The following is a 56,213-nucleotide window of genomic DNA, read 5'->3' on the forward strand; positions in this document are numbered from 1 at the left end:
GAATTTATCACATGGTTGGGACAAGCTGATAAGGTAAAGTACATAGTGTCTGTTTGTACAGGCTCGCTTTTACTAGGAGCTGCAGGCTTTTTAAAGTACAAGAAAGCAACAACACATCCCAATGCTTATGAATTACTAGAGCCATATTGTGAAGAAGTGATTAAATCAAGAATAGTTAAGGATGGGAATCTCATAACTGCCGGGGGAGTATCGACATCAATTGATCTTGCTTTATATATTGTTAGCCTATTAGTTAATAAGGATGCTGTAGAAATCATCAAGAAACAAATTGACTATCCATATGAATCACAAGGAATTGTTGAGGTGTAAGTGAATCGAAGAGAACGGGTACTTCATCTAACACCGTATTCACGCATCGCAGCCTGGTGGCTGCTCGGTCCGCCCGAGGAATTTCGAAGAAGTGGATCCAAGCGGACAACCCTGCGAACCTAACCGCGTCGCGGCCGGCTCCTCCGGAGCCTTAAGATTCTCGGGGTCGTGAATACACAGACGTTAGACGAAATACTTGTAAGTGATCAGAACATTAAAATCAGCGCATGATTTTAATTATCTCTAAATGCGCCTTTCTTAAGCCATTAGTATTCTTGTACTTTTCGTTAAGATCTTTCTCTGAGTGGGCTGGTTTTAACAAATTAGTTCTGCGTGCAACATAGCCATTACTAATGTAATAGTTAAAGGTCACTACTGGAGCATTTGCATTTAGGACGGATTCAATAATTTTATACAATTTCTCTGGGTGCCTTGTTATCATCTTGAAAGAGTCCGAAAAGAAAAAGTGCTGTTTCCTGTTTCTAATACTTTCAAGTATTTTGTTTAAGGTATGATTAATAGTGGGGTCAATTCCACTTTGAACTTCTACAAAGATATCCGATGCATTACTTTTGTTGGTAGTATAGTCATTACTTTTCAAAATTTCTTTGGCCCCAAATGTTGTAAAATTAGTACATTTACTAAGTTTTCTCATTACATACCAGGCTAGAGGATACTCAAATTGAATCTTTTCGAAAGGATCCACTAGAGGCTTAGTGATTTGTTGGGATGCTGACAGCAGGTCGTTATTTGAGAAGAAAGTAATAGCATCCGAAGTAATTTTCTTAATTTGGTCATCTGAGATAATAGGATTTGATAAACCAAGACTTTTGGCTGCAGATCTTGTGCTTGAAAGGTCCTCTAGCAAGCTATTTCTAATACAAACTACCACAAGTGCCCTTATATTTATATCACTCACAGGGCTATAGTATGTGGCTTCTTCAATTCCATGTAGGAGTATTGTTGAACGGAATTCTTCATCACTCCAACGATAAATTATTGACGATAACCTTGAGTTGATATCAGCGCAGACTTTCGAGACAACTTCTGTATTTGCACCAAATTCTAAAAGTAAAGGGGTTAAATTATGAGTTAAATAATCGTCCACAAGATTTCTCAAGATATTACCTCCAAGGACATTAAGGATTTAATAATAACTATATCAGTAAACTCAAAGAGGACAAGTACTTCGTCTAACACCGTATTCACGCTGCAGGGCTAATGCCCCTTGGTCTGCCCGCGGCATTTCGAAGAAGGGGATCAGGCAGACAACCACTGCGAGCCTAAGTCTGGCGACCCGTTCCCGTTGTTCACTTAAGGCTCTCGGGTTCGTGAATACAAGAACGTTAAGTGAAATCTCCCTTTAAAGACAATACGAACAAAATAATATCCATTAGGTTATAATGAAAACATAATCTTGAAACAAGGAGGGAATTCAATGAAGCGAGAAGATATTGAAAACAAGTTAAGGATTGAAAAGAGATTTTTGATGGATCGTTTTTATGTTTCGAAGATAGGATTATTTGGTTCTTTTGCTCGAGATGAACAGACGGAAACAAGTGATATCGATTTATTAGTTGAATTTTCTCGTCCAGTAGGATTTGAATTTTTGGATTTGAAGGATTATTTAGAGTCTGTATTTGGCAGAGAAGTCGATCTTGTAACCCCTAATGCCATTAAATCTTATATGAAAGATGAAATTCTTAGCGAGGTACAATATCAGTGAAGCGATCGGTTAATGTACTAATGGACATTCTAGAGTCAATTAATCGGATAGAAACTTATCTCGGTGCCGTTAAATATGATGAGTTTTTAGCTAATCAAATGCTTCTGGATGCAGTAATAAGAAACTTAGAAATTATCGGAGAAGCCGCTAGAAATCTTAGCGATGAAGTTAAGAGGAAGTATCCAGAAGTCCCTTGGAAGAATATGATCGGACTAAGGAATATCTTGATTCACGAATATTTTGGAATTGATGAAAGTATCGTTTGGGAAGTAGCTACAAGAAACCTAAAAGAAGTTAAACCCATTATCGTGAGGGCAATTCAAGAAGAGGGAGACTTCACTTAACACCGTATTCACGCTGCGAGACTTAATTGTCTCTTGGTTGTCAGACGAATAACCGAAGAAGCAAGCTCAGACAACAAACGACCCAGCCTAAGATAAGAGCTATCTAAGGCTGGGTCGTTTCGTGAATACAAAAACGTTATCTGCAATTCCTCGAAAGCAAATTATTAATAGAGAGACGTGGAATGAATGACAACATATTATTTAGTTCGCCATGGCGAACCATTATGGGAAATTAACGAAATATATAAACTTAGAGGACATGGACGGGATTTAGTCCCACTTACAGAAGGCGGTATCAAACAAGTACATAGTGCATCACGAGATCCAAGACTAAAAAAGGGAAATATTATAATAAGTTCTCCATATACAAGAGCAATGCAGACAGCCGCGATCCTGTCCAAAGAACTAAAGCTAGAGCTAAGAGTCGAATTTGATCTAAGGGAATGGCAGCGAGATCTCACCTTTCAATATGATTCATTAGAGCAATTAAGAGAATTAAGTATAGATTATGATAATCATAAAGGAATTTATCCAGCAGGAGAAACGAGGAAATGGGAATCTAAACAAATGATGAAAGATAGAATGGACAAAGTGATTGATAAATACAAAACATATGACTATGTGATTGTAGTAGGACATGGAATGGCATTTAGGACACAGTACGAAATCGAGGAGATTCCACATGCTTCAATCATCGAGATAACAAAGAATTAGTACTTGAAAGTATTTCATTGGAGTCGAGGAACAGCAGATAACACCGTATTCACGCTGCGGGCCTAACGGTCCTTGGTCTGCAAGAGGGTTTTCGAGGAAGTGGAATCAGCAGACAACCCTGCACTGGCAAAGTCCGTCGGACCCGGGGCTAAAGCCTCTTAAGCCAGTGAGGGTTCGTGAATACGAGAACGTTAGCTGACATTGCTGCGAAAACACAAAAGAGCGAGATGATAAAATGTGGCTCTCACAATTAAATCAAGTATTTAGCAATAGGGAACTAGCTATTGGATTTTGGATATTGATTTTTATTTTGTATGCACTCTCTTTACATAATGTAAGAGCACAAATTCCAGGTATGCTAAAAATTATGTTTAGTAGAAAGTTAGTATATTGGTATATCACTATGTGTATTTATTACTTGTTAATGATCTATATTTTAATAAAGATTGGATTCTGGGAATATAGACAGTTGAAAGACACACTTGTATGGTTTTTCGTTACCGGTGTAATTTCTGCGTCATCTGCAATCGGAAAGGCAAAAGATATTAGCTACTTTTATAATATGATTAAAGAAAATGTCAAAATAGTCGCTATCGTAGAGTTCATTACTAACCTTTATAGTTTCAGAGTAATATGGGAGATTGTAATTGTGTTTCTTATTATCGTTTCTTCTATATTTGTAGGATTTATAGAACATTCGGCAGATTACCAAAATAGAAATGCAATCATAAAGAACTTCTTCAACGCTATATTATTTATAATAGGGTTCATTGTAATAATTCACTCAATAAGATCAATTATATTAGGCTTAGATCAAATTAACGTAAGTGAATTAATTAAGGACTTTCTTTTACCGCTACTCCTTTCATTGATGTTTGTAATCTACATATATTTTTTTGTACTCTATGCTGCGTATGAGATATTCTTTATAAGACTTAGCTTTAAGAAAACCATAGATGATAATTTAAGAGGTAAATTAAAACTAAGGATTCTTTTCTTCTGTAACATCAATATTAAGAAAGTTAGTAACTTTGTTCAGAATAGTCAAGTATTAACTAGCTATGTAACAAGAAAATCGGATATAAAAAAATTATTTGATAATTATAGAAGAAATACCTCGCGGGAAATTTCAAGAGAAGGCAGCAACATCAGCTAACAATGCATTCACGCATCGGGTCGGCTTCGCCGTCCCACGGTCGCCCGAGGCATTTCGAAGAGGCTATCACAGGCGACACACCCGCACCACCTAACCGCATCGCGGCCGGTTCCTCTGGAGCCTTAAGGTGGTGGGGCGTCGTTAATGCAAGAACGTTAGACGAAATTATTGCAATACAGTAAAAACCTCACATCAAATGACTTTAAATTTGTTGATTTAAATCGAAATAATAATTTGATTGGAGGATTACTATGCCGTATTTTGAAAGAGCCAAAAAACTATCAATCTGGCTTATTTTAGTAGGGGTTGTATTCTTTTTCTTAGGTATTATTTTCTTTAGTACAAGCAACTTTAATGAGCTTATAGATTACGATATTAAAGATAAATTGCTTGGAAAACTTATAACAATATTTTCATTTCTAGTTTCTATATTTCTTATTTTATTGGGAATTATATTGAAGATTATTGCTAAGGATGCAAGAGAAGATTTACTTGTTATTGAGAATAGAATTAGAAATGAAATGAAAAATGAGTAATAAGAACATTAATGCAGGCATATCAAGATGGCAATAACTTCGTCTAACACCATGTTCACGCTTCGGGGCATTCGCCCCTCGGTCCGGCAGGAGTAAGATGTGGATTCAGGGATGTAATTGGCAGCTGCTGGGAAGCAGAATCAGCCGGACACATCCGCACCGACTAACCGCATCGCGGCCGCCACTTCGTGGCTTAAGTCGGTGGGACGTCGTGAACACGGAAACGTTAGATGAAATGTCACAATATGTTTTTGAGGGTGTGATCATTGGTGTCAGACTTGACAAACATTGAAAAAATAAAACTCGAGAGAATTTTTAATATGGGGGGTGGATATGTACTGAATTTTTCTAATAATAGTTTTCAGCAATCCGTATTTGATTCTGTGAATATTGATGTTTATGACCCCAAATATTCTATCTTTGGAGACTCAAAAGCAAATAGACTTAGAGCAATATGGAGATTGGAGAACAATTATATTGTTTCTGTCCTTACCATTGATTTGTTGAACTATTGGAAGGAAATGAAAGCAAGGTTTGAGGAAGAAATAAGCGATAAAGAACAAGAGCTGTTTGATGAATGTATCAAGATCGCAGAAAAACTTAAACGTGAAAATATCTCTGAACACTTAGCTGATTTGACTGAACCCCAGATTGATGATATGAACTTTAAACTCCTTGCCAAGAATATAAGAGAGGCAATTGAAAAAAATGAACCAGAAGTAGCGTTAGATAGACTTCATACTTATATGGTCAAATATATAAGAAGTCTGTGTGATCGGCATGGGATATCGTATGACAAGAGTAAACCGCTTCATAGTTTTTATGGAGAGTATATAAAATTCCTCAAAAAGAATGGATATATAGAATCATCAATGACAGAAAGAATACTAAAAAGTTCGATATCGATACTGGAAGCTTTTAATGAAGTAAGAAATGATAGGAGTTTTGCTCATGACAACAGTATTTTGAATTATCAAGAAAGTTTATTAATCTTTAAGAATATTTCAAGCATTGTTTCATTTATAGAATCAATTGAGTCTAGCAAAGTCAAAAATAAAGTTATCTCAGAAGAAGAATGGAATGAAATATTATCGTAGTACTTTCAATGAAGAGTGACACTTCATATAACACCGTATTCACGCTGCGAGACTTAATTGTCTCTTGGTTGTCAGACGAATAACCGAAGAAGCAAGCTCAGACAACAAACGACCCAGCCTAAGATAAGAGCTATCTAAGGCTGGGTCGTTTCGTGAATACAAAAACGTTATAGGAAATCAGCGAAAAAAAGGAAAAAATCAAAAGAGATTTCTTCTTAGTTAGTAAACTACGGGCAAGGGCAGAATAGTTCAATCATTTTTTTGAATACCTAGGCATATGGGAAATTACGAAGTCCACTAAAGCAAATGATTGTTTGATAGAAACAATGTCCGAAGTAATTAAAAGACCGAAACAATGTCAGGTCAGTTTGGGTTGTATACCAGCTTAAGCTATCCCTTAGACGTTCGCACCCCCGTTTGAAAAGTTTAAAGGAATAAACGTCAGACGCACACAATGAAAGGGAGTGAAGTTATGGAATTTCTGCTCACATCTGGAGGCATCAGTAACAAAAGCATACACGACGCGCTGGTTGGCATGCTGGGCAAGCCGATCTCCGACTCCAATGCCCTGTGCATCCCCACCGCGATGTACGGACACCCCTGGGTCGGCCCCGGCGTCAAAGCCTGGGAATTCATCAGCGGAAATTCCGAGGATCACATGGTCGGCCTGGGCTGGAAGTCCGTCGGCGTGCTGGAGCTTACAGCGCTGCCAAGCATCGGCGAAGACCGCTGGGTGCCGCTGGTCCAGAAGACGGACGTCCTGCTAGTGGCGGGCGGGGACGCCCTATACCTGTGCCACTGGATGCGGCAATCCGGGCTGGCAGACCTCTTGCCGTCGCTGCACACAGTCTATGTGGGACTGAGCGCCGGGAGTATGGTGATGGCACCTAACATCTTGGAATTTTTCGTTGGCTGGACTCCGCCCACCGGTGGCGATGAAGCGCTGGGACTGGTTGATTTTGCAATATTTCCGCATCTGGACCACGAGATGCTTCCGGAAAACACCATGTCAGCTGCAGAGAGATGGGCCGCCGGGATGCAGGGGCCGGCGTATGCGATTGATGATCAGACCGCCATCAAAGTGACCGACGGAGCAGTCGAAGTTGTTACCGAAGGGCATTGGAAACTTTATTCGCCCTGATATTACACCGCTGTTAACATATAAGATAACTTACTTGGTTGGTGGAACCTTGGTGAGTCTTGACGAAGGCGATTTTAGAAGAGTTTGTGAGTAATTGGTTACCCGGACTAGAAAAAGATGAGTATAAACCATTGCTTTTTTGGAACCGAGAGGATTCTTCTATTTTAGAGGTTATGTTTCTGCTGAACGAATTGGAGAACTAACTTGAGATTTATCTCTCACTTCTTAATTGCAACAATAATTGAAGTATTTAAATCAAAGGGAATTACAAAAATCCAATACTCTGAACCAATATTCGATACAAGTGGCGAAATACTAGTAGATGATATTACAAATAAAAACTTCTATGAAATGGCACCTTCAGAGATTATTGTAACGTACGAGACTAATGATACAGCATTTTTAAGTGTTCATGATTCATTGATTACACTTATGTTAAGCAATGATATAAACACGAAAGAAATAATTACTAGTGAAGGTTGGGAAGCGATTGAATGTAATGAAGCTACAATGATAAATTGGTATCTTGAGTAATAAACTTCGGTATATAGATGATTCAAAGAAGTCGCTGACATCCTATAACATAGTATCTACGCTGCGGGATACGCCCTTGGTTCGCAAGAAGAAATAGCAGAGAAGTTAAATCAGCTCACAACCCTGCGAGACTAAGTCCGTGGGACCCAGTCGCTATCGCTCCTTTAAGCCTCTCGGGTTCGTAGATACAGTAACGTTAGCTGAAATTGCTGTAAAGAACGAAATTAAAAGGGAGGGAAACTCATTGAATCCCGATGAGTGGTTCACAATTGAAGAAATCCACCCAATGACTTTTGCCATAAGTGAATATGGCCATTGGGAGAAGGTGCATTCATATTTAGTTATTGGTGATGAATACGCTGCGCTAATAGATTCAGGAATTGGAATAGGAAATATCAAAAGTGTTGTTGATCAATTAACTTCTTTGCCTATTAAAGTCTTAACAACACACGTTCATTGGGATCATATTGGGGGTCATGGGCAGTTTAATGAAATATACGTACATGAGTTAGAGAATGATTGGTTAGAGAATGGAATACCTGGACTTCCTATTGAGGTAATACGTCGTGATGTAGGTAGAGATATTACAAAACCGTTACCAGTTGATTTTAGAATAGAAGCTTATGAGCCATACAGGGGTAAGCCCACTGCCGTATTAAAGGATAATCAAACGATAAATTTAGGAAACAGAACATTAACTTTCTTACATACACCTGGGCATTCACCAGGGCATCTATGTATTTATGAAGAAGAGCGCGGCTATTTGTATACTGGAGACTTAATCTACAAGGGAACTTTGTTTGCATTTTATCCAACGACAGATCCATTGTTGTTTATCAAATCTGTAGAGAAGATAAGTCGAATCGATCATATAACAAGAATACTGCCGGGACATAATGAATTAGACTTGAGCAAGGATTTTATAATTGAGTTGAATAAAGCCTGCCAGGAGCTGTTTAATAAAGGATTAGCCAGGCATGGAACAGGGATACATGATTACAAAGATGTAAAGATCTATTTTTAGTAATTCGTAGAAGACAGCAAATTCAGCTAACACCATATTCGCGCATCGGGGGACGAGCCTCCTCGGTCCGGACCGGAGTCGGAAGTGGATTCGGGGATGTCATTGGCAGAAGCAGGGAAGTGAATTCAGCCGGACACATCCTTCCCCCTAAGATAGGAGCTATCTAAGGGGGAAGGACGTCGTGAATACACGAACGTAATCTGTAATAATCGCAAAATTCATAAGAGCCAAGAGGAAAAATGAAAAAGAAAAATAATACACCAAGACATAAAAGACTTAATCAAGAAGGCAGACTACAAGCTGCGAAGCATTGGTTAGTTAAGTACAATGGAAAGAATCTTGTTAGAGGATATAGCAATCATTTTGCTGTTGATCTATTGTGTGCAGTAAGAGAACTAGAAAAACTGGGAATCCAAATTGATAAAGAATATAAGAAGCAATTGGAAATAGATTTACAAAATAAAATTAGAAGGACAGATATGAAAAAGAAGAAGATAATAGAAAACCAAGAGATTGAACGATTATTATTTTCTGAAATGGATGAGGATTATGAAATAGAAGAATATATAGAACTGCCGTTTGGAAGAGGGGACGAAGATGGCGATTACTACAGATAACACCATATTCACGCATCGGGCATTCGCCCTCGGTCCGGCACGAAGTTAGGAGTGGATTCGGAGAGCATTTCAGTAGCAAGGAAGCGGAAGCAGCCGGACACAAAACATTTTTTGGAAGAAGAGTAATGGAAGAAAAAAACAAAATATTTCATTGGCTAATTGAAATAGCAATACTTTTAGGAGTATGGGGCTTTGAAAATCCATTTATTACCTATAATAACATATTGTTTCAATCGCTGCTAATAGTCTGAGGATGCGTACTGGCTGCCGCGATCAGAATGATGCAGCCACGTTCCCTTTGGGCTTCTGAAGGCGATACGCCTGATCCAGGGCCTTCAAACAAAGCTCCTTCGTCATTCGTTCGTCCATATGGAAGCCGACAATTTTACGCGTGCAGGGGTCCTCCAGACCTGATTCGGCTTCTCCGCTACTCTTGAATTCGGCGATCCAGCGGTACAACGTACTCATGCAGCCCCATTTCTCGGGCTACCTGCGCCACCGTTTTCCCTTCTTCTTGGATGAGTCTTATGGTTTGAAGTTTGAATTCCTTGGTCGAAGAAGGCGAATCAATTATTGATTTGGGTCACTCTGCATTATTGTGGGATTGGTCTTTCTATTTCTAGATTTCAATACACAAAATCATCGACGTAATTTGTAGGTTCAATAAAGAATATTAGTTCATGCATGCAAGAACAATAGATTCAATTACTGCAGAATGTATGGGAGATAAATATGGATGTGAAGATTAGATTACTTAAGGATCACGAAGATATTCCCCTTGATCTATTACTCTTAGCTGATCCATCGCAAGAGATGATCGAGGAGTATTTGCAAAGAGGTCAGTGTTATGTTGGTTTGCATGATAGAGATAAAGTTATTGCTGTCATTGTATTACTACAAACACGACCAGGAACATTGGAGATTGTTAATATCGCGGTGCGTGAAGACTTTCAGGGAAGAGGAATCGGGAAGAAACTGATCCATTTTGCAATTGACAAAGCAAGAGAACAAAACGTCAAAACGATTGAAATAGGGACAGGAAACTCAAGCATAGGTCAGCTATTCCTTTATCAAAAATGTGGATTCCGAATTACTGGAATCGATCGGGATTTTTTTATAAGACATTATCCTGAAAAGATTTATGAGAACGGAATTCAGTGCAGGGATATGATCCGGTTAAGTCTTGATTTGATTGAATAACTTGAAGACTCCGTAACATCCTTCAGGTTTCATCTTATGGAGGTGACCAATTGAAGAAGAGAGTGATCATAACATTATGTTGTATATTCCTTATTGTAATTCTTTATCTCACTTATGACTTTCATCGTCCCCGTCATGTAGAAGTAAGTCTGAGAAGCACTATTTACTCGGTAGAAACGGAGTTCGAAAAGCAAACGCAAATATCAATCATCGGCGAGCACTATAAAGTGCTTTTTGGGAAAGATAGGTTCATCGGAAAAATGATTGTAGATAACGATTTGGTCTATGATATCAAGCTCAAGAGAGAAGGCAACAAATATTTTGAAACACTTACAAAGAATAATGAGTTTCATGTACTAAATTCAATCGGCTCCATAATGACATCCGCTGATTTTAATAAGGTATGGTTACAATTGAATGATATAAATGAGAGATATCATCTTACTGAGGGATATGTATCAGGACCAGCGGGAAATAAAAATGAAGCAAACCAGGTTGCTAGAAACATCCTTGAGGGAATGTAATAAAAAGGAGCTTATCAATGATCCATCATGTCGAAATCAATGTTTCCGACCTCCAAACAAGTAGAGCGTTCTGGGATTGGATTTTTCAAGAGCTTGGATATTCGGTCTATCAAGAGTGGGACCAGGGAGTGAGTTGGATCAGCGGAACTACATATATTGTCTTTGTACAAACAGGAGAAAAATACTTAGATATTCCCTATCACCGAAAAAGAGTGGGATTAAATCATCTTGCTTTCCAAGCTAATTCCAAGGAGCAGGTAAATAAGATTACGAATCAGCTTGAAGATCGTGGGGTTACTATTCTGTATAAAGATAGACATCCTTATGCAGGTGGACCGGATCATTATGCGGTATTTTTTGAGGATCCTGATCGAATGAAGGTAGAAATTGTTGCTCCTTTGCATTAGTAAGATTATTTTTATTTAATGAACACGGCTATTCAGGCAAGCAAGTGCAAGAGGCACATATGAAACTGGCGAAACACGGAATAAAATGGTCAAGTTTAGAACCCCCCAAACATTCAGGCGAGTTGAATGTATCCCTAATTCTGAATGCGGATGAGGGCAATCCACGTGATGAAATGATCAAGAAATGGGATGCCAAACTCGACTTCTACCATTAAATCGGGTAAACTCACTCAGAAAAAATTAGTGTACGTCCGTGGGGATTACCAGCTTGAATTTATTTTTGATAGCAGTACGGACCTGAATCACATCCATTTAACTTACAAAGGTGCAAAGTAAAAAAGCAGCTTAAACAACAAACGCCCCAGCCAAAGAGCGATCTAAGGCCGGGGCGTTTCGCTATATTCGTGCATTTAAGGAGGAAACCAATCCGGGTAAGAGGAACGCGGTGAATTCTAGCTTCTTTAGATCTGCTTCCAACGATGAGCCTGTAATCAATTATTGTCTAATAATAAGAATGTCTCTAGGTGGTCTTCCGGTGCGTTGGATTTCAGCGATCTCCGAGTTCGTCAGATTACGGCCAACTAAAATGAGCGAAGATGTCACGTTATTGAAGTTGAAATTGCCCAAGTTGGACACATTTTGACTGCCCCGGAATACCCGGAAGGAACCTTGAAAGTTCGTTCCCGAGAACAACACCAGGGTGACGCGAGAGCTTTGCACAATATTTCTGAGACGGAAGCTGGTAAGTGCATTGTTGAATCTGAACGCTCCAAGATCGCGGACAGCGACCCCGCCGCGTCTGAAGAGAATCCGGCGGCCAGTAAAATTAGTACCTGACCATAATGCAAGACGTACATCGCGGTTTGCCAAATCTATCACTCCTTTTCATAGGGGTGATATAATATATTTCCGTTTCTATGAATCGGTGTGGACAAGAGAGTAGGGCACTTGTTTGATTTTAAGAGGAATCGAATTGCGGCTTTCCGAACTTGCTGATATACTTTTTCCTATTCGATCGCCCAAAATTCATTTTATCGTTTCTAATAACAGGCTTTGCACCTTATTGAATTGATTCATTACAAATAAGGGGCTGAAAGCTATGTGTACACCATTTATTAGAAACCACCAGTATAACGTGATCAAGAAACAAGCGGAATTTCTTCAGAAAACCCTGCGAACCGTCGCGGATCGAAGCGTTCTGGAGACAGTAAGGTTTAGTGCCGTTACGAATATCGTTGAGGCCTTTCTGACGCTGACGGAGGAGCAGAAGCAGATGCTCGGTCAAATCGCGACCTTCGAGACAGCTTATGAGTTCCAAAGATATCTTGGCGCGTTGGAACAATATCTGGAGCCTTTTCCGCCGATTACGGTGAAGCAGATTGAGAAGCTATTCCCTAAAAATAAAAAGCTGAAAGTACCGGATCTCGCCGCCATCGACTTTCGTTACGTGACGTACTTAAGTTGGGTGGACATCGCGACGAACAAGCTATACATCGTCTACCCGTACGAAGGCCGGTTCATCGGCATCGAGGGCCGCATCACGCCGACCAATAAGAAAGGGTATTGCTTGTTCTGCAATCGGCATCAGGAGCTTGCCTTTTTCTCGGTGAAAACCAAGTCCGCCCATGCTTCGCCGGACAACTTCTCCATGTACGGGAATTATGTCTGCCTGGAGAACCGGGATTGCAACCATAGCATTACGGATACGGGGGCTTTGGAGCGGTTCTTGCTGTCGGTTGGAAAATAAGTGAATAAGCGAAGAAGATCGTCGTTGATCGGCGGTCTTCTTTTGCATTTGCATAGGATTGTGGGTGTCAAAGGATTGGAGTAAAATGGAAGCGGAACCCAGGCCGTGCGGAGCACTGCTGGAAATATGATTTGAGGGAGGCACTCTCAATGAAAAAAGCACTGAAAATTATGCTGATGCTGTCCTTGATTTGGGTTTGCTTGGTTCAGCCTGTGTCGGCGGCTACAACAAAGACGATCAAACTCAAGGTGACCCTCGTTAGCGTTGAGTTGGTGGAGAACAATCATGTTGGCAATGAGTGGTATACCAAGGCATCGGTGAATGGCAAAGAAATCGAGGAAGGCTCAACCGTCACTCTGAAGCTAAAATCATCGGAGAGTCTGAAGTTAAAAGCGTATGCGGAAGAGCAGGACAAAATTCCGGAGAGCGGCTCAGCTAACGCAACGGTGAAAGGGTCCTCCGTGACCAAGGACATTACCAAGTCACTTAAAGTAAAGGTTACCGAAAATCGAGGCCGGTATTCCGGGAATACGGCGGAATGGAAATTTACGTTTAAGGTGCAAAAATCGAAATAGACAAGGGAAAAGGGCCTTCCGATCGTCGGAAAGGCCCTTCTTCATGCGCTTGGGGAGCGTTCAAGCCCGCTCCGCCACCGGCCATCGTGCAGCAGTGCGCGGGTTCTTCTTGTACTCGTTGGGCGTGACTCCGACCTCTTGCTTGAACAGCTTGGAGAAGTAGGAGTAGTTGGCGTAGCCGACTTGGTTCGCTACGGCGTACACGGACAGTTTGGTAGTTTCGAGCAGCTGCTTGGCAACGGAGATCCGGACCTGGATGACGTAGCTGCCCAGCGAGATGCCCGTTTCTTTCTTGAATAAGCGGGCGAGATAATCCGGGTTGAGGTAGACGACCTCCGCGAGGTCGTTCCGGGTCAGCTCATCCCCGTAATGGGCGTGGATGTACTGTTTGATCTCCTCGGCAACGGATTTCGGTTCCGCCGCAAAATCCCGATAGGCCATGGCCGTATTCACCAAATAAGTGACGTATTCCTGCATGTCCTCGATGGAATGGAGAGACTGCGCCAACAGCTGCTCATTGGCCCGCGCCGCATATAATTTGTGCGCTTCGATGCCTTTTAACTTCAAGAAGGCGTAGACAAGCTGCACAATATCCAGGCGGAATAAGGCAAGGCAAGAGGTGTCCAGCGTCTTGCGGTCCAGGCAGTCGCGAAGGTATCGCGCCGTCTCGGCGAGGAACGAAGCCGAATCGTTCTGATGAAGCAGTTCCTCCAAACGGGTCAAATTCGGGGGATGATATACCGTTTGCTTTTTTAGATCATCGCGCTCTGCCCAATAGGTTCGGTTGCGGGTTTTGGTCAAACTCTCGTTCATCGCCAGCAGTTGGTGCAGTACGTGGCCGATACTCTCCAGCCGATCGGAGAGACCCACTAAGCAGCAAGCATCGCAATGCAAATAGGCGTTGGCTCTGCGAATCCCTTCGGAGCATAACTCCGCGAGTACGTCGGGTTCCGGCGGGGCGTTCCACTTGAGGATGGCCATCCATTGATGCTCCTTCACCTCCAGGATCGTCTCGACGGCAAACTGCGGATGTTTGAGCAGTTCGCCCAATACATTCCCGAGGGCAAAATCGAACAACCCCTTCTCCTCCCGGCCTAAGCTGCCGTTGTATGGAAACACGTGAATCAGCACTGGCTGAAGGATGTCGGACGGAAGGTAGGAGAGCTGCTGATCTTCCACCGCCTGAGCCACCGCTGCAGGCTTAACGGGTGCGGCCACGCTCGCGTTCACCAGCTTACGCCAGAAATACTCCAAGAGGTTGGCCTGATTTCGCTGCCATAGCACCCCTTCTTGCATCGCCTTCTCCCGCTGATGCTGCTCCTCGGCCCGCGCGACCGCTTTACGAAGGATCAGCATCAGCTTATCGAACTCGATTGGCTTAAGAAAATATTCGAAGCTCTGAAGCTCAATCGCTTTCTGCGCATAGTTGAAATCCGCATAGTTTGTCAGGAAGATAGCCTGGACGGCATAGTTCTCTTCCCGGATCCAAGCGAGCAGCTCAAGTCCGCTCCCCTGCGGCATCTCGATGTCAGAGATCAGAATTTGTACCGAGTGCTGTTGCAGGATGTCACGAGCCTGGGCGACGTTGTTTGCGGTATAGACCTTATCGATCCCCAGAGCCTTCCACTCGATTTTCTTCTCTAAAGCAGCGACGACGTAAACATCGTCATCCACGACTAATGCATTCATACTGCCACGCTCCTGTTCGTCCCGGCATCTGCCGGAAGGGATAAGATCACGCATGCACCGCCGTCCTCCCGGTTGGAGAACGATACGGCTGCATCCCCGTTGTAGAGAGACGCCAAACGCTGCAGTGTGTTCATGATTCCGATATGGTTTCCAGCGGATTGATCCAGAGGTCTGCCGTTCTGCAGACACTCCAGGATCTCCGGCGGGAATCCGGGTCCGGTATCGGTGATCCGGATCGTCATGCGCTCCTCGCCATCCTCCCGCTCCAATCGCACCGCCAATTCGATGTGTACTTGTGAAATACGGGACACCGCATATTTCACCGCATTTTCCACAAAGGTCTGCAAGACGAGCGGCGGGATTCGAGTCTCTGCGGCCAAAAGCTCCTCTACGTCAATGCGATAAACCAGTGCATCTGGATACCGGTGTTTCTGAATATCAAGATAAATCCGCACGTGCTCGATCTCATCTCTCAACTTAACGAAATCGCCATCGTTTTGGAAGATGTAGCGGAAATACCGCGAGGTGGATAAGGCCATCTGCTCGATTTCCTGATATAGCTGCATTTGCGCCATGCTATAGATATTCGTCAGGCAATTCAGGAAAAAATGCGGATTAATCTGCAGCTTCATATAATCCAATTGGATCCGCTGCTTCTCCAGTTCCCGTTCGTACAAGTCGATTTTAAACTTCTTGATCTGGTCGACCAGGTTCATGAATTGTTTATTTGCTCTTTCCAGCTCGATGATCTTACTGCTTTCGAACGCCAACGGCTCCCCTTCCTCCGTCCAAAACGCCAGGTTATAGGAGAAGCTCTTGATTGGAAGAAGGACCTTGTTCCGGAAGTAGATCAGGATGAACCCCAGGCTGCAGGTGATCATAACGGCGAGCAGGAGGATCAGCAGCTGGGCGATCATGATTTTCTCAAATGTCCCGAACTGGATCACCAGCTTTACGTGAAAAGAAGCGTTCGTGAACTCCCCGTTAACCGTCGTTCCACCCTTAAACAAGTTCTGAAAGAACGAGGGTCGCCGATCCTCGTCCAGCAGCGCACCGTTGTTGGAGATCGGGCTGGTTAAGACCTGGCTGCGATTATCCACCAGGGAGACGAACCCGTTCTCGCCGAGATTCAGCTCCCGTAAAGGACGAATCAGTTGATCCGCGGACACCAGGCTGATCATGTAGCTATCGTGAAAAGGAACGATGTTCGTAATATAGTACCTGCCGTTAATTTCAACCGGTGTCCACTTGGAGTAAATTTTCTCGTAAACATCCCGTCCCGCCTCCACGTTGGCGATGACCTGTTCCTTGAGCTCCAGGTAATCTGAATACGGAATACTGATCGGCGCACAGTTGAGGAAAAAATCCTGTTTCTTCAAATACACGAAGAAATTGTATTCCTGGCCGTAGTTTTTTTGCAGCTCATTAAAGCGCTTGTGCAGATTTTCATTCCCCTCAAAAAACTCCACGCTGTTCATCGGGTGATCGTTCATCGCCTGCAAGTTCTCATCGTTCGCCAGCGTCCAGCCCGTATAGTGGTTGATATAAGCGAAATCGTGGTTGATCCGGTTGATGTATAAATCCGCGGTATCCTGCAGAAAACGCGTGGATTGCTGCTTGACGATCGATACCGCAGATAAGCTGATGACAAAATCCAGGATCAGGATGATGAAGGAGATTAGAAACATGAAGTTAACGTAGTGACGAATCGGATATGGTTTGTTTTTCGCGGTGTTAGCCATGGCCCCCTCGCCTCTTCCTGCCGATACTAGCTTGTTTTTTCAGTGTGAACACCTTTATGAATGCGCTGTCAAAGGTATTAACCCTATTATAAATCCTTCCTTTAGAAAAAGAAGACCGAATCCCATCCACACCAACGGAAAGTCCGGAAAGCGTCAAATCAAGTCCGGATTCCGTTATTCCCTTCGGCCGCTGGTTAAGGGGACAGGCTTCGGACCCATGGGAGCCGGCGAGCAAAAGTCCGTTTACTGCCGAGTTTGAGTCCGATAAACGCACCAGGCTGGGCACTATACTGAAGACATGAAGCCGCCGGACATACGAAAGGCGTGACTAGGAGTTTAGACGATCAAGAAGGAGGGGATGTCATGAAATCCGGCGCAGTGGGCCTAAGGCGGACGCTTGGACAAATCAAAAGAAACCGGGGACTGTACTTGCTGCTGTTGCCTGCGGTGGTGCTGACGCTGTTATTCGCGTACAAACCGATGTACGGCGTGGTCATTGCGTTCAAGGATTATAGCCCGGCGCTTGGCATTGACGGTAGTCCTTGGGTGGGGTTCAAGCATTTTGAGAAATTTTTTCATTCGTATCAATTTTCGACGACGATTAAGAACACCATCATTATCAGCTTATACAGTATCGCCACGTTTCCGATTCCGATTGGGCTGGCCTTGATGGTCAATCAGATGCGGCCGAACCGGTTCCGACGTTTTTTTCAAACCGTCTCGTATATGCCGCATTTCATTTCTACCGTCGTCATGGTCGGGTTGATGCTGATTCTGCTCTCTCCGAGCACCGGACTGGTCGGCAATTTGTACAAACTGTTCGGCGGAGATGCACCTGATTTGATCGGTTCTGCCGGTTGGTTCAGCAGCATCTACGTCTGGTCGGACGTGTGGCAGCATGTTGGATGGGACAGCATCATCTACATTGCTGCGTTGTCTACAGTTGATCCCAGCTTGTACGAGGCGGCTACCGTTGATGGAGCCAGCCGCTGGCACAAAATCCGCTACATCGATATTCCGATGCTGATGCCGACGGCGATCACGCTGCTCATTTTGCGGGTTGGCGGTCTGCTGGGCGTTGGATTCGAGAAGGTCTATCTAATGCAAAACGACCTGAACATTACCGCAAGTGAAATCTTGTCCACGTACATCTACAAGATCGGCCTGCTGAGCAGCCAGTACAGCTTCTCCTCGGCGGTCAACCTGTTTAACACGGTCATTAACTTCCTGCTGCTGATTCTGGTGAACCAGATCTCCAAGAAATACAGCGAGAACAGCCTGTGGTAGGGAAGGGGGGAGAAGGAGATGAAAATGGAGACAGCCCATTCAGCAACAAATCCAGCCGTGCAGCCAATTAACAATCGATCTTCCGACAGAGTGATGGAAGTGCTGCTTTATGTCTTTGCGGTGCTGTTTCTGATTGTGTTAATTTACCCGCTTTATTTTATCGTTATCGCTTCTTTCAGCGACCCGTCAGCGGTGGCGAACGGGCAGGTGTGGTTTGTTCCCAAGGGGTTTACCCTGGATGGCTATAAGGAGCTGCTGAAGCACGAAAATATTTGGATCGGCTATCGAAACACGATATTGTATACGGTAGTAGGCACGGCCATTGGCCTGATCGTGAACGTGTCAGCGGCGTACGCGTTGTCGCGGAAGGATCTGGTCGGACGGAAGTTCCTTTCGTTGTTTTTCATCTTTACGATGTTTTTCAGCGGCGGACTCATTCCAACCTTCCTAACGATCCGGGATTTCCATCTGTACGATACGTTTTTGGTGATGGTCTTGCCGTTTTCCGTGATCGTGTACGATATCATTGTTGCAAGGACGTTCTTTCAGTCGAGCATTCCCGAGGATTTGTGGGAGGCGGCGCAAATTGACGGCTGCGGCAATCTCCGTTATTTCGCCCAGATCGTGCTGCCGCTGTCCAAGGCGATCATCGCCGTGCTGGGGCTATGGATCGCGGTTGGTTACTGGAACTCTTACTTCAATGCCTTGATTTATTTAAAAAATCCGGACCTGCATCCCCTGCAGCTGATCCTGCGCAACATCCTGATCACAAACCAGATGCAGTCCGGCATGGGGACCGGGGAAGCAGCCCAAATCGCGCTTCGGCTCGCCAATCTGATGCGCTACTCCGTCATTATTATCGCCACCGTCCCGATCATGTGCGTGTATCCCTTCCTGCAGAAATATTTCAATCAGGGGGTGATGATCGGAGCGGTCAAAAGCTAATTGGACACCGTAAGGCATGGTACAATCAAAGAATGGGGGAACGAGCAATGAGCAAACAAACAGGCAGATTCACGGTAAAAAAATGGACCGCGCTGATTCTTGCGGGAGCGCTCGCCTTTGGCCTCGCAGGGTGCGGCGGCGGTAAATCCGCGGATTCCGGAAGTCCGGCGCCAAGCGATACGAGCTTCTTCAATAAAGAGGGGCTGCCGATCGTAAACGAACCCGTTACGCTAAAGGTGTTGACGATGCGCTGGGGGAACATGGGCGATACGTTTACCCAGAATCAGTGGCTGAAGGATTTGGAGAAGAGTACGAATGTCAAAATTGAATGGCAGGTCGTGTCCTCGAACGATTGGAACGAGCAGAAATCGATCATGCTGGCCAGCGGCACGCTGCCGGACATTATATTAGGCGACCAGACTTTTTCCGACTCCGATATCGTGAATAACTTAAGTTACTTCCGTCCGCTGGACGAGTACATTGACCAATACATGCCGAACCTCAAAGCCGCGATGGCCGAGACGCCGGAGCTGAAGAAGATCAGCACGTTCCCGGACGGCAAAATCTATTCCTTGCCGACCCGGCTGCCGTCGCGTCCGAAAACGAAAAACCAGCCGGTCATTAACAAGGCTTGGCTCGATAAATTGGGACTCCAAGTGCCGGACACGGTTGATGATCTATACAACGTGTTGAAAGCGTTTAAAGAGCAGGATCCGAACGGCAACGGGAAAGCGGACGAAATTCCGTATACCGAAACCGGGTTGGCCCCGGATTTCCTGAATCCATTTGGCATTACCGACATCAACGCCAATAACATGTTGGTGAAGGATGGCAAACCGGTGTTCTATCCAACCAGCGAGGAGTACAAGGAAGGCTTGAAATTCGCCCATAAGCTGTATGCGGATGGCCTGATCGACAAAGAGTTGTTCACCCAGGATGCCACGATGACATCGGCGAAACAGCAGAATGCGGATGCTCCGATCGTCGGATTTACGAACCAATGGACGCCGGACGCGGTGTTTGGCAAATGGAGTGATCAGTATGTCGCCATTCCGCCTATCGCAGGTCCCGACGGGAAGCGTTACAATCCGGGGAATCCGAACGGTATGAGTTTTAACCGCAACGAGTTGTTGATTACGACGTCCTGCAAATATCCGGAAGTGGCCGCCCGCTGGGCCGACCAGTTCTATACCAACGAAGCGAGCATCCAGAACTTCTGGGGCGCGATTGGCACGGTCATTCAGAAGAATGACGATGGCACCTACACCTTGATGGATCCGCCGGCCGGCACCAGCGCGGACGCATGGTACTGGGAGCAATCGCTGCGGGATTTCGGACCGAAATACGTCAGCCCTTCCTTCGAGAAGAACATCGTGCTTAACCCGAAAGCTGGCGACGGCCTGAAGCTGGAGATTGACAAAATGGGCAGCGAATACGTGACTACGCCATTCCCGAATGTCATGTATACGGCCGAGGAGTTCCAGGAGCTCCCGACCCTGACCACGGACATCGACACTTATGTTTCGACGATGCGCGCCCAGTGGGTAACGAAAGGGGGCATCGACGAAGGCTGGGACGCTTACGTGAAGAAGCTGAACGACATGGGCCTGGAGAAGCTGATGAAAATCCGCACCGACGCCTACGACCGTTACATGAGCGTGAAATAACATCTTAATCGCTAAGGAACCGTCCTGTACATGGATTGCAGGGCGGTTTTGTATTCTTTAGGGATGACGGGATGATCCCATGCAGGTATGGATACCCGCGGCGGAGAATATAGCATTATGTGTCCGTTGATGCAATAAGCAAAAAGGAGGAGCCCCATGAACGAAGAGCAGCTCAAGAGATCCGGCAATCCCTTATTTACAGGCTGGTATGCGGACCCGGAAGCGAGGATTTTTCAGGATCGGTATTGGATTTACCTGACGTACTCGGCCCCTTACGATGAACAGACGTTTTTTGATGCTTTCTATTCCACGGATTTGACGGAGTGGACGAAGGTTGAGCGCATCCTGACGATGGAAGATATCGCTTGGGCGCGACGGGCGCTATGGGCTCCGTCGCCGATCGAACGAAACGGAAAGTTCTATTATTATTTTGCTGCGAACGACATTCAAAGTGACGAGGAGCTGGGCGGAATCGGCGTGGCGGTTGCCGATCGGCCGGAGGGTCCGTACCGGGATGCGCTGGGCAAGCCGTTGATTGATCGGTTTCATTTTGGCGCGCAGCCGATTGACCCCCATGTTTTTCTCGATGATGACGGAAGCGCTTACCTGTACTATGGGGGGTGGGGACATTGCAATGTGGCGAAGCTGACCGAGGACATGATTCATCTGGACACGTTCGAGGATGGAACCACGTTCAAGGAGATCACCCCGGATCATTATGTTGAGGGGCCTTGCATGTTCAAACGGAACGGCATTTACTATTTCATGTGGGCCGAGGGGGGCTGGACCGGACCGGATTATTCCGTAGCCTACGCCATGTCCGATTCGCCGGTTGGACCGTTCAAGCGCGTAGGCAAGATTCTGCAGCAGGATCCGGAAATCGCCACCGGCGCCGGTCATCACGGATTTCTGCAAATTCCGGGCAGCGACGAGTGGTACATCGTTTACCACCGCCGGCCGCTCAGTGAAACCGATGCGAATCATCGCGTGGTTTGCATCGATCGCATGTTATTTGAAGAGGACGGGCGAATCCAGCCAGTGCAAATGACCCATGAAGGCGTCGCAGCCAGACCGCTGGTGCGTTAGTCAGCTAAACGGGAAGATTCTTTGGTTGCTTGGCAGAGATAGGCCGAAACCATCGCGAAGTAGGATGGGAAGAAGCTTGGAAGGGCATCGGAGGGGGCATGATCATGACAAACAACTTCCTCGACCTCGCTTATTTGCAAAAAGGCAATGAGCGTCAGCGTCAGGCTTACATGGCGATGGAGGAGCTGCAGATGATAGACAGGCTGGCTTCCTATCATCCGGTCTTGGCTGGAACGATTCCGCTCGATATTGATATGCCCGACAGCGACTTGGACATCATCTGCGAGGTGTATGACGCCAAGCGGTTTGAGCAAGAGCTGGAGCGTTATTTTGGGGCATGCAAGGCGTACACCTGCTCCAGCAAAATTGTCGGCGGACTCCTGCGTACGGTCGCGAACTTTACCCATCACGGCTTGGCGTTCGAGGTATTTGGTCAGCCCAAGCCGGTGACGGAGCAGAACGCTTACCGGCATATGGTGATTGAGCACCGGATGCTGGAGATGGGAGGGGCATCGGCCCGGGAGGCGATCCGGAAGCTGAAGGCAGAGGGCTTGAAGACGGAGCCGGCGTTTGGCAAGTTTTTTCGGCTGGAAGGGGACCCTTATGAAACGCTGCTGGCCATGTATGAGTGGGAGGATGCACGGCTGCTCCATTTTATCGAAGAAAGGATCGAAACGAAATGATCCTAAGCAGGATGGTATGGAATAGGATATCGACAACGCCAGCTTGATCAGGTATAAAAGAATCAATAAGAAAGTGAAAGTGGCAGTTTTATTTCCTGATCAGGAGGCGAACCAGACATGGACCCTAGATATCCGATAGGCGAGTATGCCTTCACAGGCGAGATTACGGCGGCGCAGCGGGAGCAATGGATACGTGAAATCGAGACGCTGCCGGCGCGATTAAGGCAGGCGGTGGCCGGATTAAGCGAAGATCAGCTGAACCTCCCTTACCGCGAGGGCGGCTGGACTTTGCGGCAGGTCGTGCACCATCTGGCTGACAGCCATATCCATGCCTACACCCGGTTTAAACTGGCGCTAACTGAAGAGACGCCAACGATCCGGCCTTATTTTGAAGACCGTTGGGCGAAGCTGGCCGACTACGAGGGAGACATCGAGGCTTCGCTGCTTCTGCTGGAAGCGCTGCACCGCCGCTGGACCCACCTGTTGAGATCGCTGAGCGAGGAAGACTTTGAGCGTTCGTTCCACCATCCCGAATCGGGGAAGACGACGAGCTTGGCTTATAATCTCGGCAATTACGCTTGGCACGGGAATCATCATCTTGCTCATATTACTGCTTTAAGAACGCGGCTGGATCTTTAGTTCCAGTCTTCTCTTCTGCAGGCAGCCTGAAAGTCCCAATAAGGACGACGGGCTGTTTTTTGTTTGCTTAGAAAATGGAAAAGAACTTTAATTTCCGCTATAAATCGGCATTTTGAGTTATAGAAAGAAAGCGCTGTCTATTTTAACATGGGGTTCGTAATCGAACTAATCGATGAAAGGATGGATGATTCGTGAAGGCTGGTACGGGGAAAAGGTTGAGGTTGAAGGCAGTGTTCCGATATGTGCTGATCGCGATATTGGCTTGTTCGCTGACAGGAGGCGCGCAGATCGCCCCGATGCAGGCTGCTCCTGAGGAAGCGAGCACGCAAGCGACGGGGGCGGTTTACACGTTCGAGGCGGAGGCGCCGGCGAACACCTATTCCGGCAAAGCCGGTCCGGTTGCCTGCGACACCTGCTCCGGCGGGGCGAAAGTAGGCAACCTTTACCAAGGCTCAGCGATGCAGTTTAACGGAGTCAACGTAACGGAGGCTGGCGTTTACAAGCTAAGCTTGTCCTATATTTCCGGGGATCCCCGTTCATTTATGGTCAGCGTGAATGGCGGAGAGCGGGAGCGCTTTTCGCCGCCGGCGACGAAGGACTGGAATACGGTGGGCGTATTCGAGTTCGAGGTTCGTTTGCAGGCGGGCGACAATACGTTGTCTTTTGACGATGACGGCGGGTACGCTCCCGATTTGGACAAAATCAGCTTGACCTTCGTCTCGTCTTCGGACCCGGGAACCGATCCAGGGGACGGCGAAGATTTGGAGCTTGGGGCGCCGGTGAAGACGGTGAAATACGGCCCGATCGCCGTGACCCGGCACGTGAAAGGGATGAGCGTGACCAGCGGCAATCTAAAGCTGTTTTACAATACGGAAAATGGGCTCTCGGCGTACAGCTGGAAAAGTCGCGGGGAAGAGGCGAAGATCCAAGGGGCTTACGGCTCCCTGCAGTTGGACCAATACTTAACCAGCAAGGATTACGCAAAGCACGAGTTTAAGCTGGAAGAGGTAGAGCGATTCCAAGACCGGGGCGGTAAAGGGATCAAGGTAACGGTGAACAATAAACAGGACGGTCTGCCGACCCTGAAGCAAATCTACTATATCTATGAGCAGCAGGATTACCTGCTCACCCAGGTCATTGCGGAGCAAGCTACGCCGCTCGCAACGAATTATATCGCTCCGCTGATCGTAGATCGCCGCGGAGGGGTGGATATCGGCCGGTACGGCGACAACCGGGTGCTGGTCGCTCCGTTTGATAACGATGCGTGGTCGCGGTATTTGTCCAAGACGATCAACACGGATTTGAACAATCAAAACTATGAAAGCTCGGAACTGACGGCCATTTTCGACAACGACAGCCGTCGCGGCTTTGTGGTGGGTTCGGTAAGTCATGATACGTGGAAAACAGGCATTTATTGGAGCGGATCCAATGACCGGCTGAATAAGCTGAACGCTTATGGCGGCTTCACTTCTCTGGCCTCCACGCACGATTCGTTGCCGCATGCCAAGGTCAGCGGGACGACGATTGCTTCACCGAAGGTGTTTGTTGGATTTTTTGCCGACTATCGGGACGGTTTGGAAACGTACGGGCGGGCAAATGCAGTGGAAGCGCCGCCGCTGGCGTTTGGACCCGATGTTCCGCAAGGGGTTCCGGTGGGCTGGAACAGCTGGGGAGCTGTTGGCAGCAAATTAACCTACGATAAGGTGAGCGAGACCTCCAATTACTTTAAGGAGAAGCTGCAAGGGAAGTCGTTTAACAACAATGGTCAGCTGTATATCAACCTCGACTCCTACTGGGATAATATGAACGACGATCAGCTGGGCCAACTGGTTGATCATATCAAGGCGAACGGTCAAAAGGCCGGCATCTATTACGGCCCGTTCGTCTACTGGGGCGATAATTTGAACCAGACGGTGGAAGGAACGGACGGAAAATATACCTATGGCGATATCGTCCTTCGCGATGCGCAAGGGAACCCGCTGCCGAAGCTGGACGGCGCCTATGCCGTGGATCCGACCCATCCGGGTACAAAGCAGCGTATCGACTATTATATGAATCGCTTTAAGGAGCATGGCTTCGAGTATATTAAGCTGGATTTTCTGAGCCATGGCGCACTGGAAGGCCAACACTTTAACCCGCAAGTATCTACCGGCATCCAGGCTTACAATGAAGGGATGGCCTACATCGTTGATGCGTTGGACGGTTCGATGTTTATCAGCGCGTCGATCGCGCCGCTGTTCCCAAGCCAATACGCGCACAGCCGCCGGATCTCCTGCGACGTCGACGGTTCGCTCAGCAGCACCGAATACCAGTTAAACAACCTGACCTATGGCTGGTGGCAAAACGGTACGATCTACCGCTACACGGATCCGGACTATATGACATTGGCGAAGGGCGGCTCGCTGCTCGCAGCGCAAACCCGCGTAAACGCAGCGGCGATTTCCGGTACCGTGTTCCTGAACTCGGATGATGTTGCGAATCAGATCGCCCGTGAATATATGGAACAGCTGTTGGTGAATGCGGCTGTCAACGCGGTGGCTAAGAAAGGGCAAGCGTTCCGCCCGATCGAGGGCAACACCGGAACCGCAGCGGCGGACGCTTACATCTTAAAGGACGGCGGCGTATATTATCTCGCTATCTTCAATTTCACGAACGAGCCGGCGGAACGGACGATTTCCTTCGAGCGGGCTGCAATGGACAACAAAGGGAAGTCCGGCTTCCGCGTGACGGATCTGTGGACCGGTGAGGAATGGCGTGAGAAAACGGAACTGAGCGTCACACTGCAAGGGGCAGAGTCGAAATTGGTTAAGCTTGTTCCTGTTGCGGGTGGCGGGAAAAAATAAATAGACGGTGATTCGTGCCAACTCAGTTGCCGAAGCCGTCATGGAGGTAAAACGGCTCTTGCCGAAGCCGATTTAATCATGGGTGTTTCCCAATAGCTCGCAGAGGGTTCTGCGGGCTGTTTTTTTCGCTAAGCCGTTTTAGGGCTGGAAAATCCAGCCAACCCCATTTACAATGGAAAAGAAAATATGGGGAAAAGTGGGAAGGTGAAACGGTTGAAGCATCAGTTTAATCAATTCGGCAAAGCAGCACGCAGAAAGCCGACCGTCAAATTGGCATTCCTAGGTTTGGTTGCGCTATCAGTAGTCATGCCGCAGGGGGCGGTGCTGGCAGAGGAGGCGGCAGCTTCCTCATCAACAACGACGACGGTCATCGTAAATACTGGAAATATGGGAACCGGTGCGTCTACGAAGGGGGAGGCGACTGCCGATTCGTCCCGAGCCAAAATCACGAAAGAGCAGGCCATTGCCAAGGTCCGGGAGTTGTTCCCGGTTTTGGCGGAGGCGACGGTATTTCAGGTCGAATACGGCATTCATAATGTGTACCCCGCACCAAGCAATCAGGATGTCTGGACCATTCATTGGCAGGTTGAAGTCGGCAATGGGAGCTACGGCTTTGACAGCAAAGTGGATGCCATCACCGGAGATCTGATGAGTACCTATATCAGTTTTCCGCGACAAGGCAACAAGGCATATTATCCTCCGAAATTGACGAGAGAGCAGGCCTTGGAAAAAGCGAAGGCTTTTATCGTCAAAGCCGTTCCATCGTTATCGGCCGACGAGGTGAAGGAAAACGATTCGATTTTTTACTCGGATACGCAGGCTTTATTTGGCCCCGTGTACTATAATTTTAGCTTCAGTGTTCTGAAGAACGGCCTGCCCTCCGGTTTTGAATCGATCCATCTCACGGTAACCGGCGATGGAGAAGTGATCCATTTCAGCCGGCCAGAGGAGAAGCTGGATTATCCGTCTTCCGTTCCAGCCGTTTCGCGAGCTGATGCGGAGAAGAAATTCCGGGACGAGTTCCAGGTTGAACTGGGGTATGTCCCGGTACAGAAGAACGCCGCCATCACGGATTGGGTGCTGGCTTGGCAGCCGGCTTCCGATGCTTCCCTGGCAATTAACGCCCAGACGGGGCACAAGATCAACGGCGAAGGCAAAGAGCTTACCTCCACCACAGTTACAATCAGCGATGTTCCGGCCGGGACCAAGCCATTCCAGCCGCGAACGTCCACCACGGAATTGTCGTCAGCTGAAGCCGCCAAACTGGTGGAACAAACCGTTTATATTCCAGAAGGACGGAAGCTCAGTTATCCGAATCTGGACAAGGATTACCGGAACCCGGAGCGTAAAACATGGCGCTTGAGATGGGAAGAGGAGCGTCAGAACCTGACGGGACCTTACTATTTTCCGGCACAATCGTACGCCACGGTCGATGCCTTGAGCGGACAAATCCTCGAGTTCCAGATTGAAGCCTTTAATTATGGCGAGCCGCGCGAACCGTTAGCGCCCCCGTCGGGAGCAGCGAAACTGAACTATGACCAAGCCAAGCAGCGCGCTCTGGAATGGGTAAACCAGCTGTATCCGCAAGCGAGCCAGGACTTAAAGCTGATTGAACGCGGGGAGTCTTGGAGTCGCCTCTCGAACGGGGATCAATTCCGCTTCGAACTTAACCGTTACGTAAATGACTTTCCGTTGCTCAATGGAGGGGTACTCATTACGGTCGATGCTTATGGTCGATTGTTCTATTATTCGGTGAACCACGGCCAAGTTCCGGCGAATCTGCCGGACGGCAAAGCCGTAACTGTAACGGCCGAGCAAGCGCTCCAATCGTATTTGGACAAATATAAATTGGAATTGCAATATACCCAAATCGGCGGGTATATGATCGATAACACCTATGTGGATCCGAAAGTATACCTGGTTTATTCACCGCAGTTTAAGGATTCAGTGCTGCCTTTTCAAGTGCTGAATGCTGTGACAGGCAAATGGGTGACGACTTATGAGGACATTCGCACGGAACCAATGGGGAATAACATCGAGCCCAAGGATGTGAAGGGCCATTGGGCGGAGGCGGATTTGAAGACCATGGTTCAGTACCGCATTCTTGAACCGGATGACCAAGGGAACCTTCATCCGAACGAGACGATTACGGTGGGCGATTGGCTGACCTATGCCGTTAAGGCGGCGAATCCCTACTATACAAGCTACGTGCTGGCATCCCCGTCTGCAACGACCGCAGAGGTCTCAACGGACGACAAGAATTCCCAGGTGGTGAAGTACGCTGCCGAGCTTGGTTGGATCGACCCGGCCCAGCCGTTGCAGCTGGATCAGAAGCTGACCCGGGAGCAGCTGGCCGTCCTGCTTACCTCAATCGTGAAATACGACCGATTAGCGGCGAATTTCTTCGGCAAAGACGCATTCATCAACCAGTTTAGCGATGCCAAACAAATCACTCGGCCCGGCGAGGTCGCCATTGCGGTTCGACTCGGTTTGCTGCAGGGGCAAAACGGCAAGTTCAACCCGCAGCGCCAAGTTACCAAAGCCGAAGCGGCTTCCATCCTGATGAGATTGGTGAAGCTCCAAGGCCGAACTGATCAGCCGATTGGATCGGAGTAAGCCGGGAAGGAGCTATTTGTTGGGTTTGCCGATGAGGCCGAGTGGCGTGAAGCGCTCAAGAAGCAGGAGGAGCATTTGCGCCACACCTATGGAGTGGAAGTTCCCGGAGCCGAGCCGATCAACGTCTCGGAAATGAACGAGCAAGCCCGGGAATCGATGGAGTTTACGGGGAAGCTGGCCGAGGCATTACGCTCCGGAATTTCCCACGGTGACGAGGAGGTCCGGCAGCTGATCGAAAGACATCTGAATTTTATGGAAAAAACACAGTCACCCTGCTTCTCCGGATGATTTTGTGGCGCAGGCCCGTTTTTTCCTCAGCGTTGAGTTCCATCGCACCATGCTGGAAGGACAACAAACCGGGCTGGCGTATTACTTGCTGGCGGCGGCTGAAGCTTATGCGGCTACCGCGCCGGATGCTAACGACAGTGACCAGTAATACTCATGAGCCCAATACCCCAAAGGCTCCCGCGACATGAGGTCCGGGGGCCTTTTACATTCCGCGTGCTGAATTGAGCCAGATACTTATGGTAAAATCAGGTTACTGCTGAGAAGAGTGGAGTTACGTCTAAGGTACCTTTACCAGGGAAAGGAGTTAGGTTGATGTTAAAGTGGTTTCAATATAATTGGCAAGTCCGGGACGAATGGTTTCACTGGTGTGAGAATGTCCCTGAAGAAGAGCTGCTGCGCAAGCGGGTCGGCGGTGTGGGGAGTATTTTACAGACCTTATTTCATATCGTTGATGTTGAATGGAGCTGGATCCGCACCATCGAAGGGAAACCGGATTTTCAGGAGGACTTCAAATCGTTTATGTCTTTAGAATTGGTGAAGAAGCTGTCGGATTCCTTTCATACGGAAGTCGAGGCGTTTCTTCAGACTTGGACCCCCGAGATGGACGGAATACTTGTGACTGATTCATGGGGAAGAGAGTTTACGCAAGGCGAAATCCTCCGTCATGTGATTGCCCACGAGATTCATCATATCGGTCAGCTGTCAGTGTGGTCACGGGAGTTGGGGCGGGTGCCGGTGTCACCAAATTTTATTGACCGGGGACTTCGTTAGCTTTTGATAAAAAAAAGGGTAACCTATCCATATCTCCCAAATTACGACCGAGGAGGAAACGTCTTGAGACAGAATATTCAGGTGCCCTTTGGTTATGAGCCTCCGGCCCCGAGCCGGAAAGGGACGTTAATCTTCTACGATTCCTTTGAGTTGATTTCGGACGAAGAGCTGCTGCGGGCCGCGGAAGAGGCGGAGACCCGCAAGTTTGCGAAGCTGGTCCTTTATCCGCTCCATGAAGAAACGATGAGACGGATGTCGAAAGAACCGGTGAGTCCTTTCTATCGAAGGGAGGACCGGTTGCATGCGTGGAGACGGGAGCAGAAGGGAGCAGGGCCGGCGCTCCTTGTGGAAGGCTGGGAAGGCAAGCGGAAAAAGTATACGCCCTTCGACACAGCCCTTCGTCATCTAACGGAGGCTTATCCGGCCCCCCACTTCCTGTATCTGACACCGGAGCTGGCAAACCAGTTTGCTTCCTTCTCCTCCTTTGAGGAGTGGATCGTCAAGATCCGGCTTCTGCTTGCGGCCGAGCCGAGCCATCTGCATCCGCGGCTGAAGAAGTTCAGCCATCGTTGGGATCTGGCCGGCGCACGGTTAGATTTCGCTTGAACACGTGTTGTCTATTTATTTTGCAGGAGGGAAGAGGATGAAATCGATTTGCGTATTTGCCGGCTCGCGATTTGGTGAAGGCGAGCAATACCGCGTCAAGGCGGAACAGCTGGGAAAAGTCATGGCACAGCGGGGATACCGCTTAATTTATGGAGGCTCTAGGCACGGGCTGATGGGCGCCGTAGCGAATGCGATATTGGAGGCCGGCGGCGAAGCGATTGGCATCATGCCTTCCGGTTTGATTCACGGAGAAATGGCGCATCCGGGGTTGACGCAGTTTATCGAAGTCGAGGGTATGCATGCCCGGAAAGCAAAGATGAGCGAGCTGGCAGACGGGTTCATCGCTCTTCCCGGTGGATTTGGCACGTTGGAGGAGCTGTTTGAGGTGTTATGCTGGCTGCAAATCGGCATCCACCAGAAGCCGGTTGGCGTTCTTAATGTGCAGGGCTATTTCGAGCCGCTGATGGAATTGGTGAATTCCTGCATCCGGGCCGGCTTTGTCCATCCTGGGCATGAAGCCTTGATCAATCTAGCCGAGGAACCGGGCGAGCTGCTGTCGCGGATGGAGAACTTTGTACCGGTTATTGCGGAGAAGAAATGGAAGCAGGGGCGAACCCTGTGAAATATAGGCATTCAAAAAAGAGACGGAGGCGATAGAATGGACAGAATCAACACATCGCATCGGAGCAGAAGCCTCTGGATGATCACTTGCTTGCTGCTGCTCGTGATCCTCGTAGTCGGGGGATGTTCGGGGGCAGCACGCAATCCTTCGTCTTCTGTTGGAGAAGGAAACGGAGGTTCCACCTCCAACAGGACGGAAACGAACCAAGGAGAGACGTCCCCTTCAACCCCCGAAGCGCCGGAAACCTCGGAGAAACCGGCCGATCCTGCCGCCAAACTGCTGGATGAGCTCAGCACCGAGGAGAAAATCGGCCAGCTTGTTCTGGTGGGCATGGATGGAACTGAGCCAAACGACGTGACTCGCCAGCTCATCGAGGAGTATCACGTTGGGGGCTTTATTTTCTATAAAGACAACATCCAGGACACCAAGCAGGCGCTTACCTTATTTAACGGCTTGAAGACCGCCAACCAGAACAAGGCGGTACCGCTGTTTCTGAGCGTTGACGAAGAAGGCGGGCGGGTCAGCCGCATGCCTGGGGAACTCACGAAGCTGCCTGCCGCTCGCAAAATCGGCAATACCGTCAGCGAGGAATTGGCCGGGCAAATTGGCGGAATCATCGGGCAAGAGCTGGCCGGCTTCGGACTGAATCTGGACTTCGCCCCGGTGCTTGACGTCAACAGCAATCCGGATAATCCGGTGATTGGGGATCGGGCATTTGGCACGAAGCCGGAAATCGTTAGCCGCATGGGCATTGCCGTGATGAAGGGAATCCGGGAGCAAGGCGTAATTCCGGTCGTTAAGCATTTTCCGGGACATGGCGATACTTCGGTGGATTCGCATCTGGGGCTGCCGGTTGTGGAGCATGATTTGGACCGGCTGCGGAAGCTGGAGCTGGTGCCCTTTAAGCAGGCGATTCAAGAGGGGGCCGACGTCGTCATGATCGCTCACCTGTTGATGCCGAAGCTGGACCCCGAGCATCCGGCTTCCTTCTCTAAGGCGGTCATTCATGACTTGCTGCGGGAGGAGCTGGGATACGAGGGGACGATCATTTCTGATGATATGACGATGGGCGCCATCGTGGAGCATTACGATATCCGTGACGCGGCCGTGCAGTTCATTCAGGCCGGCGGGAACATCGTGCTGGTGGGCCATGACGAAGAGAAGGAGAAGCAGGTGATCCAGGCGCTGCGCGATGCCGTCAGCTCCGGCACCATTTCAGCGGAAACGCTGGATGAACGGGTGTATAACGTGTTGAAGCTGAAGCAGAAATATAAACTCACCAACGACCCTGCGCAAGGGCCGAATACGAAGCAGTTAAATCAGGATATCAGCGATATCCTTAAGCCTTACGGGCTCTGATCCTTGGGACTGTCCGGGCGGTACTGGTGCTGGTAACGATCCAGATCAATCCGTCCGCCTGGCAGCACTTCGACGCCTTCCGCTTCCAGGTTCCATGTCTGCTCTTGGAAGGCGGCTTCTTCTTGCAATGCGATTTGCCCCTTCCCGTTCACAACCCGGTGCCACGGCAATCCGTATTTACCGCTCATGCTATGCAGGATGCGGACGACCTGCCTGGCGGCGCGGGGACTTCCTGCTGCGGCAGCGATCTGGCCGTAGGTCATCACCTTGCCTGGCGGGATGGAGGAGATGATTTCAATCGTTCGTGCGGTAAACGGCTGCATGATGAAAACTCCTTATTTTTAAATGAAGATTGTCTATACCGTTATATACCACGCCGCAATAACAAGTTCCAGCCTCAAAATCATCCGCCCCAGCCCGGAGCAGAGGAGGAACGCTGCCACGGTAACGATCCGCCGGCTCCAAACGTATATAGGTCAAAGGCAGACGGGAGGGATGGGTTTGCAACGCTGGAGGATGCTGGGGTATCCGGAGAAATGGATTTTATATGTTGTTTTATTCATTTTCACGGTGATCGGGATGAAATATGTAATCGGCACGCGGTTGCCGGATGGCGGACGGCCGCCTTATTTGTTCCTGATCTGGAACGTGTTTTTGGCTTGGATTCCGCTCGGGCTGGCGGTTCTGCTCGACATGATTCACTTGATCCCATCGCGGACGGCCAAGGTTGCATTAAGCGTTCCGGTTGGGCTGTTATGGCTGTTTTTCTATCCAAATGCCGCGTATCTCATCACCGATTTGCTTCACCCGTTTAACCGTTACCCGATTGCGGCGGGCATCCGGTTCTGGGAAGAGCTTTCGTTCTGGGATCACCTCTTTACGTTGTTGTTTGCTGCGTTGCTGGGATTGGCGCTGGCGACGGTATCCCTGGCATCGGTGCATCACCTGGTGCGGCGAGCGGGAGGCGGCTTGGCAGGCTGGGCGTTTGCTGTTCTCGTGCTGCTGCTTAGCAGCTTCGGCATTTATCTCGGCCGCTTTATCCGCTGGAACAGCTGGGACTTGCTCAGGCATCCGGGATATGTGCTCCGAGAAACGGCGGATTATTTCACCGATGCCGCGAACGTGGCGCATATGGTGGGGTTTTGCAAATGGATCTTTTTGATTACCTTCTTCTGTTATGTGGTGCATTACGGGGTGGCAAGAATTTATCGCGCCTCGGAACGGATGCAAGGGGATAAGGTGTGACAGGATTTTAGAAGCGAGATCCGGGGGGGGGGGGATGGGACATGACGGAAATGAAAGAGCAGCTGCGGCGGCAGTTTCCAGTCCTGGAAAGTGAGCGGCTGGTGCTGCGGCGGCTGCTTCCGGAGGATGCGGAGGCGATGTTTCGCTGCATGTCCGATCCGGCGGTGCGCGCCTTTACCGAACTCAATCCGGGCAAGCTGCTATTTCCCGGCCGGCTATACCGCTATTTCGAGGAATCCTACCGTGTATTGCGGGATCTTCACTTTGCTGTGATTCGTAAAGCGGAAGGAGATTGGATTGGTTTATGCTCGCTGCAGCATTGGGACGTTGAGGGACAAACTGCGCGACTCGGCTATCTGATCTCCCCGGCGCATTGGAACCAGGGCTATGCAACGGAAGCGGCAGCGAGTGTGCTGGATTTCGCTTTTGAGACACTTGGGCTCGGCTGCGTCGAAGCACGCTGCAGCCCGGACAATCCGGCATCGGAGCGCGTCCTTCGGAAATGCGGTCTGCGGGAAGCCGGAAGGCTCTCCCCGGCGGGGCGAAGAGGCCGAAGATTGGCGCTCAAACGATATATCATCGAAGGGAAGTCCTTTGAAACATAAGTGATCGTTTTTGTTACACAAATGAAATATAGCTGTGATCAAACCCTAATAGAAAGGGGGTACACTTATTACATGACCCCCTTTTGAATATATATCTCTCTTAGAACCCGAAGGACGTGATCGGGTTCTCTTTTTTTGTCTACAGAGGAACGGTGACTTTCTGTTTATTTTTGAAATAGACCCATTCCTGAAATCCGATTTCCTTCAAGCGTTGGGCGACTTCCTCCCACTCATCCCCGACCCGTGACGGCGTGTGGGCGTCGGAGCCAAAGGTGACGGAAACGCCGAAATGAAGGGCCCGCTCGAGAATGGAATCATCAGGATACCATCCGCCGCTCAGCTTGGTTTTCCCGGAGGTGTTGATTTCGATGGCCACCCCGTGCTCTGCGATCGTTTTTAAAGTATCGTCAATCGCTTGTGCGGCGGGAATGTCCGTAAATGCCGGGTAGTTGCCCTTCATCGCGTCGATGTGTCCCAAAATTTGAAACATCCCGCTGCGCGCCGATTGGCGGATCAAATCGTAATAGGCCTCTTTGCTGGCCACTTTTTCCTCTTGGCTCAGGCCCTTCCAACGATTTTTGTTGAAGATGCTGACCTCTCCAACGCTGTGAACCGATCCGATAATGTAATCAAAAGGATACTGGTTCAGCATATTCCGATAAGCGCCCAAATGTTCCGGGAAGAAATCCGATTCAATCCCCAGTAGAACATCGATTCGGCCAGCGTATTCCTGCTTTAACTTCAGCACTTCCTCAACATATCCGGCAAAAGCTTGTTTGCCCATGGCGATCCGGGGAAAAGGCTGGTCCTCATCATGGCCGAAGTATGGCGTATGATCGCTGATCCCGATGACCGATAATCCGGCAGCCAGGCCGGCTTCGATGTAATCCCGGATGTTCCCGTCCGCATGGCCGCAGCGGAAATGATGGGTGTGAAGGTCAAACTTCATGGGAGACGGCTCCTTTCTGTTGGCGTTGAGGTGTTGTGCTTATCTGCACGTGCGTATCCTGGTTTATTCAGAACTGATAAAATGGGTTTCCGGCATGCCCTTCAGGTCACCCAGAAACTGCTGCATCGCCGAGTTGATGTATCGGCTGGATTTGTAAATGACGCCCACCGGGTGAGTGACTTCAAGCTCAGGGATCGGCACAACCTTTAGCGTGCCTTGTTTCAACTCGCGTAATATCGATTGCCGTGAAATGATCGCCGCGCCCAGATTGATCTCCACCATCCGTTTGACTTCTTCACTGCTGGACAGTTCCATCACGATGTGCGGTTCGATGTCGTGTTGCCGGAAGACCTCGTCGATAAACCGGCGTCCGAACGTATCGGGAGACAGCATGATCATAGGGATGCCGCGCAGCGATTCCAGAGTGGGAGATGGGTTGCTCGCCAAGGGGTGCAGCGGCGAGACGACGAATTCGAAAGTATCATAATACAGCACCGACGAGAGAACTTGCGGGTTGTTTTCGATCAAATACCCGATGCCGATGTCGACAAGACCCTGCTCCACGTTCTGATAGATCTGGCTGGAGGGCATGGATTGAATGGTGGTTTTGATCAGCGGAAACTGGTCTTGGAAATACGATAAGATCCGCGGCAGAATTTGAATTGCGATCGACGTGGTTGTCCCTAACACGATATGTCCTTGCGGGGTATGCTCCATATCGGACAGCTTCTGCTTGAGTTCTTCAACGATGTCCAGAATGCGTTCCGCCTGCTCAAGGAAAACTTGCCCCCGGTCCGTCAGGGTAACCGGTTGGTTGCGGTCAACCAATACGGTATTAAACTCATCCTCCAGGCTTTTGATTTGAGCCGAGACTGCGGGCTGGGTTAGGTTGAGCAATTCACCAGCCTTTCGGAAGCTTTTTGTTTTGGAGATCGTAATCAGCGTCTCCAACTGACTAATATTCACCAGAAGGCCTCCTTTCTTTCCCGTTCCTTGGGAAATGCGCCGGATGCGGCGCCTTCCTCCATGATTAATTCATTATAGGGGAATTTCGTTGGCTAAATCAATGACACGCCATTCGGCCTCATTCGACAAGATCATCCTTTAGAAGTACTTTTGTCCCCGTCATTCGATTTTTAATGACTTGTGCCTAGGAATAAAGTATAATAAGTTTTAACTAAATGCCGGGTCTATTGAATCGTAAAGTTATTCTTCTAGTGAAAAGGGGCGCATCCTTTTGAAAGCAGAAGTCATAAATCCTTTTCTTGAATCCGCACGTTCGGTTATTCAACAGGTTGTTCAAGTTTCGCCTTCCACCGGGAGTATGGGGGTTAAAGAAGTAATTCCTGTGCAGGATCATATATGGATTCAAATCGGAATGACGGGCCATTTCAGCGGCATGGTGGTGTTCGGTTTGCAAGAGGCCGTGGCGCTGCGCATCGTTTCGGCGATGATGGGCGGATTCGTCCTGACGGAAATGGATGAGATGGGACAAAGCGCGATCTCCGAGCTCGGCAACATGATCAGTGGGAATGCCAGCACCATTTTGTCCAATCAGGGAATTGTTGTGGACATTACGCCTCCGCAGGTCCTTAAGATGGAGCACGCGGCAGGGATTGGGCCCCGCAAGGCGCTTTACATCCCACTGCTGATGGACGGCATCGGCGAACTGGACATTCAAGTGATGATCTCTTAAGATTAGGTACAGCATAAAGTCATGGTTAAATCACTTTCTTGATGCGGCTTCGTGAACGGAAGATGACTTTTTGAACTACCTCTTGAAGGGAAGTTACAGGTGAGTATGTCGTTAGAGGGCAAAATCGTTGTCGTCACCGGCGCATCCAGCGGGATTGGCGCCTTGGCGGCGCAGAGGTTGTCTGAGCGCGGCGCTGTGGTCGTTCTGGCTGCCCGGAATGCGGAGAAGCTGAACCGGGTTGCGGCGAGTCTGGCCGGACCTTATCGGGTACTGGAGATGGACGTTGGCAGCGACGCTTCCGTGAAGGAAGGATTCGACCAGGTTCTGACGGAGTTTGGACGGGTGGATGTCCTGTTAAACAATGCAGGTTACGGCAAGTTCGAATCCTTGGACCAAATGCCGATTTCCGAATTTGCGGAGATGATGAACGTCAATTACATAGGTATGGTTCGGTGCACGAAGGCGGTTCTTCCCTCGATGAAGGCTGCCCGTTCCGGACGGATCGTTAATGTCGCTTCGATGGCCGGCAAAATCGGCACGGCCAAGTCTGCGGCCTACACCGCGACGAAGCATGCGGTTATTGGCTTTAGCAGCGCATTGCGCCAAGAGGTCCGGGAGTACGGCATTTCGGTGTCGACGATTAATCCGGGACCGATTGATACGCCTTTTTTTGACATTGCGGATCCAAGCGGCGGTTATGTCAAGAACGTGCGTTGGATGATGCTCAAGCCGGAGCGCGTGGCCAAAGCGATGGTAAAGGCGGCAGAGAAAGGCACGATGGAGATCAACCTGCCTTGGATCGCCGGCGCAGGAGCAAAGTGGTACCAGATGTTCCCGCGATTGGCGGACCGGTTAAGCTATCGAATGATGAATAAGAAATAGCCTGCCTGTGAAGGCAGGCTATTTGCGTCGGTGTGGATTTGTTGTGACTTAGGCTTATCGCATATAATGAAAATATTGGCATAGGACATCAAGTACTTTGAAAATAAAGGATGAATGGCGAAATGACGAATATTACATTTGCCGGGCTGGGAATTGGTGAACAGTTGACCGCAGCCTTGCTGGACTACGGAATATCGGAGCCGTCACCGGTTCAGGCGGAGTGTATCCCTGCGGCGCTGGAAGGCCGGGATATCCTTGCGCAGTCGCAGACGGGGACGGGGAAAACGCTGGCTTACCTGCTGCCATTGCTGCAACGGATTAACCCTGGGGAGAAGACGTTACAGGGGTTAATTTTGGCACCAACCCAGGAGCTGGCGATGCAAATTTTGCGGGAGGCGGAGAAGTACGGAGAACCGCTGGGGATCAGAAGTCAGGCGTTGATCGGCGGCGCAGCGATCAAGCGCCAGCTGGAGAAGCTGAAGCTGCATCCCCAACTTGTCGTGGGCACGCCGGGACGCATCCGCGAAATTTTGGCGCTCCGCAAGCTAAAGCTGCATACGCTGCTCACCGTTGTTGTGGACGAGGTGGATCAAATGTTCCAGCTCGGCGGCACGGCAGACGTGGAGCATATTCTGCGCGGGACGTTGCGGGACCGCCAGCTGATGTTCCTGTCGGCGACGATTAACCCGGATATTCGGGCATTGGCGGCGAAAGAGATGAAGGAGCCGCTTGAAATCGGGATCGAACCGGAGCAGCGGACGTCCAAAACGGTGGAGCATCTTTACTTCGTATCCGAAGCGCGGGACAAAATCGATATGCTGCGGCGGATCGTACGCCACTTCGAACCGGAGCGGACGATTGTTTTTATCAACAATACGGATCAGATCGCCGAAGTTGAGGCGAAGATGAATTATGTTGGTCTCAGCGCCGGAGCTTTATATGGAGATGCGGACAAAACGGCGCGCAGCTTGACGCTGCAGCGATTCCGCGAGGGGAAAATCCGCGTGCTGGTGGCGAGCGACGTTGCTGCCCGAGGACTGGACATTGAGAATTTGGCCCTGGTCGTTAACCTCGATCCGCCCATTGATTCCGAGCATTACGTTCACCGGGTCGGCCGAACTGGCCGTATGGGCCGGAAAGGGCTGGCCGTATCGATCGTTACGCCGCAGGAAGAGTTCATCATGCGTAAATTCGCTCGAGAACTGGGCATTGAGATTGAGCCCAAGGCGTTATATAGCGGGAAGCTGGTGGATGCCGGCGAGGCGGGTTCCGGCAAGCGAACTCGTTCCTCCGTTCGCGGCAAGGCCGGCGCAGACGCGGCTCCTCGCCGCGCAGGCTCATCGGGGACCGCAGGCCGTACAGCAGGGGAAGGCGGCAGCGGGCGAACACACCCGTCCGCGCAGATTTCCGGCCGGCCGGCTTCCGGTCACGGAGGACCGCGGAAGGCATCGCCAACCGCGGAGCGGAAGAAGGAGCGTCTTTCGGATCGGAAGAATAAAGGCGCTCCGAAGTGGTTGAAAAATAAGCCGCCGCGCAGTTAGGCGGATCGTGGGAGGCGTTAGGTTTGAGTGGAAGTGAACTGCCCGTATTGCAGGTCGACGAGCTGAGCGGCGGCTACAGCTTGGGAAGGCCTGTACTTCACGAGATTAGCTTCGAGGTGAAGCCGGGGGAAATGATTGGGCTGATCGGGTTAAACGGAGCCGGTAAGAGCACGACCATGAAGCATATTCTGGGGCTGATGACGCCGCATCGGGGAGAGATTCGCATCTCCGGCAACACGCGGGACGAAGCGCCGGAAACGTACCAATCACAGTTGGCCTTCGTTCCGGAGTCGCCGTTGCTCTATGAGGAATTGACAGTACGGGAGCATTTGGAGTTTGCGGCCCGGGCTTACGGCGTGGAGCCGGCGGCTTACCGGGAGCGGGCGGACCATCTGCTGAAGCTGTTCCATATGGAAGAGAAGGCGGACAGCCTGTCAGCCCATCTCTCCAAAGGGATGAAGCAGAAGGTGATGATCATGTGTGCGTTCGTCGCCCGGCCGCCGCTGTATATTATCGATGAACCGTTTCTGGGATTGGACCCGCTGGGCATCCGGTCATTGCTTGATTTCATGTTGGAAATGAAACAAGGCGGAGCCTCGATTCTATTAAGCTCGCATATTCTATCAACGATTGAAAATTACTGCGACCGCTTTATCGTTCTGCACCGGGGGAGAGTGCTGGCCCAAGGGACGCTGGCTGACATCGGGGAGCAGGCGCAAGCCTCGGGAGCTTCGCTGGAGCAAATTTTCTACGCCTTAGTGAAGGACGGCGAATAGCGATGGAGCTTCAAACGCTGCGAAGCCGGCGGAGAGCGGCCTTCTGGGGCAAAGTGCTCCCGTATTTGCCCTATGTCTTTCAGAGCGGCCTCGCCGTCTTGCTGCTCCTGCTTATTATTGCGTTTTCGGCCTGGTATACGGCGTTTCTGCAAAACATTCCGCCCGGTTTGCCGATTCGCTGGATTTTGCTGCTGTTATGGGGTCCGCTGACCGTATATGCCGGATTTCGAACCTATGCGCAGCCGGCTGACGTAATTTTCTTACTGCCGCAGGAGACGCAAATGAAGGCCTACCTAGCCCCGGCTTTTCGGAACGGACTGATTTATAAGCTGGTTGGACTCTATATTGTGGTGTTGCTGGCTTGGCCGTTGTATCAGCGCAGCGGAGAGGGCGGGGTTATTCAGCCCCTATGGCTGATGCTGGTCGTCCTGCTGTTGCTCAAGGCGTTAAGTGCCTACGGAGCTTGGCAGGAGCTCAGAATTACGACGTCCCGGGCCAGAGCCGGGTACCGCTTGCTGCGCTGGTGCTTTGTGCTGCTGATGACGGCGGCTTGGATCTGGCAGCCAGCCTGGAAAAGCACCTTGTTCACGGTGCTCGTCAGCCTCAATTACGGCCTGATCTTGCGGTTTCCGATGAAATACAGGGTCCCTTGGGACAACCTGATCACCGCTGAACGTACGGCGGCGGCCCGGGTGCAGATGATTCTCGGCTGGTTCGTGGACGTGCCGTCGGAAGGACAGAAGGTGATCCGCCGCCGCTGGTTGTCCGGCATCGGCAACCGGATTCCGTGGCAGCCGGCCGAGGCCTACCGTTATTTGCTGGTCAAGACGTTTGTCCGCAGCGAGCTGTTGGGCATCCTGCTTCGCCTAACACTGCTGGGCATGGTGCTGACGGGATGGAACGACAAATCCTGGCTCGGACCGGCGATTCACTTGCTGTTTGTGTTCCTGTCGGGCATGCAGCTAGCCGCCTTACGCCAAACCCATCGGGACTCACCGGCAGCCTCCTTCTATCCATTGCCTGCCGGCGCACGGAAGACGGCGACGCTTCGATTAAGCTCCCGATTGCTGTTCGCGATCACGGTATTGCTATGGCTGCCGATGGCCGTCATACCGGGCGGCGATGCCCTTTTGACGTTTGGTTCCTTGGCCGCAGGCTTGCTGCTGGCGATAGGCATGCGTTCTTCCTGGAAGCGCAGATGGCGCGAGGAGGACGAAGACGAGGAATAGCAAAAACGGACCGTTCCCGGGTGGGAGACGGTCCGTTTTTGCTTGGAAACTTTTTATTCAGCAGATTAATACAGGATGGAACGGCTAACGATAACCAACAGGATAAAGAGAACCAGGATCACACCCGTGCTCGTGAACAGGCCGCCGTGACCGCCGTAGCCGCCTCCGTAGCCGCCTCTCGCTTCTTCAATTCCACTCATCTTCATTCCCCTTTCCCATTTAGGTGTATTGTGATAGTACACCGTATTGTATGAGAAGAGGGGCTGGCGTGCGTGGGCCAATGTGCCGTTCTCCGACGGACCCGCCGCCTATTTGCCCTGCAGGTCTTGGACCCCTTGATAGATCAGATCAAACAGTTCCTCCAGATGCTCCTCCGCGATACAGGAGAAGGCGATCCGCAGGTCGGTGTCGCCCAGCGCGATCGTGCCGATACCGTACTGGTGGATCAGATGCTGGCGCAGCGCTTCCGCCGCAACCGTCTTGAGCTTCAGGCACATGAAATAGCCGGAATTAAACGGATAGTATTCCCAAACGTCCCCATACTTGCCGCTGTCGAGCAAGGCTTTGACTTTATTGGCCCGGCCTTTCATAATCCGGAATTTCTCTTCCTTCTGGGCGGTAAATTCCGGAGATTTCAGGGCATGAAGCACAAACGTCTGCGAAGGATGGGCACCGCTCGAAATCGTGGCGCGGATGATCCCCAACGTCTTCTGTTCCAATGCGGTCAGCACCGCTTGGTCTTCGGCGGCGTAAGTAATAAATCCGACGCGGAAGCCCCAGACGTATTCTTCTTTCGTTGCGCCGTCCACTTTGATCGGCAAAATGCGCGGATGCAGTCCTGCCAGCTTGCCAAACAATGATTCATGAAGGGAATCTTCGAAAAACAACCCAAAATAAGCGTCGTCGGTCACGACGACCACATTAATTCCTTCTTCGGCCGCTGCCTGGATGGCAGCTACGATCTCTCCGCCTTCCTTGGCGCCCGGCGTATATCCGGTTGGATTGTTCGGGAAGTTCAAGATAACGATCGCTTTGCCTTTGTCCTTCTGAGCTAGCAGCGCTTCACGCAATCCGGCGCTGTTGAAGGTCATGTCTTCGGTGAACAGCGGGAAATTCACGATGTCGGCGTGACGGCGAATGCCGAAGGTAAGCTCGTAGTTCTCCCAGTTTTTGTCCGGATAAATGACAACATCGCCTTCATCAACGAACAGGTCGGCGACGATGCTGAGCCCGTGGGTCAGGGCGTTGGTAACAATCGGTTGGCCGAAGCTCTTGCCTTCGAGCGACGGGTTCTCCTGGATCATTTTGTCACGCCATACGCTGCGCAGCTCAGGTTTGCCTGCTGGCGGGGCATAAGGGTACAAATCCTGCGGTTTATAGGCGGACAACGTGTCCTGAATCGCTGCCAGATGCATCGGGATGCCGTTTTCGGTAGCGATGCCGATCGTAGCGTTATATTTCTTAGCGTGGGCTGAAGCTTCGGCAGATTGGCTTAAAATGCCTTCCTTCGGGAAGTAAATTTCCTTGCCCAGCGTGGACAGCATGTCATACACGTGCCGGTTGCCGGATTTGACGCTCTCGTTTAACTGCTCCGCGAGTGGGTTCATCACATTCATCCTTCCAAATCGGTTTGATATTTTAGGACAGTAACGTCTTAAACTGCCTAACATTATATCATTTCGACTCGGGCACGTCACGGTGAAATCACAACGGATTTGGCTTATTTTTCTTAGTGGGCCGGGCAGGCCAGCTTGGGATCGGTAAAACACGACGGAATGATCGCATACTCCTTGGCTACCGTGAAGCAGACCTGCGGATCCCGAGTGATCTGCTTCATTTTCTCTCCGGCCAGACTTCCGTGAAAATAGAAATGCTCGCCATCATAAACGAAGTTGAGCGGCGTGACCCGGCTCCAGCCGTCCTCGCCTACCGTACCGAGAAAACCGAAGCTCATCTCCTGCAAAAACTCGCGAATTTCCGCCTCTTCTGTGATGCTAAATTCTTTTCTGCGCATGGATGGTTCCCCCTCCGATTGTTTGACATTCAGCTTACGCCGGAAATTGACAAGAAAAAAGAACCAATTTACATTTGAGGGTGTATTTCGAATGAAAGCGGCCTGGGGGGATATTTAAACCCGTGCGCTTTAAAGGTATAATAAAGGTGATAAACTTGTCCTCGTTATTAAAATAGGAGGGCAGGATACTGTACGGATCAGGCAAAATGATGCGTTTGTAGTTTTTTTTATGGGGGGGAAGGACATGCTTCACGTTTCACCATCATCATTTGAATTGAAGCCGGCATTCGCCAAAATCGTATGCGAACCCGGTTGGAAATGGCACAAGCGGGAGAAGCCGTTGCAGAATTATGATCTCTTCTATGTGTGGAGCGGTGAAGGTACGGTTGTCCTGAACGACCAACCCATTCCGGTCAGTAAAGGCAGCTGCTTCCTGTTCCGAAAAGGGGATCACACCAGTGCCACGCACAACCCGCAGAAACCGCTGGTGCTGACGTACATTCATTTCGACGTCCATGAGCCCGTGACGGAAGTGCCGGGTCCCTACCGCGTACTGGAGGATACGCTGGATTTCGAATATATGTTGTCTCGTTACGTCCGTTTATTCTTGATGAAAGCCTATGCCGCCGAGGAGGAGGCCCAGCTGATTCTCAAGCAGCTGTTGATCCATTTGCTGCGGGAGGAGCGGCAAGTGCCGGTGGAGAAGAAGGTCAGCAACCAACTGCATGAAGTGATTCATGAAGTGGCGAATTATGTGCTGCAACATCCCGGACTTCCCCACAAAGTGCAGGATTTGGCTGCCCGGGCGGGCTTATCCCCGCGCTATTTCTCGATTAAATTCAAGGAAATTATCGGGATGTCCGTGCAGTCTTACATCATCAAGTCAAGGATCGACCGGGCGCAGCATTTGCTCCTGCATGCCGGCATGAATGTGACCGAGGTTGCGGATGCGCTGGGGTATCGGGATATCTTCTTCTTCAGTCGCCAGTTCAAACAATATACGGGAAAAAGCCCGTCCGAAATCCGCTAAGCAGGCTACTCTAATCTAACCCAACCCACCCTAAAGTTAAATAAGCTTCATTTATCGACCGCCGGGCTTCATGCTCGGCGGTTTTTCCGCTTGCCCTGCGAACCGTCTCCTTGACCAAAGTCTAGGGAGCAAACCGGTCCCGCGCCTGTGGTGGTTCACGGGAACCTTGATATAAGCTCAGGATAGATGGAAATAGAAGGAGGACGAAAATGCGAAAGAAACGTACATCCCAAATCGCATGGCTGGCGGCATCGGCCGTACTTCTGGCCCTGGCTTCAGGTTGCGGTCCGGCGGAAAATGAAACGCTGCAGCAGCAATGGGGGCAGACCTTGGGGAATACCGTTGATTCGATAAGCCAATCGATTAGCGAGACCGCGGCATCCGTGCAGCAGTCGGTGGCGCTGGCCGCAGACGAGTGGAAGGACGATTTGACGTTCACGGGACGCTCGCATGACCTTTCGACAAGCGAAGCCATCGGCAACGCCAGCAAGCTGCAGCTGGAGAATGCCGTAGGGCGTCTTGAGTTGAAGGAAGGCACGTCCGATCAGATCGTGGTGAAAGCGACCATCCAGGCCGCGGATCTGCCGGCACGTAAGGAGAAGCTGGATACGTTGTTTGAACAGAGCGAGGTGACCGTCACCTCTCAGGGCAATACGGCTCAGGTGCGCGTGCACGCCAAAGGCGCGCCGGACCAAAATTTATGGGATTGGGCGCAGAAGGAGCTGCATTTTACCGAATTCCGCATCGATTATGTCGTTGAGGTCCCTGCCGGGATTCAGGAGTTTGAAGTCACGAACCATGTCGGGGAGATCGCGGCGAGCGGGCTTACGGGAACCTACCGGCTGAAGGGAGAGGTCGGGTCGATTCGGGTCGAGGATGCCCGTCTGTCCGGGGATTCATCGATCCGTACAGCCACCGGCAGCATCAATCTAGATATTCTCACGCTGGATACGGGCGGTCAGCTTCAAGCCATCACCGATGTTGGCAGCATCACGGCAACGCTTGATCCGTCGTTAGCCTGCGATCTCGAAACGTCCAGCGAACTGGGCGAAGTCATTGGAGCCGCGAAGGGACGAAGCGAGCGGGGCGGCGGAGGGCCGTTGGTCGCGCTGGAGACTTCCATCGGCAGCATTACGGTGCAATAAAGGGGAAGAGCCGGCCGAAGCCGGCGGGCGATGATCACTGAATTAGCTTGGTTTTGCGGAGTTAAACCGGCCCAGCGCTTCGCCCATCCGTACCTTCTGTCCGGGCGTAAGTTCAGGCAATGGGGTGAAGGTGCCGTTCTGGGTGAGCAGAACGACGGTGGATCCAAACTCGAAATAAGCCAGGTCGTCGCCTTGCTCCCAGGATTTTGCCGAAGGGTCGGTGTACTGGATGCTGCTCACGTTCATCGCGCCGACCTTCACGAGGGCGATTTCCCCATAGTCGTGGGAAATGTAAGTGATCAAGCGTTCGTTTCGGCACAACACCTTCTTCATATGGCGCATGCCAAAATCGTTCACCGGGTAGACCCGGCCTTTGATGTGCTCGCATTCCAGCTTCTTGCCCGTCACGGGTGCGTGAATCCGGTGATAATCGGTAGGACTCAGATAAAGAACAAAGGCGTAACCGTGTTTGTACAATTCTACACGAGGGGAGCCGTCCAGCAGCGCTTCCAAGGAATAATCCTGTCCTTTGACGTTCAAGATCGTGCCGGATTGCACCTCGCCCATAAACGTAATCAGCGCGTCCACTGGACTGATCATCACTCCCGGCTCCGCGTGCAGCGGGCGCATGCCCGGCTTTAATTTGCGGGTGAAGAACTCGTTTAACGTGCGATATTCCCGAAGCTCCTTCTCCGCTTCATGCAGCGGAATGCCATACGATTTTGCGAAAAAAGGGATCATTGCTCGGCTAACCCCCGAATGGGAGAACTTGCCCATCAACCGGGATAACCATTTCCGGGAGGAGAGCTCTGTCATCCATTTCATCCATGTCGCGGCCAAATCGCATCCTCCTAGTCTGTCCAGTAATGCTGCATTGGTATTGATGAATTCGTTGCCACTTCCGCTTATCTTGACACAGAATCAGGCCGAAATCAATACAGGACGGGTAACTCCTAGTTTACAGATTTGTACAAATTTAGGCTTGATGCCTGGGCGGAGTTGGTGTATGTTTATATCAATCGCATAGGGATACGGGGGCTTGAGCGAATCAGGCTGAGATAGCGGCATATTGCGCCGCGGACCGTTAATCTGATCTGGATAATGCCAGCGTAGAGAATCGATCGTCCGGGACTTTTTGTGCCTACGTGCGTCCCCGTGACCTGACCGCCGTCTGAGCTTATTCAGGCGGTTTTTTTTACGATGCGAGGATTTAAACCAAATGATCAAGAGGAGAGATGAAGATGTCGGAGGTTGTTCAAAAAAGAACGGGGCGTGGCCTCAAGCTAAGCGATGTGCTGGTGACGGTGTTGGTTTCGTTGGTGCTGGGCGTGGTGTATCACTTCTGGAGCTCGGTGTACAATTTGTTCTCCCCCCTGTTCTTCCAGGCCGATGAACTGGTGTACGGAATGTGGTTCCTGGCTGCAACGCTGGTGTTCTTGCTGATCCGCAAACCGGGGGTGGCGTTGATCGCGGAGGTCGCTGCGGCCCATGTGGAAATTTTGTTCGGCAGCGAATGGGGAGTTCAGCTGATTCTTTACAGCGTGCTGCAAGGCTTAGGGGCGGAGCTGGTGTTCGCTGCGTTCCGGTATCGGAAATTTTCCGGCTCCGTTGCTGCATTAGCCGGGATCGGAGCTGCCGTGGGTTCGGTTATCCCGGATTTCTTCTACGGATATGTGCAGGATTACGAGCCATGGCTCTTGACCGCCAAATATGCGATGCGGGCCGTCAGCTCGGCGCTGATCTGCGGGTACTTCGCTTATGCCGTCGTGAAGGCCGTAGAGGCGACAGGGGTTACGACGCTGCTGCGACCGGTTGATCCGAAAGACTATGCGGCGTTGAATGACTGATGCGGAAGGAAACGACGGCAGCTGAGGTCCGGGAGCTGCGGCTCAAGTTCCCGGGTGAAGACCGGTTTGTGTTTAAGGATTTGGATTTCTCGGTGCGGCGCGGGGAGCATGTGCTGCTGCTGGGTCCCAGCGGATGCGGCAAATCGACGCTGCTCCAGGTGCTGAGCGGCATCATTCCAGACTTGGTAGAGATTCCGATGCGCACGTCCGCGCAGCAGCTTCCCTCGTCGTGGCGCTTTCTGTTCCAGGATCCGGATACGCAGTTTTGTATGCCTTATGTGGATGAGGAGTTGGCTTTTGCCTTAGAAAATTTAGGCGTGCCGAAGCAGGATATGCCCGCGCGGATGCAGGCCGCATTGGCCAAGGTGGGCCTGGACCTGCCTGAGATCCATGTGCCGATCGATTCGCTGTCCCAAGGGATGAAGCAACGGTTGGCGCTCGCATCGGTGCTGCTTGGCGATCCGGAGGTGCTGCTGCTGGATGAGCCTTCGGCTTTGCTGGACCCGCAGGGCCGCGAGCAAATCTGGCAAGCGATCGCCAAGGTGGCCGAGGATCGCACCTTGATTATCGTGGAGCACCGGATCGAGGAGTTGACGGCACTGGGGCTCGTTGACCGCGTCGTGTTGTTTGGACCGGACGGGCAGGTGCTGGGCGAGGGGGCACCGGACGTAGTGTTTGACACGTACCGTTCCGAGCTCATTGAGTTTGGGATCTGGTATCCCGGCGTCTGGGAGGCGTATTTTGCCACCGAAGCCGGCCGTCGATTGCTAGAGCCGGTGAAAGATGAACGGCGATTGGATGGACCTGCCGCCGTGGAACTGACCGATTTTTGCGGGTTCCGGCAAGGGCGGCCGGTGATTGAAGTCGGGCAAGCCGCCGTGTATCCCGGGGATTGGATTGCGATCACAGGACCTAACGGTGCTGGGAAAAGCTCGCTGTTGCTCAGCCTGATCGGCTTGTTGCCATCAGAGGGAGCATTCGTGCTGCAGGGAAAGCGGATCGAGACAGGGAAGCTCAGCCGCCGTGCCCGCAGACGAATGCTGGAGTCGACCGCTCGTGAGATCGGATTTGTGTTCCAGAATCCGGAGTTTCAGTTTGTCGCCGATCGGGTGGTGGACGAAGTCGCCTTCTCGCTGAGGGAGGACGGACTTGGCGACGATGCGCTGAACCGTCGGGTGACGGCGTATCTGGAGCAGTTTGGTCTAACCGGCTTGGAGATGCGGCATCCTTACCAGTTGTCGCTGGGCCAGAAGCGGCGTCTTAGCGTGGCTGCGGCTGCGGTGCGCGAGCAACGGCTGCTGTTGCTAGATGAGCCGACCTTCGGCCAGGATGCGGCGAACACGTTCGCCATCCTGCAGCTATGCGAGGCGTTGCGCCGGCGCGGGACGGCGATTCTTATGGTTACCCATGAAGAGCGGATTGCGGAGCAGGTGGCCACCCAGCATTGGGAGGTGCGGGACGGACGGCTAACGTCGCAGCGGTTGACCCGGCGGGTGGATCGATCTCCGGCAGGTGCCGGTGAGTCACCTGGATCAAATGGATCGGCCGGACGGGGAGCGGATACCACCTCCGCGAAAATCAAACAACACGGGAGTTCCGGTCCAGAGGCGGTGATATCAAGATGAGACGTTTTCTGACCCCGAAGCGGCGGACTTGGCTGCACCAGGCGAATCCGGCCGCCAAGCTGGCGTTGATGATCCTGCTGTTTCTGCTGACGTTATTTACGCACCGGCTCGATTTTATTTTTTATCAGGCGATCTTGTTTACGTTCCTGCTGTTCCTGTTCAGCGGATATGAGCCCTGGAAAGTCGCCTTGCTTCTGTTCCCCTTTGCACTGATTTTTGCCTCCTCAGCGGCGACGATGATTCTGTTTGGCAAAGGGACGGAAATTTGGTGGTCGTGGGGATTGTTCCGCATCTCCGAAGAAAGCTTTTACCGGGGGATTCATATCGGGTTTAAAGCGGTGGCCTTTGCCGCCGAAGGGCTGTTGTTCGTGTTGACGACTCCTTCGGTCGCCTTGTTTTACGCGCTGATGCAGCAGGCGAAGCTGCCGCCAAAATACGCCTACAGCTTTATGGCCTCGGTCCGGCTACTTCCCATGGTCTGGGAGGAGCTGCTTGTCCGACGCAATGCGCTGCTGATCCGCGGCGTTCGCCGTCCGCGCGGACTGCCCGGCCTTGTCGCGCATGCGAAGCTGTATGCTGTGCCGCTGCTATCCCAGAGCATCCGGCGGGCCCATCGCGTTGCTGTCGCCATGGAAGCGAAAGCGTTCGACGGGAATCGGCCGCGCACGTATTATTACCCGACTTCCTATTCCCGGTACGATGTGCTGACATTGCTGCTCATCGCCTTGTTTGCGGCTGCAGCTTACTTGCTGGCGGTCTTGTACCCGCCATTTCACATTGCGGATGTCCGTTATCATTAAATCTATGAAACGAAAGGGCATGATTCCTTCCGGAGGCGGTTTGCAGCCTGCTCTGTGGAGAGGAATCTGCCCTTTTTTTGGGCTTTGGTCATTTGGCTAGGCCCGGTCCGATTGGTCTAACAAATAACGGGCGTAAGCCATCGGCTGACGATACGAATCCTTCCAAGCATCCAGCAATCCGGCTTTTCGAAAGCCGTAACGCTGGTCACGCCCATTGCATTCGATAAAGTAAGGCTTCCCGCTTGCGGTTAAGCCAATGTCCAGCCCCAGGTCGGCGAGATGCGGGAGACGGTTGCCCAGATAGCGGGAGATGGTCAGGGCAAGCTCATTGACGTGAGCAAGGGCCGCCGGGACGATCCGCTCCGGGAGCGCTTTGGCCAGCAGCTCCTCAGCGGGAAGGGCTTCGCCGCCTCTGGCGAGGTTACACACAAAGCTGCCTGCAGCAGCGACTTTGGCGAAGCGCCCGGTCACGCTCCAATCGCCTCCGCCGCCCCGCTGGACGGTGATCCGCAGATCGATGGGGCGCTGCGCGTATTCCGCCAGCGGAATACGCTCTTGCACGAGATACGGCGTACGCCGTAGCATGCGCCGGGCCCAGGGCGGCAGTTGTCCCCGGTGCAGTTGAACCGTCCTCCATTGCTGCTTGCCTAGTGGCGAAGCATAAGTGAGTTCCCACCCTGACGACGGCATATATCGCAATCGCATTACGCCATGGCCAACGGAGCCGCGGATCGGCTTTAGGATGAGGTCACTATGGCGGGACATCATTTTCCGCAAGTTGCCGGAGTTTAACGGCATCGCCGCCGGAAGGTACGGCCGCAAGTGAGGAGCGCCCCAAAGCAAGCGGTGGATGAAGTCTTTTCCATAACGGTTGGTCGTATTAAAGATCGTGATGCCCCGGGCATTCAGGGATTGGAGTCTTTTTCGAGCTGCGAGTCTGGGGTATAACGCTCGGTTATGGATCACCGCAGGCAAGGGCAGCTGTTGCTCTACGTATTCGATGCCATTATAAACATACGCGACACATCTGGCCCCTGCCGGATCGATGCCAGCAAGACGCAAGAAAACGGGGGTTAATCCATATTCCCGCGCCGCTTCTTCATACCCTGTGATCCACTCTTGGCCAGTTCTGCGCGTGGGGATCCCTCGGTACATGCTGGAATTCAGCAGGATTCCGATAGTGTCCTGACTCAAGTGGGTTTCCTCCTTCCCGTGCGTCTTCCTTCAGTGTATGTTGTCCCGGTTCATTAGCGTGGACGACTGTGCTGCGACAGCCGCCTGTTTTCGGGCGAACTGCGGATGGATCGTCGCCTTTGGCAAATTAGGCTCATCTTCCAAGAAGGTGTCACAATTGCCGGGAGGTTTTCGTATATTTAGGATATCGAATGCAAGCGAAACGGTAAGGAGGGGGACTTCACATGGATCGGGAAAAAGTCGCGGTGATCGCGCCTGACGCCCTTGCGGCTGCATCAGGAAAACACCGTCCAGTGAAGAGGGTGCTGGAACGAATGCTCCCTCATGCGGCAGAGCAGCTGCACATTCGCCTCTTTGGCGTTGCTGACGGGCATTTACCGTCCCAAGGCTGGATGGGGGGCGTCCCTTTTTATTGCTTGCCCGGAGGACGTCTCTACCTGGAGTCACTGCTGCGGCACTTGCGCAAGTGGCGGCCGGATACGGTGGACGTTCATGGCCGACCGCTGCTGGCCTGTCAACTTAAAGCTCGGCTTCCACTCTCCCGCGTACTGTTGACGTTGCCCTCTGCCCGGATCTTTTCTCCTCCCTGCCATCCCAAGGCATGTACGACGCAAATTCTGGAAAGCGTGGACGGCCTGATCGTCGGCAGTGAACGGACTAAAGCCGAGTTGCTGGCGCAGTTCCCCTCCTTGGTCACTCCGGTATGGGTGCATTTGCCGGGGGCGAGCTTAGAGGAGCAGGCGGTGCTGCGTTGGACGCCAGATGGGGAACAGCAGCGTCAGCAGCGGCTGATGGAGCTGGGATGGACGAACCGCAAAATCGTTCTGCTGGCCGGCAGTTGGCCGCCGCTTAGGGATGAGGGGCACATTGTCTCGGCTCTTACGGAAGTGCTGGATCGCGTACCGGAGGCGATGTTGGTGTTCCTTGCCGCCGACTCCCCCGGATCCGGGTCTTCCCGTGAATTGCTTGAACGACCGAAGCAGCATGGGCTTGCCGCCTACGCTCCGGAACGGATTGCCTGCCTGCCGGCCGGGTCGCCCTATTCCATCTCGGACAGGTACCTCTTGGCGGATTGCCTGGTGCTGTTACCGGGCGATGAGCCGGCGTCGATGTTAACGCGCATCGAAGCGATGGCCGCCGGCTTGCCCACGTTGGACGCCAGCGACGCCCCGGTGCTCGAATTTGCGGTAGATGGTCTGCTCGCCGAAGGGGCGGGGGACAGCTTGGCAGATCGGATCGTACTGCTGCTGGAGGAAGAGGAGTTTCGTCAAGTCATCGGCCGGGCCAGCCGAGAAATCGTTCGTCGTCATTACCGCTGGGAGCACGCCGCAGACCGTTGGGTAAGTCTCGTTCGCGCTAGAGGGATTCAGACGAACGCAGGCCGCCGCAGCGCCAAAAACTGACGATGTCTGGATATCCATAGCTAATCTTAGGAAAACGCCGAAAGGCGTTTTTTTCTTTTGGCTCACAGCAGGGCCTGTGCCGCATTCGTCAGGACAACTGTACGTTTGCCGTTACCAGCCCCCCGGCCAGACATACACTGAGGTATATGCTCCGGTATTATTATGTTTTTGGGAGGAAATTGATGTGGTCAAAAAACGCAAGCCGCCGCGCATCCGACTGAACCGCAAACCGATTCAGCGCAAAAAAGTGCTGCCGCGTTTGGTCAATCATCCCGATCCCATCGTATCCATCATCATTCCGGCGATGAATGAAAGGGCGACGATCGCCAGCGTTCTGCGCGAAGCCAGCCGGGTGCATCCGCGCAGCGAGACGATCGTCGTTGTTAACGGCTCAACCGACGGGACCGCCGCGCTGGCTGAAGCCTGCGGCGCTCGCGTCATCCACGTACCGGAGCCGCTGGGACATGATGTGGGCCGGCGCGTTGGGGCGGAGGCGGCCCGCGGTCAAGCGCTGCTGTTCATCGACGCCGATATGGTGATTCCGGCTCGGGAGCTGCGGCCTTTTGTCACCGCGGTGCTGATGGGTGTCGACGTGGCGCTGAACGGCTACTCCGGCCCGGCGCGAGGGAAGGTGGCTCATCCGGTCATTCTGGCCAAACACGTCCTGAACGGTGTGCTGCAGCGCCCTGACCTGCGTGGAGCTTCCTTAACGGCGGTCCCGCATGCGATGAACCGAACAGCGGTGGACACCGTCGGCTTGGATACGCTGGAGGTTCCGCCGCTCGCCTTAGCTAGAGCGATCCGGCTGGGGTTAAACGTCCAGCCGGTGCATACCGTCCCCGTCGGCAAGCTGAATCCTGCCCGGGGACGAATATGGAACAAGGGAAGTCGCGTCGATCCGCTGACCGCATTGGTGGCAGGGGATCATCTGGAGGCCATCCATTGGCTGCTCCGCCAGCTGGGACCGCGCGGCGGATACAGCGATCTGGGCCGGCAGCGCGGTAAGGTGAGGTGAACCATTGATGGTCATGGTAACTAGGCAAACGATGAAGCATCGTCGGAAACGAAGAAGCGGATCGCTGACCCGCTTGCGCGGAGCAGCAAGCCGGAGAACGAGCGGCTTCATCCGCAAAGGCCGCCGTTTGGCCCGTCCGTCGACGGGGAAAAGATATGCCAGCGCCCCGCTCCAACGCCTCAAAGCCAAAGCTTGGGCCGCAGGAGTCCGTGCGGTGGCAGCACAGGATGGGGCGGAGAAGGGTTCGCCTCATATGCAGGATTGTTTTCAAGCGTGGGCGCAGGCGGAGCGGGTGGACCAACTGCCTTTCACGGCTTTGCTGACGGCCTCCTTGGCGTATCGCCGTGGTTATGCCCATGCGGCCGGGCTTAGTAAGCCGTGGATTCCGCTGCCGCTGAAGGGCCGTGCCTCGGCCATCGTGACGGCGAGTAATGAGGAGAAGACGTTGCCGGCGGTTTTGGCGGAGCTCCGCAAGTTGCCTCTGCATGAGATCATTGTCGTCCTGAATGGTTGTAATGACGCAAGCTTTGCCGTCGTGGATCGGGATCCGCGTATCACGCGGCTGAGCTTCCCCGAACGGTTAGGGCATGACGTAGGACGGGCGATTGGGGCAGCGGTAGCCACCGGAGATATTTTGCTGTTCACGGACGGGGATATGTGTGTTGCCGCAGAGGATCTGGCTGCTTTTTTGATCGCGATCGACCGGGGGGAGGATTTGGCTCTCAACGATTTGACGCCGCATCTGCCGCCGTTCTCCCAGCAGGATGAGGTGACGCGCTGCAAGGCATTCCTGAATCTGGCGCTGGGACATCCGGAGTTGAAGGCGAACTCGTTAACTGCGGTGCCAAACGCTTTGTCCCGCCGCGCTGTGCGGACGGTGGGCATCACTGCGCTGGTCGTTCCTCCGAAAGCCCAGGCGCTGGCGTTGGTTCGTGGACTGAAGGCAGTAGCGCCGATTTCCGTGGACGTTATCCGCAAGAACCGTCTCCGCACCAGCAACAGCGGGGCAGGCAATGCGGTCGCGCAGATGATCGTTGGCGACCATCTCGAGGCGCTTGGCGAGGTTATGAAAACGGAAGGTGTCCGGTTGCGATTTTCCACACTGGGCCGGAGCGAATTGGCGAAAGTGAGGAATGCCCGATGACGGCTGGAGTGACGAGTATCATCATTCCGACCTATAACGGGCTGCACTTGCTTGCCCCTTGCGTGGCGGCGATCCGCCAGTATACGGAGACTCCCTATGAGATCATTGTGGTGGACAACGGCTCCGAGGACGACACGGCATCGTTCTGTCTGAGCGAGCGCCTGATCCTGGTGGCGCTGCCGCGCAATGAAGGATTTCCGGTCGCCGTGAACCGAGGATTGTCCGTCGCTTCGGGCGATCACCTCCTCGTTCTTAATAATGATATCCTCGTCTCCCCGCGATGGCTCTCGAATCTGCTGCTGGCGCTGCACAGCGCCGCTGATGTCGGCCTCGTCGGCCCGGTGACCAATTATGCCAGCGGACGGCAGCAGGTGGCGATCAACTGGGCGGAAGGTGAGGATTTCGCCCAAATCGCCGAGCGCCATAACCATTCGGATCCGGTGAAATGGCAGGAAGTCCAACGGCTGATCGGCATGTGCCTGCTCTTTAAGCGGGAGGTACTGGAGCGGGCAGGAGGATTCGATGAACGGTTTTCGCCCGGCCATTATGAAGATGACGACTACTGCTACCGCGCTCGGCAGCTAGGTTACCGTCTGCTCATTTGCGGCGATACGCTGGTGTACCATGAAGGCAGCGCCAGCTTTAAAACCCGCCATCCGGAAGGGTGGAACGAGCTTATAGAACGGAACCGTATGCGGTTTATCGAAAAATGGGGCGTAGATCCTTGGCAATTTATTTAATGGGAGCCCCAAATTTTTAAGGTAAGGGAGGAGCGTTCATGAAAGGTGTGATTTTGGCGGGGGGCACCGGCACGCGTCTATACCCGCTGACCCGATTGATCAACAAGCATCTGCTTCCGGTCGGGAATTATCCGATGGTCTGTTACGGCATAGAACGGCTGCGTCAAGCTGGAATCACCGACATCCTCATTGTGATCGGCAAACAATCCGCAGGGATGTACGCTGACTTCCTTGGCAGCGGGGAGAACTTTGGAGTCAACCTGACGTATCGCATCCAGGAATCGGCCGGCGGAATTGCTGAAGCTCTGGAGCTGGCTGAAGGGTTTATCCCGCGCGGCAGCAAATTCGTTGTGCTGTTGGGTGACAACCTGTTCTTGGACGATTTAACGCCATACGTGGAGCGATTTAAGCAGCAGCCGCTGGGCAGCGCACGGGTGATGCTGAAGCCGGTGGATGATCCTCGGCGTTACGGCGTGCCGGTGTTTGCTGAAGACGCCCCGGAACATATTGCCTATATCGAAGAAAAGCCTAAGAAGCCGAAGTCGAAATATTCGGTTACCGGTATTTACATGTACGATGACAGCGTATTTGGCATTATCCGCAGCATCGAACGTTCTGCCCGCGGCGAGCTGGAGATTACGGACGTGAACAACCGCTACGCGCGGGACGGAAAGCTCGAGTTCGACGTGCTCCAATTGTGGTGGGGAGACGCCGGCACGTTTGAATCGCTGCAGGAAGCCGCAATTCATATGAAAGGCGTACTTCCCTAAGCGATAGGGAAGCCGGAAAGGAGGCACGGGATGGCTACACGCGACAAT

General features: G+C 51.2%; 61 protein-coding genes, 1 pseudogene and 1 riboswitch. Of the genes and pseudogenes, 48 read left to right on the forward strand and 14 right to left on the reverse strand.

Translation table 11 applies throughout. The annotated features are described in order from the left end of the window. Nucleotides 1-330, forward strand: a 330-nt coding sequence (locus POTG_RS11710) for a DJ-1/PfpI family protein (protein WP_036645124.1), incomplete at its 5' end; no start/stop codon positions are given. A gap of 220 nt (nucleotides 331-550) precedes the next feature. Here the strand turns inward: POTG_RS11710 and POTG_RS11715 are convergent. Next, entirely contained in the window at nucleotides 551-1,450 is a 900-nt protein-coding gene (locus tag POTG_RS11715) for a hypothetical protein (RefSeq protein WP_009225035.1), read from the reverse strand. A 318-nt stretch (nucleotides 1,451-1,768) separates the two neighbouring features. Between POTG_RS11715 and POTG_RS11720 the strand changes: the two genes are divergently transcribed. From POTG_RS11720 to POTG_RS11765, 10 genes are all read left to right on the forward strand, one after another. After that, nucleotides 1,769-2,056, forward strand: coding sequence for a nucleotidyltransferase family protein (locus POTG_RS11720; protein ID WP_036645127.1), 288 nt, complete (start codon nucleotides 1,769-1,771; stop codon nucleotides 2,054-2,056). After that, entirely contained in the window at nucleotides 2,053-2,400 is a 348-nt protein-coding gene (locus POTG_RS11725; RefSeq protein ID WP_009225037.1) for a HepT-like ribonuclease domain-containing protein, read from the forward strand. The genes POTG_RS11720 and POTG_RS11725 overlap by 4 nt, the downstream gene beginning before the upstream one ends. A gap of 186 nt (nucleotides 2,401-2,586) precedes the next feature. Next, nucleotides 2,587-3,114, forward strand: a complete 528-nt coding sequence (locus POTG_RS11730) for a histidine phosphatase family protein (RefSeq protein WP_009225038.1) — start codon at nucleotides 2,587-2,589, stop codon at nucleotides 3,112-3,114. Nucleotides 3,115-3,349: 235 nt separating this feature from the next. Beyond that, a complete protein-coding gene (locus tag POTG_RS11735; protein ID WP_009225039.1) occupies nucleotides 3,350-4,270 on the forward strand; it encodes a hypothetical protein in 921 nt (306 codons plus the stop codon). 251 nt (nucleotides 4,271-4,521) lie between these two features. Further along, entirely contained in the window at nucleotides 4,522-4,806 is a 285-nt protein-coding gene (locus tag POTG_RS11740) for a hypothetical protein (RefSeq protein WP_009225040.1), read from the forward strand. A gap of 269 nt (nucleotides 4,807-5,075) precedes the next feature. After that, entirely contained in the window at nucleotides 5,076-5,903 is an 828-nt protein-coding gene (locus tag POTG_RS11745; RefSeq protein ID WP_036645180.1) for an abortive infection family protein, read from the forward strand. 472 nt (nucleotides 5,904-6,375) lie between these two features. Further along, nucleotides 6,376-7,044 (forward strand): Type 1 glutamine amidotransferase-like domain-containing protein, encoded by a 669-nt coding sequence (locus tag POTG_RS11750; RefSeq protein WP_009225042.1) that lies wholly within the window; start codon nucleotides 6,376-6,378, stop codon nucleotides 7,042-7,044. Nucleotides 7,045-7,248: 204 nt separating this feature from the next. Continuing rightward, nucleotides 7,249-7,578, forward strand: coding sequence for a DUF2711 family protein (locus POTG_RS11755; protein WP_009225043.1), 330 nt, complete (start codon nucleotides 7,249-7,251; stop codon nucleotides 7,576-7,578). Between the two features lie 244 nt (nucleotides 7,579-7,822). Beyond that, the gene (locus tag POTG_RS11760; RefSeq protein ID WP_009225044.1) at nucleotides 7,823-8,602 is read left to right on the forward strand and encodes an MBL fold metallo-hydrolase; all 780 of its coding nucleotides are present in this window, start codon (nucleotides 7,823-7,825) and stop codon (nucleotides 8,600-8,602) included. A gap of 239 nt (nucleotides 8,603-8,841) precedes the next feature. Next, a complete protein-coding gene (locus tag POTG_RS11765) occupies nucleotides 8,842-9,219 on the forward strand; it encodes a hypothetical protein (protein WP_050769752.1) in 378 nt (125 codons plus the stop codon). Nucleotides 9,220-9,492: 273 nt separating this feature from the next. Here POTG_RS11765 and POTG_RS25365 read toward each other — a convergent pair whose 3' ends face one another. Together POTG_RS25365 and POTG_RS25370 are read right to left on the reverse strand one after the other, a co-directional pair. After that, the gene (locus POTG_RS25365) at nucleotides 9,493-9,687 is read right to left on the reverse strand and encodes a hypothetical protein (protein WP_009225046.1); all 195 of its coding nucleotides are present in this window, start codon (nucleotides 9,685-9,687) and stop codon (nucleotides 9,493-9,495) included. After that, nucleotides 9,647-9,793 carry a transposase gene (locus POTG_RS25370; RefSeq protein ID WP_157273425.1) on the reverse strand — a complete coding sequence of 49 codons (147 nt, stop codon included), beginning with the start codon at nucleotides 9,791-9,793 and terminating at the stop codon, nucleotides 9,647-9,649. The genes POTG_RS25365 and POTG_RS25370 overlap by 41 nt, the downstream gene beginning before the upstream one ends. Before the next feature lie 164 nt (nucleotides 9,794-9,957). Here POTG_RS25370 and POTG_RS11775 point away from each other — a divergent pair, with 164 nt between their 5' ends. Genes POTG_RS11775 through POTG_RS24340 form a run of 4 tightly spaced genes read left to right on the forward strand, consistent with a single transcriptional unit; the run spans nucleotide 9,958 to nucleotide 11,565 of the window. Next, nucleotides 9,958-10,419 (forward strand): GNAT family N-acetyltransferase, encoded by a 462-nt coding sequence (locus POTG_RS11775; protein ID WP_009225047.1) that lies wholly within the window; start codon nucleotides 9,958-9,960, stop codon nucleotides 10,417-10,419. A gap of 50 nt (nucleotides 10,420-10,469) precedes the next feature. Next, nucleotides 10,470-10,943 (forward strand): hypothetical protein, encoded by a 474-nt coding sequence (locus POTG_RS11780; RefSeq protein ID WP_036645129.1) that lies wholly within the window; start codon nucleotides 10,470-10,472, stop codon nucleotides 10,941-10,943. A gap of 17 nt (nucleotides 10,944-10,960) precedes the next feature. After that, nucleotides 10,961-11,350: a VOC family protein gene (locus tag POTG_RS11785; protein WP_009225049.1), complete on the forward strand. Its 390-nt coding sequence runs from the start codon at nucleotides 10,961-10,963 to the stop codon at nucleotides 11,348-11,350. Between the two features lie 44 nt (nucleotides 11,351-11,394). Further along, nucleotides 11,395-11,565, forward strand: a complete 171-nt coding sequence (locus POTG_RS24340) for a hypothetical protein (RefSeq protein ID WP_009225050.1) — start codon at nucleotides 11,395-11,397, stop codon at nucleotides 11,563-11,565. A 280-nt stretch (nucleotides 11,566-11,845) separates the two neighbouring features. Here POTG_RS24340 and POTG_RS11790 read toward each other — a convergent pair whose 3' ends face one another. After that, entirely contained in the window at nucleotides 11,846-12,220 is a 375-nt protein-coding gene (locus POTG_RS11790) for a hypothetical protein (RefSeq protein WP_009225051.1), read from the reverse strand. Between the two features lie 229 nt (nucleotides 12,221-12,449). Between POTG_RS11790 and POTG_RS11795 the strand changes: the two genes are divergently transcribed. Further along, nucleotides 12,450-13,097 carry a FusB/FusC family EF-G-binding protein gene (locus POTG_RS11795; RefSeq protein ID WP_009225052.1) on the forward strand — a complete coding sequence of 216 codons (648 nt, stop codon included), beginning with the start codon at nucleotides 12,450-12,452 and terminating at the stop codon, nucleotides 13,095-13,097. Between the two features lie 149 nt (nucleotides 13,098-13,246). Further along, entirely contained in the window at nucleotides 13,247-13,672 is a 426-nt protein-coding gene (locus POTG_RS11800) for a hypothetical protein (protein WP_009225053.1), read from the forward strand. A 60-nt stretch (nucleotides 13,673-13,732) separates the two neighbouring features. On the opposite strand, the gene POTG_RS11805 is transcribed toward POTG_RS11800, so the two are convergent. Continuing rightward, the gene (locus tag POTG_RS11805) at nucleotides 13,733-15,361 is read right to left on the reverse strand and encodes a response regulator (protein ID WP_009225054.1); all 1,629 of its coding nucleotides are present in this window, start codon (nucleotides 15,359-15,361) and stop codon (nucleotides 13,733-13,735) included. Further along, nucleotides 15,358-17,103 (reverse strand): sensor histidine kinase, encoded by a 1,746-nt coding sequence (locus tag POTG_RS11810; protein ID WP_009225055.1) that lies wholly within the window; start codon nucleotides 17,101-17,103, stop codon nucleotides 15,358-15,360. The genes POTG_RS11805 and POTG_RS11810 overlap by 4 nt, the downstream gene beginning before the upstream one ends. Nucleotides 17,104-17,466: 363 nt before the next feature. Here POTG_RS11810 and POTG_RS11815 point away from each other — a divergent pair, with 363 nt between their 5' ends. The 14 genes from POTG_RS11815 (at nucleotide 17,467) to nagZ (ending at nucleotide 32,515) form a co-directional block, all read left to right on the forward strand. Further along, complete coding sequence (locus POTG_RS11815; protein ID WP_009225056.1) at nucleotides 17,467-18,390, forward strand: ABC transporter permease; 924 nt, start codon at nucleotides 17,467-17,469, stop codon at nucleotides 18,388-18,390. An 18-nt stretch (nucleotides 18,391-18,408) separates the two neighbouring features. Beyond that, nucleotides 18,409-19,335, forward strand: coding sequence for a carbohydrate ABC transporter permease (locus POTG_RS11820; protein ID WP_009225057.1), 927 nt, complete (start codon nucleotides 18,409-18,411; stop codon nucleotides 19,333-19,335). Between the two features lie 47 nt (nucleotides 19,336-19,382). Beyond that, nucleotides 19,383-21,002, forward strand: a complete 1,620-nt coding sequence (locus tag POTG_RS11825) for an extracellular solute-binding protein (protein WP_009225058.1) — start codon at nucleotides 19,383-19,385, stop codon at nucleotides 21,000-21,002. A gap of 156 nt (nucleotides 21,003-21,158) precedes the next feature. Then, nucleotides 21,159-22,088 (forward strand): glycoside hydrolase family 43 protein, encoded by a 930-nt coding sequence (locus POTG_RS11830; protein WP_009225059.1) that lies wholly within the window; start codon nucleotides 21,159-21,161, stop codon nucleotides 22,086-22,088. A 104-nt stretch (nucleotides 22,089-22,192) separates the two neighbouring features. Beyond that, nucleotides 22,193-22,771, forward strand: a complete 579-nt coding sequence (locus POTG_RS11835; RefSeq protein ID WP_036645188.1) for a DUF4269 domain-containing protein — start codon at nucleotides 22,193-22,195, stop codon at nucleotides 22,769-22,771. A 117-nt stretch (nucleotides 22,772-22,888) separates the two neighbouring features. Next, a complete protein-coding gene (locus POTG_RS11840; RefSeq protein ID WP_009225061.1) occupies nucleotides 22,889-23,410 on the forward strand; it encodes a YfiT family bacillithiol transferase in 522 nt (173 codons plus the stop codon). A gap of 191 nt (nucleotides 23,411-23,601) precedes the next feature. Then, nucleotides 23,602-26,253, forward strand: coding sequence for a carbohydrate-binding protein (locus POTG_RS11845; protein WP_009225062.1), 2,652 nt, complete (start codon nucleotides 23,602-23,604; stop codon nucleotides 26,251-26,253). Between the two features lie 186 nt (nucleotides 26,254-26,439). Then, the gene (locus POTG_RS11850; protein ID WP_036645132.1) at nucleotides 26,440-28,869 is read left to right on the forward strand and encodes a YcdB/YcdC domain-containing protein; all 2,430 of its coding nucleotides are present in this window, start codon (nucleotides 26,440-26,442) and stop codon (nucleotides 28,867-28,869) included. Nucleotides 28,870-28,944: 75 nt separating this feature from the next. Continuing rightward, nucleotides 28,945-29,157 carry a TipAS antibiotic-recognition domain-containing protein gene (locus POTG_RS22725; RefSeq protein WP_009225064.1) on the forward strand — a complete coding sequence of 71 codons (213 nt, stop codon included), beginning with the start codon at nucleotides 28,945-28,947 and terminating at the stop codon, nucleotides 29,155-29,157. A 4-nt stretch (nucleotides 29,158-29,161) separates the two neighbouring features. Next, the gene (locus tag POTG_RS24345; RefSeq protein WP_009225065.1) at nucleotides 29,162-29,305 is read left to right on the forward strand and encodes a hypothetical protein; all 144 of its coding nucleotides are present in this window, start codon (nucleotides 29,162-29,164) and stop codon (nucleotides 29,303-29,305) included. 164 nt (nucleotides 29,306-29,469) lie between these two features. Further along, nucleotides 29,470-29,928, forward strand: coding sequence for a DinB family protein (locus POTG_RS11860; RefSeq protein WP_036645134.1), 459 nt, complete (start codon nucleotides 29,470-29,472; stop codon nucleotides 29,926-29,928). A gap of 63 nt (nucleotides 29,929-29,991) precedes the next feature. Beyond that, nucleotides 29,992-30,534 (forward strand): hypothetical protein, encoded by a 543-nt coding sequence (locus POTG_RS11865; protein WP_009225067.1) that lies wholly within the window; start codon nucleotides 29,992-29,994, stop codon nucleotides 30,532-30,534. Between the two features lie 37 nt (nucleotides 30,535-30,571). Then, a complete protein-coding gene (locus tag POTG_RS11870; protein WP_009225068.1) occupies nucleotides 30,572-31,156 on the forward strand; it encodes a TIGR00730 family Rossman fold protein in 585 nt (194 codons plus the stop codon). A 36-nt stretch (nucleotides 31,157-31,192) separates the two neighbouring features. Beyond that, nucleotides 31,193-32,515, forward strand: a complete 1,323-nt coding sequence (gene nagZ, locus POTG_RS11875) for a beta-N-acetylhexosaminidase (protein ID WP_232282281.1) — start codon at nucleotides 31,193-31,195, stop codon at nucleotides 32,513-32,515. On the opposite strand, the gene POTG_RS11880 is transcribed toward nagZ, so the two are convergent. Then, nucleotides 32,503-32,838, reverse strand: coding sequence for an MGMT family protein (locus POTG_RS11880; RefSeq protein ID WP_009225070.1), 336 nt, complete (start codon nucleotides 32,836-32,838; stop codon nucleotides 32,503-32,505). The genes nagZ and POTG_RS11880 overlap by 13 nt on opposite strands. Nucleotides 32,839-33,010: 172 nt before the next feature. Between POTG_RS11880 and POTG_RS11885 the strand changes: the two genes are divergently transcribed. Then, on the forward strand, nucleotides 33,011-33,760 hold the full coding sequence (locus POTG_RS11885; RefSeq protein WP_157273421.1) for a DUF1361 domain-containing protein: 750 nt from the start codon (nucleotides 33,011-33,013) through the stop codon (nucleotides 33,758-33,760). Between the two features lie 41 nt (nucleotides 33,761-33,801). Beyond that, the gene (locus tag POTG_RS11890) at nucleotides 33,802-34,365 is read left to right on the forward strand and encodes a GNAT family N-acetyltransferase (protein ID WP_009225072.1); all 564 of its coding nucleotides are present in this window, start codon (nucleotides 33,802-33,804) and stop codon (nucleotides 34,363-34,365) included. 139 nt (nucleotides 34,366-34,504) lie between these two features. Here the strand turns inward: POTG_RS11890 and POTG_RS11895 are convergent, their stop codons facing one another. Continuing rightward, entirely contained in the window at nucleotides 34,505-35,314 is an 810-nt protein-coding gene (locus POTG_RS11895) for a histidinol-phosphatase (protein ID WP_009225073.1), read from the reverse strand. A 63-nt stretch (nucleotides 35,315-35,377) separates the two neighbouring features. Then, nucleotides 35,378-36,280 carry a LysR family transcriptional regulator gene (locus POTG_RS11900; protein WP_009225074.1) on the reverse strand — a complete coding sequence of 301 codons (903 nt, stop codon included), beginning with the start codon at nucleotides 36,278-36,280 and terminating at the stop codon, nucleotides 35,378-35,380. Between the two features lie 271 nt (nucleotides 36,281-36,551). Here POTG_RS11900 and POTG_RS11905 point away from each other — a divergent pair, with 271 nt between their 5' ends. From POTG_RS11905 to POTG_RS11925, 5 genes are all read left to right on the forward strand, one after another. Then, nucleotides 36,552-37,010 (forward strand): chemotaxis protein CheX, encoded by a 459-nt coding sequence (locus tag POTG_RS11905; RefSeq protein ID WP_009225075.1) that lies wholly within the window; start codon nucleotides 36,552-36,554, stop codon nucleotides 37,008-37,010. 105 nt (nucleotides 37,011-37,115) lie between these two features. Beyond that, nucleotides 37,116-37,892, forward strand: a complete 777-nt coding sequence (locus POTG_RS11910) for an SDR family NAD(P)-dependent oxidoreductase (RefSeq protein ID WP_036645136.1) — start codon at nucleotides 37,116-37,118, stop codon at nucleotides 37,890-37,892. A 122-nt stretch (nucleotides 37,893-38,014) separates the two neighbouring features. Beyond that, entirely contained in the window at nucleotides 38,015-39,433 is a 1,419-nt protein-coding gene (locus POTG_RS11915; protein ID WP_009225077.1) for a DEAD/DEAH box helicase, read from the forward strand. A 23-nt stretch (nucleotides 39,434-39,456) separates the two neighbouring features. Beyond that, nucleotides 39,457-40,209 (forward strand): ABC transporter ATP-binding protein, encoded by a 753-nt coding sequence (locus POTG_RS11920; RefSeq protein ID WP_009225078.1) that lies wholly within the window; start codon nucleotides 39,457-39,459, stop codon nucleotides 40,207-40,209. A 2-nt stretch (nucleotides 40,210-40,211) separates the two neighbouring features. Then, entirely contained in the window at nucleotides 40,212-41,438 is a 1,227-nt protein-coding gene (locus tag POTG_RS11925; RefSeq protein ID WP_009225079.1) for an ABC transporter permease, read from the forward strand. Nucleotides 41,439-41,503: 65 nt separating this feature from the next. Here POTG_RS11925 and POTG_RS24815 read toward each other — a convergent pair whose 3' ends face one another. The 3 genes and pseudogenes from POTG_RS24815 to POTG_RS11935 form a co-directional block, all read right to left on the reverse strand. Next, on the reverse strand, nucleotides 41,504-41,638 hold the full coding sequence (locus POTG_RS24815; RefSeq protein ID WP_232282282.1) for a YjcZ family sporulation protein: 135 nt from the start codon (nucleotides 41,636-41,638) through the stop codon (nucleotides 41,504-41,506). 108 nt (nucleotides 41,639-41,746) lie between these two features. Continuing rightward, nucleotides 41,747-43,045: an aminotransferase class I/II-fold pyridoxal phosphate-dependent enzyme gene (locus tag POTG_RS11930; RefSeq protein WP_036645138.1), complete on the reverse strand. Its 1,299-nt coding sequence runs from the start codon at nucleotides 43,043-43,045 to the stop codon at nucleotides 41,747-41,749. 128 nt (nucleotides 43,046-43,173) lie between these two features. Beyond that, nucleotides 43,174-43,452: pseudogene (locus tag POTG_RS11935) on the reverse strand (pyridoxamine 5'-phosphate oxidase family protein); the annotation flags it as partial. A 244-nt stretch (nucleotides 43,453-43,696) separates the two neighbouring features. Here POTG_RS11935 and POTG_RS11940 point away from each other — a divergent pair. Further along, entirely contained in the window at nucleotides 43,697-44,482 is a 786-nt protein-coding gene (locus POTG_RS11940; protein WP_009225083.1) for a helix-turn-helix domain-containing protein, read from the forward strand. A 209-nt stretch (nucleotides 44,483-44,691) separates the two neighbouring features. Next, entirely contained in the window at nucleotides 44,692-45,627 is a 936-nt protein-coding gene (locus POTG_RS11945) for a hypothetical protein (RefSeq protein WP_009225084.1), read from the forward strand. Nucleotides 45,628-45,669: 42 nt separating this feature from the next. Here the strand turns inward: POTG_RS11945 and asd are convergent, their stop codons facing one another. Next, a complete protein-coding gene (gene asd, locus POTG_RS11950) occupies nucleotides 45,670-46,467 on the reverse strand; it encodes an archaetidylserine decarboxylase (RefSeq protein WP_009225085.1) in 798 nt (265 codons plus the stop codon). A 181-nt stretch (nucleotides 46,468-46,648) separates the two neighbouring features. Further along, a riboswitch (TPP riboswitch) is annotated at nucleotides 46,649-46,760 on the forward strand. Between the two features lie 108 nt (nucleotides 46,761-46,868). Here asd and POTG_RS11955 point away from each other — a divergent pair. From POTG_RS11955 to POTG_RS11965, 3 genes are read left to right on the forward strand one after another with little or no spacing between them, the layout of a single operon-like run. Next, on the forward strand, nucleotides 46,869-47,474 hold the full coding sequence (locus POTG_RS11955; protein ID WP_036645141.1) for an ECF transporter S component: 606 nt from the start codon (nucleotides 46,869-46,871) through the stop codon (nucleotides 47,472-47,474). Further along, the gene (locus tag POTG_RS11960) at nucleotides 47,474-49,099 is read left to right on the forward strand and encodes an ABC transporter ATP-binding protein (RefSeq protein WP_009225087.1); all 1,626 of its coding nucleotides are present in this window, start codon (nucleotides 47,474-47,476) and stop codon (nucleotides 49,097-49,099) included. Before POTG_RS11955 ends, POTG_RS11960 begins: the two co-directional genes overlap by 1 nt. Next, nucleotides 49,096-49,899 (forward strand): energy-coupling factor transporter transmembrane component T family protein, encoded by an 804-nt coding sequence (locus tag POTG_RS11965; RefSeq protein ID WP_009225088.1) that lies wholly within the window; start codon nucleotides 49,096-49,098, stop codon nucleotides 49,897-49,899. Before POTG_RS11960 ends, POTG_RS11965 begins: the two co-directional genes overlap by 4 nt. Nucleotides 49,900-49,995: 96 nt before the next feature. On the opposite strand, the gene POTG_RS11970 is transcribed toward POTG_RS11965, so the two are convergent. After that, the gene (locus POTG_RS11970; protein ID WP_009225089.1) at nucleotides 49,996-51,093 is read right to left on the reverse strand and encodes a YheC/YheD family endospore coat-associated protein; all 1,098 of its coding nucleotides are present in this window, start codon (nucleotides 51,091-51,093) and stop codon (nucleotides 49,996-49,998) included. 224 nt (nucleotides 51,094-51,317) lie between these two features. Here POTG_RS11970 and POTG_RS11975 point away from each other — a divergent pair, with 224 nt between their 5' ends. The 5 genes from POTG_RS11975 to POTG_RS11995 all read left to right on the forward strand — a co-directional run bounded on the left by POTG_RS11975 (nucleotide 51,318) and on the right by POTG_RS11995 (nucleotide 56,165). Continuing rightward, entirely contained in the window at nucleotides 51,318-52,496 is a 1,179-nt protein-coding gene (locus POTG_RS11975) for a glycosyltransferase family 4 protein (RefSeq protein WP_009225090.1), read from the forward strand. Nucleotides 52,497-52,680: 184 nt separating this feature from the next. Then, entirely contained in the window at nucleotides 52,681-53,511 is an 831-nt protein-coding gene (locus tag POTG_RS11980) for a glycosyltransferase family 2 protein (protein ID WP_036645143.1), read from the forward strand. Between the two features lie 7 nt (nucleotides 53,512-53,518). After that, entirely contained in the window at nucleotides 53,519-54,655 is a 1,137-nt protein-coding gene (locus POTG_RS11985; protein WP_009225092.1) for a glycosyltransferase family 2 protein, read from the forward strand. After that, nucleotides 54,652-55,395, forward strand: a complete 744-nt coding sequence (locus tag POTG_RS11990; protein ID WP_009225093.1) for a glycosyltransferase family 2 protein — start codon at nucleotides 54,652-54,654, stop codon at nucleotides 55,393-55,395. Before POTG_RS11985 ends, POTG_RS11990 begins: the two co-directional genes overlap by 4 nt. Before the next feature lie 38 nt (nucleotides 55,396-55,433). Then, nucleotides 55,434-56,165: a sugar phosphate nucleotidyltransferase gene (locus POTG_RS11995; RefSeq protein ID WP_009225094.1), complete on the forward strand. Its 732-nt coding sequence runs from the start codon at nucleotides 55,434-55,436 to the stop codon at nucleotides 56,163-56,165. Nucleotides 56,166-56,213 lie beyond the last annotated feature (48 nt).

Source organism: Paenibacillus sp. oral taxon 786 str. D14, assembly GCF_000159955.1.
GTDB classification, from domain to species: domain Bacteria; phylum Bacillota; class Bacilli; order Paenibacillales; family Paenibacillaceae; genus Fontibacillus; species Fontibacillus phoenicis.

Excerpts from the sequence above, each read along its gene's own strand:
- POTG_RS11800 (WP_009225053.1), top strand. The coding sequence starts at position 13,247 with ATGAAAAAAGCACTGAAAATTATGCTGATGCTGTCCTTGATTTGGGTT.
- POTG_RS11840 (WP_009225061.1), top strand. The coding sequence starts at position 22,889 with ATGGACCCTAGATATCCGATAGGCGAGTATGCCTTCACAGGCGAGATT.
- POTG_RS11795 (WP_009225052.1), top strand. The coding sequence starts at position 12,450 with ATGTGTACACCATTTATTAGAAACCACCAGTATAACGTGATCAAGAAA.
- POTG_RS11830 (WP_009225059.1), top strand. The coding sequence starts at position 21,159 with ATGAACGAAGAGCAGCTCAAGAGATCCGGCAATCCCTTATTTACAGGC.
- POTG_RS11730 (WP_009225038.1), top strand. The coding sequence starts at position 2,587 with ATGACAACATATTATTTAGTTCGCCATGGCGAACCATTATGGGAAATT.
- POTG_RS11785 (WP_009225049.1), top strand. The coding sequence starts at position 10,961 with ATGATCCATCATGTCGAAATCAATGTTTCCGACCTCCAAACAAGTAGA.
- POTG_RS11990 (WP_009225093.1), top strand. The coding sequence starts at position 54,652 with ATGACGGCTGGAGTGACGAGTATCATCATTCCGACCTATAACGGGCTG.
- POTG_RS11835 (WP_036645188.1), top strand. The coding sequence starts at position 22,193 with ATGACAAACAACTTCCTCGACCTCGCTTATTTGCAAAAAGGCAATGAG.
- POTG_RS11995 (WP_009225094.1), top strand. The coding sequence starts at position 55,434 with ATGAAAGGTGTGATTTTGGCGGGGGGCACCGGCACGCGTCTATACCCG.
- POTG_RS11860 (WP_036645134.1), top strand. The coding sequence starts at position 29,470 with ATGTTAAAGTGGTTTCAATATAATTGGCAAGTCCGGGACGAATGGTTT.
- POTG_RS11735 (WP_009225039.1), top strand. The coding sequence starts at position 3,350 with ATGTGGCTCTCACAATTAAATCAAGTATTTAGCAATAGGGAACTAGCT.
- POTG_RS11765 (WP_050769752.1), top strand. The coding sequence starts at position 8,842 with ATGAAAAAGAAAAATAATACACCAAGACATAAAAGACTTAATCAAGAA.
- POTG_RS11885 (WP_157273421.1), top strand. The coding sequence starts at position 33,011 with ATGGGTTTGCAACGCTGGAGGATGCTGGGGTATCCGGAGAAATGGATT.
- POTG_RS11815 (WP_009225056.1), top strand. The coding sequence starts at position 17,467 with ATGAAATCCGGCGCAGTGGGCCTAAGGCGGACGCTTGGACAAATCAAA.
- POTG_RS11805 (WP_009225054.1), bottom strand. The coding sequence starts at position 15,361 with ATGAATGCATTAGTCGTGGATGACGATGTTTACGTCGTCGCTGCTTTA.
- POTG_RS25365 (WP_009225046.1), bottom strand. The coding sequence starts at position 9,687 with ATGAGTACGTTGTACCGCTGGATCGCCGAATTCAAGAGTAGCGGAGAA.
- POTG_RS11910 (WP_036645136.1), top strand. The coding sequence starts at position 37,116 with ATGTCGTTAGAGGGCAAAATCGTTGTCGTCACCGGCGCATCCAGCGGG.
- POTG_RS11960 (WP_009225087.1), top strand. The coding sequence starts at position 47,474 with ATGCGGAAGGAAACGACGGCAGCTGAGGTCCGGGAGCTGCGGCTCAAG.
- POTG_RS11890 (WP_009225072.1), top strand. The coding sequence starts at position 33,802 with ATGACGGAAATGAAAGAGCAGCTGCGGCGGCAGTTTCCAGTCCTGGAA.
- POTG_RS11810 (WP_009225055.1), bottom strand. The coding sequence starts at position 17,103 with ATGGCTAACACCGCGAAAAACAAACCATATCCGATTCGTCACTACGTT.
- POTG_RS11850 (WP_036645132.1), top strand. The coding sequence starts at position 26,440 with ATGGGGAAAAGTGGGAAGGTGAAACGGTTGAAGCATCAGTTTAATCAA.
- POTG_RS11880 (WP_009225070.1), bottom strand. The coding sequence starts at position 32,838 with ATGCAGCCGTTTACCGCACGAACGATTGAAATCATCTCCTCCATCCCG.
- POTG_RS11915 (WP_009225077.1), top strand. The coding sequence starts at position 38,015 with ATGACGAATATTACATTTGCCGGGCTGGGAATTGGTGAACAGTTGACC.
- POTG_RS11720 (WP_036645127.1), top strand. The coding sequence starts at position 1,769 with ATGAAGCGAGAAGATATTGAAAACAAGTTAAGGATTGAAAAGAGATTT.
- POTG_RS11820 (WP_009225057.1), top strand. The coding sequence starts at position 18,409 with ATGAAAATGGAGACAGCCCATTCAGCAACAAATCCAGCCGTGCAGCCA.
- POTG_RS24815 (WP_232282282.1), bottom strand. The coding sequence starts at position 41,638 with ATGAGTGGAATTGAAGAAGCGAGAGGCGGCTACGGAGGCGGCTACGGC.
- POTG_RS11930 (WP_036645138.1), bottom strand. The coding sequence starts at position 43,045 with ATGAACCCACTCGCGGAGCAGTTAAACGAGAGCGTCAAATCCGGCAAC.
- POTG_RS11895 (WP_009225073.1), bottom strand. The coding sequence starts at position 35,314 with ATGAAGTTTGACCTTCACACCCATCATTTCCGCTGCGGCCATGCGGAC.
- POTG_RS11940 (WP_009225083.1), top strand. The coding sequence starts at position 43,697 with ATGCTTCACGTTTCACCATCATCATTTGAATTGAAGCCGGCATTCGCC.
- POTG_RS11740 (WP_009225040.1), top strand. The coding sequence starts at position 4,522 with ATGCCGTATTTTGAAAGAGCCAAAAAACTATCAATCTGGCTTATTTTA.
- POTG_RS11870 (WP_009225068.1), top strand. The coding sequence starts at position 30,572 with ATGAAATCGATTTGCGTATTTGCCGGCTCGCGATTTGGTGAAGGCGAG.
- POTG_RS11945 (WP_009225084.1), top strand. The coding sequence starts at position 44,692 with ATGCGAAAGAAACGTACATCCCAAATCGCATGGCTGGCGGCATCGGCC.
- POTG_RS11965 (WP_009225088.1), top strand. The coding sequence starts at position 49,096 with ATGAGACGTTTTCTGACCCCGAAGCGGCGGACTTGGCTGCACCAGGCG.
- nagZ (WP_232282281.1), top strand. The coding sequence starts at position 31,193 with ATGGACAGAATCAACACATCGCATCGGAGCAGAAGCCTCTGGATGATC.
- POTG_RS11925 (WP_009225079.1), top strand. The coding sequence starts at position 40,212 with ATGGAGCTTCAAACGCTGCGAAGCCGGCGGAGAGCGGCCTTCTGGGGC.
- POTG_RS11955 (WP_036645141.1), top strand. The coding sequence starts at position 46,869 with ATGTCGGAGGTTGTTCAAAAAAGAACGGGGCGTGGCCTCAAGCTAAGC.
- POTG_RS11750 (WP_009225042.1), top strand. The coding sequence starts at position 6,376 with ATGGAATTTCTGCTCACATCTGGAGGCATCAGTAACAAAAGCATACAC.
- POTG_RS11825 (WP_009225058.1), top strand. The coding sequence starts at position 19,383 with ATGAGCAAACAAACAGGCAGATTCACGGTAAAAAAATGGACCGCGCTG.
- POTG_RS11975 (WP_009225090.1), top strand. The coding sequence starts at position 51,318 with ATGGATCGGGAAAAAGTCGCGGTGATCGCGCCTGACGCCCTTGCGGCT.
- POTG_RS11985 (WP_009225092.1), top strand. The coding sequence starts at position 53,519 with ATGGTCATGGTAACTAGGCAAACGATGAAGCATCGTCGGAAACGAAGA.